This window comes from Alteromonas gracilis, assembly GCF_043642145.1.
GTDB classification, from domain to species: Bacteria; Pseudomonadota; Gammaproteobacteria; order Enterobacterales; family Alteromonadaceae; genus Alteromonas; species Alteromonas gracilis_B.
Genome location: NZ_JBHZRZ010000003.1, coordinates 502,448 through 551,924, shown reverse-complemented (window position 1 = coordinate 551,924; position 49,477 = coordinate 502,448). Strand labels below are relative to the sequence as shown.

Below are 49,477 nucleotides of genomic sequence, written 5' to 3'. Positions count from 1 at the left end.
GCAGTATCAGCCGTTCGCCAAACGACACCATCGACACCAAGTAAATTCAACCCGTTCCATGTTTCGAATTGATTCTGTTGATACCAATGTTTAGCCATCTTTTTAAAAGATTGTTCAACGGCCTCGGTTCCCAAACGCTGTCGCGCCTGAACCATAGCGCTTGGCGCTACCAGCGGTGCTTTACCGGGTAATGCAATATCCATTTTAGTGGCAATGTTCCACACTGATTCTTGCCTAAAAAGACTCATGCCCATGACACACCACATGACCGACTCAAGTGGTAAGCGACGCTTTCTAACGGTTGCCACACCTGCTTCAACAAAAGCCTCATCGATAATTGAAGGGTCTAAGAAAGTTGAGAGCTTTTCGAATGAGTGAAACTGGGTACTGGCATTGAAAGCAGTATCTAACGCTGTTTTGATATCCATAAAAAAATCCGATGGCGAGTGCTCATCGGATTTTTACATCTATAAAAGATCGGTCAACCGATCGCTAAAATATTTCTTAACTGATCGGCATTAGTCGAATGACTCCTTTTTAATAGTAATTTGAGCAGCTCTAATCTTGAGGGCTAAATTGGTTAAAAGAATAAGCTTTTGAAGGTTCTTCTGCTGCTATAACAATGCCCTCTCTCTCATTAATTGAGTTTTGATATTCAAAGGGAAATACGCCATAAGCGAGAAGACCTTTGTACTCGAAATCGTTATAACAAACTTCTGCTTTAACCGTGATATTGAAGATAGCGTCTACTCCGTTGATAGATTCGACAGCGCCTGAATATAGGCAGCCATTAGTATCTGAGCCGCTGATTATTCCATCAACGTCGATAGCGAATGAGCGAGTGTAAGCGCCATCTGCCCGAGAGGCTGAATAATTGCCCGCAATGTCGCTTAGGGAAACATCGGCTTTAGATTCCACTTTAGCGACAGAATACTCCAATGTTCTACCTGATACAGTTGCAGAACCATCAAGTGAGCTCCCTACCGCCGTTGCCTGCATCGAACCATAACGCGTCATTGCCGCTCCTGGATACAACATGGTGTCATTTGAGGAAAAAAGATTTTCATTCGCAGAGCCATGTGCAATTAGTGTGTCATGGGACGCTTCTGAAAACATGAACGCTTTTCCTTCGGGGGAAACAGCTAAAACTACGTTGTCTTGCCCGCCCTCTAATGTTGTCGCTTGCCCAAACCATACGCCGAGCACCGAATCCGGTTGTACGACATCTTCATTATCATTTGAACTGCCGCCACCGCACCCCGTTAGAAATAACGCGCAAGCTATGACACAGATTCCAGAGGTGGATTTAAGAGTTGATAGGTTTCTTGATTTTGTATTCTTGAAATAAGAAGTGAGAGATGATTTCACCTTAACTTTCCTTGTAATCTATTTTCCTTTTTCAAAAACTATCATGATTGATTATAAAATAATAGGACTTCATTGTACCTCACGAATGTTCAACAATTATGATTTGCCTCGAAAGCACTTATCAAATTAGCTATCATAGCCCGCAAATAATATAAAAAATCCACGGAGAACACATGTCTCGATTGAATACTATCGCCAGAAACTTAGCGTTTGGTGCATTAGTGAGTGCTTGCAGTTTTGGCGTTTTTGCAAACAGCTCACCCATTACTGACGAGCAAAAGAAAAATGCCGAAGCCTTAATTCAAAAAGCGCTAAAAAGTGATTTGGGTTACAACATTGTCGAGTCGCTCACTACGGAAATTGGTCCACGTTTAGGCGGGTCTGAAGCAGAGAAGCGCGCTAGAGATTGGGGCGTTGTCGTCGGAAAACGTCTCGGTTTCGACAAGGTCAGTGTAGAAGAATTCACTATGCCGTTTTGGGATAGAGGCCATCTGCACATTTCACTCACTGCGCCTTATACCCAACCGCTATACGGCACAGCCCTTGGTGGCGCAGCGCCTTCAGAAAGCGAGATCAATGCAGAAATCGTTTATTTCAGAGATATTCACGCACTAACCGCCGTTAAAGATGGTGCACTAAAAGGAAAGATTGCCTTTGTGGATGGCGACGCTATGGTTAAAAGCCAAACGGGTGCAGGCTACAGCCAAGCGAATCAACGACGACGTATTGGATGGCAACACGCCCAACGCGGGGGTGCTGAAGCATTAGTTGTTCGCTCCGTAGGCTCTGATTCTCATCGCTTCCCACACTCGGGCATGATGAGTGCAGACGGTGATAACTGGGCAGACATCCCGGTGGTGGCTATTTCAAACCCCGATGCAGACCATTTACGACGCTTACACAAATTAGGTAAGCCACTTTCACTTTCGCTCCACTCTGAATCAAAATGGAAAGGCGAAGTGAATAGCGGCAACGTTATTCTAGATTTAGTGGGCAGTGAAAAACCTGAAGAAATTGTGCTTATTGGCGGCCACCTAGACAGCTGGGATTTAGGTACCGGTGCTGTCGATGACGGCGCTGGCATTGCCATTACCACTGCAGCTGCCGCATTAATTGCTTCTTTACCAGAACGCCCTAAACGCACCATTCGCGTTGTTATGTTCGGCGCTGAAGAAGTAGGTTTGTTAGGCGCGTTTGCTTACGCTAATAAGCATGAGAAAAACCTTAGTAACCACGTTCTGGCGACAGAATCTGACTTTGGCGCACAAACTATTTGGCAGCTCGTGTCAAACGTGAACCCGGAAGCTACTGTGTTGGTTGATGAAATCGCAAAGATTTTATCACCACTAGGAATAGTACGCGGCGGTTCAGACATCGCTGGCGGCGGCCCTGACATTATTCCGCTAGCAGCGAAAGGGGTACCTACAATTAGGCTTAACCAAAACGGCAGAGATTATTTTGATCTACACCACACACCTGACGACACGCTAGATAAAATTAATCCTGACGAATTAGCGCAGAATATTGCTGCCTATGCAGCAAGCATTTATTTGCTAGCAGACTCAGATGTTGATTTGAAAGCAAAACAGTAATCACACGCCATCTTTTATAGGCATAGGTCGGTACACATCTTGTTCCGGCTTATGCTCTACTTCCAATGCCCTTTACTCATAACACGATAAATCTCTCGAGATTTATACTTTGCATTATTCATCACCTTCAAACACTAAAATTTTAAAAGCTAAGAAAGTAACGCTTTTGAATAAGCACTGATCTGATTTTTAAGACTAACCGCTTCGAAGTAATGTGCTGCTTCCAGCTATTACTGCTGGTCTTTCACTTGCTTTGATTTGCAGCGTTTGAATTACAACTCTTGAACCAGAGTTTGAGTTACTGCGCTTGAATAAGCTTAGCAACAAATAGCTTTACTTCTTGCCTCGATGACAGCTGAACATGCTGATAAGTATTCGCACGTTTAAAGGCAACAGAGGTTTTGTTGATGGAGATATTTGAAATTAACGCACTTGGAATAGCGCAGTTAAAGGTAGAGATAGAATTTTGAAATTGCATATTAAATACTTCTTGATTGATATTGTTTGTTTTGAATTCCTCGCAGGTTGGGTAAAGAAATCTAAATCAAAAATTAGGCTCTTTCTAACAACTTAACGTTTTAAAAAAGAGCCCATCTTTAAAGGGTAACTTCAGATGAATGAAGTCCCCTTAGATAAGTATACTAGTCTTATCGAACTACTACGTTAGCAGCTTGAGGACCTTTTTGGCCTTGTTCAACTTCGAAGCTAACCGCCTGGCCTTCAGCAAGCGTTTTAAAGCCGTCAGAAGCAATTGAACGGAAGTGTACGAATACGTCTTTACCGCCAGCTTCAGGAGTAATAAAACCGAAACCTTTTTCTTCGTTGAACCACTTAACTGTACCGTTTACAGAATTAGACATAATAACAACCTTTTAAAAAATTGATGTAATGGTGGAAACCACCGAATAGCCGTAGACATAACTAAGCTAGTAAAGCAGTTGTATATCTATCTAGCACTTCAATTAGAAGGTATAAAGAAAGGTACAGCGCAGTATTAGGTAAAGCATAAAACATATCTAGAGCGAGCGAGAAGGTACAGGTTATTCGCGAAGATGTCCAATATTTTTTAGATTATTTTTTAGTCATACCTTTTTTCACACATTCCTTGTGTGTTTTGAATACGTATGTTTATTCAAGGTGCTTAAAAGCTGCGCTAACCTTACTTTTTTGTTTTAGATTCAGATTATGACAGACATGTACGCATTAGCAGGTAAAACAGCCATTGTTACTGGCGGCGGTAAGGGGTTAGGTAAAACCATTACACAGTATCTACTGGAAGAAGGTATGAATGTGGCCATTTGCGGCCGTACCGAAAGCACAATTGTAGAAACCGTTAAACAGTTTGAGGCTACTTTTCCAGGCAAAATTTACGGCCAAGTTTGCAATGTTGCAAGCAGCTCGGATGTCGCTGATTTTGTTGCTAACGCAAAACGCACGTTTGGCGATCTCCACGTGCTTATCAATAACAGTGGCTTTGGGAAAGAAACGCTTATTTGGGAAACCAGCGAAGAAGACTGGGACGAGGTAATGAATACCAATGTGAAAGGTACTTACCTGATGTGTAAGCAGGTCGTGCCTCACATGATAAGCAACCAAGAGGGTTATATCATTAACATCGCTTCGCAGGCAGCGCTAAATGGTTACGCCAATGCGGGTGTATACTGCGCATCTAAATTTGCCATGGTTGGCCTAGGAAAAGCGCTACAAGAAGAAGTGCGCCCTTATGGTATCCATGTTCACTCCCTAAATCCTGCGCTTATCCAATCGCAAAAAACAGAAACAGAAGATGTAGACAATGGCCTGATCCAAAACGAAGACTTAGGACAATTGGTGATATACCTGTTGAGTCAACCTCGCAGGCTCAAAATTGATAATATCGGTCTGTGGGGCTTTTAAAACGCTCAAGTAAAATTATAAAACTGTCTTAAAGCGTTAACATTCTTCTATTAACCTAGGTGCGTGTTGTTTCTTACTTTATAACTAGTAAATAGTAGGCAAAAGCTTAAGGCCTACTCGTTAATAAGTACAACACGCGCTTACAGTGCAGTATGCCATTAGCTAATGCTGGTGGTAGGAATAGGAGTTCAATATGCGAATGCTTCACACCATGCTTCGAGTCGAAAACTTAGAGGCATCTCTTCACTTTTACACCTCACTAATGGGCATGCGCCTTCTTCGCCAGTCTGAAAACAAAGAATACGAATACACGCTAGCTTTCGTAGGATATGGCGATGAAACCGAAAGTACCGTCTTAGAACTTACTTATAACTGGGGCAATAATACCTACGACAAAGGTAACGCGTATGGTCATATCGCCATTGAAGTAGATGATATCTATCAGTTTTGTGAAAACTTGGAAGCAAACGGCGCGGATGTGTATCGTAAACCAGGGCCAGTAAAAGGCGGCTCGACAGTTATTGCTTTTGTTCGCGACCCCGACGGTTATGCTATAGAGCTCATTCAGAATAAAGCCATTTCGCTATGATCAATATTCAGAGCAAAAGCTTGAGATGCAGCCTAATTTGTCAAAGCGCTTCGAACGCTTAAATAGCTAAGCTATCACTTTAAAAAAGTGCGGCATAGATCAGAAGCCGATATAAAACACATGGAGTGACACAACATGCTACGTAACCGCTTATTCTTTTCGCAAACGTATAAGTGCGAAAACCTAGTTCGAACGGCGTGCAATCTAAAGCCGAAAGCAAAACTGAAGACTATTCTACCCGCGTTGCTCATAGCTTTTAGCGCTGCTGCCACTGCTGCGAACAAAGAAGGTACGCTAGCAAGTGTAGATTTAAAAACAAATGAAAAAGAGCACTTTACCGTTATTGCCCATCGCGGCGCATCGGGTTATTTGCCTGAACATACTCTTGAAGCTGCTACTCTCGCCTTTTCCCTGCGTCCAGATTTTATCGAGCAAGATGTAGTCATCACGAAAGACGATGTACCCGTTGTGTTGCATGACATCCATTTAGAAACCGTAACGAACGTGGAGGATGTTTTCCCTGAGCGTCACCGTGATGACGCACGTTACTACGCGCGCGATTTTACCCTTGAAGAATTAAGAACACTGCAAATTCATGAGCGCACCGGCAATGACGGTAAACAGGTATTTGAGAATAGATACCGCGGTAAACTAGCAAGTTTTAAAATCGCTACGTTGGATGAGCACCTAGAATTGATCAGTGAGCTTAATCGCCAGTTCGACGCGCAAGTAGGCGTTTACCCTGAAGTGAAATCCCCCGCTTTTCACGCCAAAGAAGGTATTGATGCTAGCAAAGTCGTAATAGATTCATTGAATTCTTATGGGTTTGGCGGTGACGATGGCAATAGCTATCTTCAATGCTTCGACTTTAAAGAAATTAAGCACATTCGTGAAAACCTTGGCTATAAAGGCAAAGTTGTCATGCTGATTGGTGAAAATGAGTGGGATGAAAGCGATACCGATTACGACTGGGTGCGAACGCAAGAGGGGATGCGCGAGGTTGCGTCTTATGCCAACGGAATAGGTCCGTGGTTGGGCCATGTATTGAATAACGAAGCAATGGCCCAAGGAATGATAGAGGCGGCAGCTTGGCTCAATTATGCCCATCAAAACAAGCTGACAATCCACCCCTACACTTATCGTCACGACGCACTGCCAACGGGTATGACTGGAGAACAAATCTTGGAAGTACTAGATAACGTAGTGCATGCTGACGGTGTTTTCACCGACCATTTAGTACCAGTGTTAACCTGGCGAGAAAAACAAAACTAAACCGCATTCGTCAGATTATTCTTTTCGCGGCTATTAAGTGGGCTTAGGTGCGTTAACTAGCACCTAAGATTTAGAGAGTCGCACCACTACCCGTCTATTTTGCGCGCGGTTTTCTCTTGTATCATTTGGCGCAATGTGACGCTTTTCGCCGTGACCTGTTAGCTGAATTCTATCTTCTGGTACGCCTAACGTAGTCAAATAACTCTTCACTTCGTTAGCACGTCGAATAGACAACTGCTCATTGTTCCAACGACCGCCATAGCTATCGGTGTAGCCATCAAGAAGCACTAGCTCAAGCTCGCTATCCTCTTTTAAATACTCACCTATCATGGTCAAACGCTTTTGCGAATATTTAGTTAGCTCTGTGCTGTTGTTTTGATACGACAAAACCGTGTAAGCGATGTCCTCAAAACTAAAAGGTAGTAAGTTCGAAACGCACTTTACAAAGTCGCGATAAATGCCGGTGAAGTTGCTAGCGTTCAGCGCCACGCTAACTTGATCGTATTTGTTATACCAGTCTTGATAATAAATAGTCGGCCAAAAACCCTTCTCAAGTTCAGACAGCATTGTCCAAGCGGCATCTTGCGGCAGGTCGCCGTTATACTGCTTTCGAATAGACATATCGGCTATAGGCTTGGGCGCTACTCCGGGCATCCATTTCGGTGGCACAGAATAAACCGCGGCCATCTCAAATTTATTGGGCAGTAAATACATATCCAGCTCAAACTCCATATTGAGCTGCTTCGACGCCATGCTGGTGAACATGGCCTCACCGTAACCGGGTAATTCGTGGCTAAGCGTACATTGAAGACGTGTGTCAGAATCGACGCGCCAGTTGGAGCTTTCTATGGTTGCAGAATATTGCCGCATGGCAGCATGAGAAGAGATTGCTACAGAAGAAAACGCCCCCATCATTCCCAATAAAGCGATATGTTTTAATTTCGACACCATTTCGACACCATAACGAAAATCAGACTAACACAGGCAAAGGTTATGCGAGTAGACTTCGCTTCACCGTTTAAACCCGTTTAATTTTGCACACGTAAAAACCTATAGGTTAAAAACTTCATATAGCGACATCTATAAGCTAATTTAAACCTTAATGCTTTATATAGCTATCGTCCAAATTGTAGAAAAGTTTAGCGTTTAATACCATTCGAGTTTAATACTTTTCCTACCATTTTGATTTCTAGTTACTAGTCTCGAAATTGAAACTGGCAACTCGCTAATATCCTTGCGATAATTCGTGCCACGCAATATGTTTCGCAGGTTGGTGTTACATTTACCTCACCAACCAATTCACGTAATCAAGCCTTACAAGAGAGTTTATGTCTGCCAACCCGCCCCTTCTTTCCCAGCGTTTTCGAGGCTACTTTCCCGTTGTTATCGATGTAGAAACCGCCGGATTTAACGCAGGAACCGACGCCTTGTTAGAGTTAGCAGCGGTGACGGTAAAAATGGATGAAAACGGTGTTCTTCATCCAGATCAAACCTTTCACTACCATATCGACCCTTTCGAGGGGGCTAATTTAGAGCCTGCAGCGCTAGAGTTTAACGGTATCGATCCAAATTGCGCACTACGTGGCGCAATTGAAGAAAGCGAAGCCATGAAGGATTTGTGTAAAGGCATCCGCAAAGCTCAGAAAAATGCAGACTGTCAGCGCTCAGTTATAGTTGCCCACAATGCAACCTTCGACCAAGGCTTCGTCAACGCTGCTATTGAGCGCTGCAATATAAAGCGCACGCCGTTCCACCCCTTTGTTTCTTTCGACACAACCAGTCTTGCGGGTTTGGCGCTGGGGCAGACCGTTTTAGTGAAAGCCTGTCGTGCGGCGGGAATTGCTTTTGATCAAAGTGAAGCTCACAGTGCACTTTATGATGCACAGAAAACTACCGAGCTATTTTGCTATATGGTTAATCGCTATAAAGCACTGGGTGGCTGGCCATTAGAGAATGAAGAATAGTCGTAGCACTAAATAAAAAGCTATAAACAAAAACAGCGCCACAAGGCGCTGTTTTTTTAAACCTGTAATAAGGTAGCTTAAAGCTTGTCTGCTTCTTCAGATAGGTACTTAGCAACACCTTCTGGAGACGCATCCATACCCGCTTTACCTTCAGTCCAACCTGCTGGGCAAACTTCGCCATGCTCTTCGTGGAATGCAAGTGCATCAACCATACGCAGCATTTCGTCTACGTTACGGCCAAGTGGAAGGTCGTTAACTACTTGGTGACGTACCATTCCTTCTTCGTCGATTAGGAATGAACCGCGGAACGCAACGCCATCTTCTGGGTGCTCAACATCGTATGCTTGGCAGATGTCGTGCTTAACGTCTGCAACAAGGGTGTACTTAACTGGACCAATACCACCTTGGTTTACTGGCGTATTTCTCCACGCATTGTGTGAGAACTGAGAATCGATTGAAACACCGATTACTTCAACACCGCGCTTCTTGAATTCGTCAAAACGCTTGTCAAAAGCAATTAGCTCAGAAGGGCATACGAAAGTGAAATCTAGCGGGTAGAAAAATACAACCGCCTTCTTGCCTTTAATTGCTTCACTTAGCGTGAAAGTATCAACAATTTCACCACTACCTAGAACAGCTGCTGCAGTAAAGTCAGGTGCTGGACGGCCAACTAATACACTCATGAGTCTCTCCATTTTTATTTGGATTGTAATAATAGAAGCGGTCACATTGCGTAACCACTTTGAAAAGAAATTTCCTGACTCAGAACATAGGTACGAATACTGAAATAACAACATTAAACGCTAAGTTTTTTTACTGCTCCTACCAATGCTAGCCCAACTACAGGCCACATTGTTCAGTCTTTCTTCAATTACCTTACATTAAATTTGTGATTATCCGCTTGCCAAAGTAAAGAATAACAATTATTATCATTTACAGATTCATTTGGAGTACGTTTAATGTTTGTTTGCATGTGCTATGGGGTAACAGATAAAAGCATTCGCGCGGCGGTTGAAGAAAACGGCGTGGGTAATATGCGTGAGTTACGCCAACATTTAGAGCTTGGTTCACAATGCGGTAAGTGCATTAACATGGCTCAGCAAATTATTGACCAAACAATTATCGACGAATCATTATTTAGAGATGTTGGTTAAAGATGTTGAGTAAAAGCGAGAACTAGCCACTCCGCGCTTTTTTCACTTTTACTCTAACTAGCCTAATTTCTAGCCACTTCTGACCAACCAGTAAATATCACATTAGTTTCTAATAATTCTTTTTCATTTTGCCCCAACCGATACTTTGGGCTCCAAATTGTTTAGTTGAAGGTATATTCAACGCCTGCATAATAAAAAGCGCCATTTATGCCACCCGGTGATGTCGGCGGATAAAGCGCGCCCACCTCGCCTTGAAAGGGGTTTTCATCGGGAAGCGTATCAAACAAATTTTGTGCGCCTATCGTTAGTTGAGTCTGTGGCATCAAGTTCCAAGTCACTTGCGCATCGAACGTTGTTAAATCACTCCCAAATATATCCATACCGGCTGACGCATCTAAATGGTCTTCATAAAACTTACCATAGTAATTAAGTCGCCACGTCAGCGCCCACTTTTCGCTTTTTTGCTCCAAAGTGATGCTGCCTCTGTGAGCAGGAAGGTTGTCTTCAAGCATACGAATTCTTGCGGGCGTAAGGTTAGGTAGAAGCTGCATTTCTCCCTCAACCAGCGCAGGATAAAGCGTAACTCGCTCTACCTGGGTGTCTGTCCAGTTATAGGCTAAAAGCAACGAGTTAACCCAATCATCATGGGAAAAGCTGTAGCTAACAACTAAATCTACACCTTGCGTTTTCGTATCAAAGTCGTTAGTAAAATATTTGGCCGCATTGTAGTTTGCCGCATCTGGCCTCCCCTTCTCTATTAGCGCGCTTATATCATCATCAGTAAGCGGAATCGCAGATGTTGTACTAATACGGTCTGATAGGCGAATATTGAAGTAGTCGAGAGTGGCAAAAAAGTTCTCGGTCGCCTGCATCACCACACCTAGGCTAAAGTTTACTGACTCTTCAGGCGTCAGCGGTGTTGCGCCAAGTTGCAGTGAAATAAGGTCTGTTGGTGGTAACGTAGCCTGGTCTTCTAGCCCATTTACTCCGTATGCCGTGGTGACATTGATAACGTTGCTTTGACCCACTGTTGGGGCTTTAAACCCTGTATTTACAGAGCCTCGCAACGCGAAAACATCACTCAACTTATATCGAGTGCTTAATTTACCGTCGAACGTTGAACCAAAGTCGCTGAAATGTTCGACCCGTGTTGCAACACCAAATTGCCACGCGTCTGTAACAAAAAACTCCATGTCGGCGTAAAGCGCCCAATTGCTGCGACTCCAATGGCCTGCCGATTGAGGTTGGTAGCCAGGGAAACCATTGGAGCCAATCGAAAAACCTTGATTTAATCCAAGTGGAGGCTCTAACGCAAATGGCCCAGCCACGTAAGATGCCTCATCTCCCGCCTTTTGAAAATAAGTCTCTTTTCGCCACTCAATGCCCACCGCAATACTTACAGGGTCTTCGAAGAAGGTTTGAATCAGTTTGTTAAAATCTAGATTCAGCGTGCGCTCTACTTGAGACACGCCACCCGGTGAAAACGTTGTAGGTGTTTGCGGCCCCAGCGAAGGATTTACGGTATCAGAAATAGTGTATTCAATGTCACTGTAGCCAACCGTCGCGCTAACATCCATTGCCCACCCTTTCGGTAGTTCCCGTCTTACCCCCATGGCAAGCGATGCGTCGGTAATTATGCCACCGAACCTAGGTGTAAAGCCCCCCGGGAACCATTCATTAAATGCAAAACAGTTCACGCCAAGCGCTGTCGTATTATCTTCAATTAGCTGAAAATTGGGGTCTTGCAGCACATTGTCGCTAGAAAGGGTTATGGAAGGACATGCGATGCCATTTCCTAACCCATCTAAGTCAGCCACAATAAGGCGACTTTGGCCCGTGACGGGGTCAGTACGGCTAAAAACGCCCTCTCGAGTTTGAGGGTTTCTAAAATAAAATCCGCCGTTTATCTCGCGTCTCGCCGCGGTCACAAAGCTATAAAACTTAGACGAAGAAGAAATGTCAGCACCCGCATTTAACGCAAGCTTTATATCTTCATTAACATCTAATGCGCCCCAAACTTGAGACGGTGATGCAATAGATGTATTTCCTTGTTCAATAAGTTCAAGGGCATCTGAACGCTGCACCGACCGTGACGTTCCGTTTTGTTGACGATACTCTGCCGTAGCATTAAGAAAGCCACTTTCCCCTATGGAAAAACCTTTATTAAGCTGAAGTTGCAGTAGTTCGCCATCACCCTCGCTGTAACCACCAACTCTTAAGGCGGCATTGCCACCTTCTCGAGCATCCTTCAAAACAAAATTAATTACGCCAGCAATAGCATCAGATCCATATTGAGCAGACGCACCGTCTCTTAATACTTCAACTTGCTTTAGCGCATAAGCGGGAATCACCGAAATGTCTGGCCCTTGCGCGCCATCTGACAGCCCTCCGCCAAGAAAAGTAATAACCGCAGAGCGGTGTCTGCGTTTTCCGTTAAGCAATAAAAGCGTGTGATCTGAAGACATCCCTCTTAAATTCGCAGGCCTTACCAAACTACTGGCATCATTAATAGGCTGGTCATTCACATTGAGCGAAGGAACCATCACACTTAGCATCGTGAGCACGTCGGTATTGCCTTGAGAGCTAAGCGCATCAGAACCGATGACATCAAGCGGTACGGAAGAATCTACAGCACTACGAGGCGAGTTTCTTGTACCAACAACAGCAATCTTTTCAAGACCATTACCCGCTTCTTCCACTTGTTCTTCGGCCTTTTCAGGCGGTTTCTCTTTTGCCAACAATGACGCGCGAGAGCGAATGCTTAGCGCTCCACTCTCATCAGTGATAACCGCTAACTCTGTTCCTTCAAGAAGCTGCGCCAGCGCTTCATTCAGCGTAAATGTGCCTTCTAACGCATTAGTCTTCACTTTCTTTGCCAAGTCAAAAGGAAACAAAAGCGTGGTATTCGCTTGTTTTGCTAGCTCGGTCAGTGCCTCGTTTGCATTTTGTGCAGGTATGGAAAAGCTGTACGCCCCAGCTGAAGCGGTACTCTCCATTTTAGTGGGTGCTTCATCAAGATTTTGAGCAGAAGCCAAATCAGGCTGAATCAAAAAGAGAAACACGCTTGAAACAATTTGTTTTGGTGAGATAGTCGCGAAGCTTGCTGAGCCTAGCGTACTTTTTTGCGATAGCCATTGCGCCGAACACGCCAAGGCATGCAGCTTTTTTATTGCTTTTTTAGTTTGCCTGCTTAACGCAAAATCGCTGTAGTGCAAGATATAAAGTCGATGTGCTTATTATTTAAATTATATTGTCACATAAAGTAAACCGATGCCATCAAGGAATGAAAGAAGGCATCGGTCTTCTAGAAAGATTTAACTTTTTGCTATTTTAAGTTCAATACTTGTTTCTGTGACTTTCTCGTAGTCGATATTGAAGCTATTTTTTAGTGCGGAAAGAAGCCCTTCTATATCACCCACTTTGAAATAGCCCGCCACTCTTCGTTTGCGTAGGCTTTCATCCGACACATTAAAACGAACGGGCGTGTAACGACCTATCTCGGCCAACACAGCTTCAAGTGGCTCGCCTTTAAAAACAATCATGCCTTGCTGCCACGCTAAGTCATCATCTATGTCGTTTTGGGTCATGCTCTCGCGAGCCTCAACTTTGCCTTGTACGGTGGCCTTCTCGCCTGCAAACATAAGCAAACCTTCTTCTGCCACCGGACGCTTTGTAAAAAGTGACTCGTTAGAAGACGCTTTAAAACGATCTTTCACTAGCACTTTGCCATCGGTAACAACCAGTTCGAACGCATTATCGTCGACATACTGCATATTAAACGCTGTACCTACGGCAGTAACCGTATTGTTGCCAGCAGTAACCGAAAACGGTCTAGATTTGTCATGGGCCACTTCAAAATGAGCCTCCCCCTTTAGCAGCACGATATTTCGCCCTGTTGATGAGAAGTCGACCGTGACTATAGAGTTCGTGTTCAAGTGAAGTTTAGACCCGTCTGCAAGCGTCACATTTTTTTGCTCGCCTACTCCGGTTTGTACTTTTTGACTAACGGCGGCTAGTTCAGGTGGAGTGTTTAACCATGTGCGCTGCACCACTACACCCACGGCGATAGCCATAACCAAGAAAGTTGCGGCAATGCCCCAAACAGCGGTTTTAGGCATACTGCCCTTTTTAGTGCGTTGGCGAGAAGTAGGTTGAGGAAACAAACCACTTAATTCATTAAGCACCGACATGTCATCCCACAAGCTGGCCGCGTCTAACAATGCTTGTCGATGCGCGTTACTTTCAGATAACCAGACATCTAGCGCTACTTTTTCGTCACTATTTAATCCGCGATCGAGACGGCTTATCCATAAGCATGCTTGCTCTTGAATATCTTCTTTACTTGAAAATTGGCGAATATTATTCATGTTAACTACGGCTTATGTCCTGAGTCGCGTTAGCAGTGGCACGGGGTGATGCACTGTCTTTTGACAGCTCGGCTAAATACCTTGAGCACATCATTAAACCTTTGGCGACATGCTTCTCAACCGTGCTTTCGCTCAGCCCCACAAGCTCTGCAATCTCTTTTTGTCGCATGCCATACACTTTTTTAAGCAAAAAAACGCGTTTTACATCGGCAGACAGGGTATCTGTCGCTCGACAAAAATGAATGAAGCGCTCTTTGCTTTCTACGTTTTTTTCCAAACTGTGCCCTACAAGTTCGTAAGGCAAAATATCCATGTCATCCAGCTGCTGTTTGTTTTTATTGTCAGCTTTGGCAACATGATTCAGCGCTAAGTTGCGCGCTGTTTTGAGCATATAAGTACGCTCGTATTGTATTTCTTGTTTTAACTCTGCTTCGTAACTTTTGATAAAAGCTTCTTGCACAATATCTTCAATGTCGTCGGCGCCAACAATAGAACCTACCGCACGCATAAGCTTTGAGCGGTATTTTAAAAAGGTTTCGGCTACTGTCGACTTTCTTGTCATAATAATAAAAGTTGTTTGTTTCGATTCGCTTACAATGGCATCAATAATGCCTGTTTCTTCGTAACTTTTCACGTAAATGATGCTTCTATAGAGAAATAAAAGGGGAGCTAATGCTCCCCTCCACTTCGAAACATTTGTGAAAGTAGTTTTCGCTAGTGTTAGCGATTAAAAAGTGTAAACACCTCTTAAATAGTAGAAACCACCATTGATACCAATTGGTGAGGTTGTTGGATACAACGAACCTGCAATACCGGCATATTGTATGTTTTCATCAGGGTATTCATCAAACGCGTTTCGCGCACCCACTGTGAATGTAAATTCTTCTGTGAAGTTATAGGCAACTTCAAAGTCGAAGGTAATTTCAGAACCAACATTATCAATAGGCAGCGCAGAGTCTAAGTGGTCTTCAAAAATGCTACCAAAGTAGTTCATGCGCGCTAGGAAACGCCAGTCGCCATTTGTGTGATTTGCTGTAGCACTGTAACGAACCGCAGGTAGGTTATCTTCTAGCATGCGAATACGTTCTGCTGAAATGTTATCAGACGCGCGATCTACCTCTGTTGAGGTCCAGTTGTAAGCGAGTGAGAATTTAGTATCACCGCCCATCATCTCCATAGAGTAGTTAGCGACAACGTCAAGGCCTTCGGTTGTTGTGTCGAAGTCATTGGTGAAGAAGCTAATTTCTTGGAAACTAGACGCATCGTTAATACCTTGCGCAAGCAGTGCAGCGATATCATCTTCAGTTAACTCGATACCCGATGCCGTACTTATACGGTCAGTCAACTCAATGTTGTAATAGTCAGCGGTAATAAATAAACCGTTATCAAAATCTGCCACTACACCAAACGTGATACTCTCTGATTCTTCAGGTGTAAGCTGTTCGCCACCTTTAAGTTGAGACACAGGATCTGTTGGCGGAAGCGTTGCACGGTCAATTAGCTGACCACCCGTACCGAACGCTGTAGTTACGTTACGCACGTTACTTTGACCAAGCGTTGGCGCTTTGAAGCCTGTTGAGAAAGCACCACGGAAAGCGATGTTTTCAAAAGCTTGCCAACGGAAGGCGACTTTGCCTTTGGTTGTATCACCAAAATCAGAGAAGTCTTCATAGCGAAGCGCACCGGCAAGCATAAAGCTTTCCGTAATGTATGCTTCAGCGTCAACATATAACGCGATGTTGTTGCGCGACACACGACCCTGGCTATTGGCCGCCAAGCCAGGGAAACCATTTGAGCCAATGCCAAAGCCTTGTGTCGCCAACGGACCTATTTCATAAGAAGCAGTGTCACCTGCAAAGCTCTCATAACTTTCATTGCGATATTGGAAACCTGTTGCCACAAATAGTGGTTCATACAAGCCAACATCGAAGGGTTTTGTAAAATCAATATCTAGGGTTTGCTCAGACTGTGTATAACGACCTGGGCTAAAATCAAACGGTGTATCTGGACCTAGAGAAGGGTTGATGGTGTTACTGATAGCAAAATCAACTTCGTTTTGACCAAGGTTTAAACTTACGTCATAAGTGATATCGTTATCTAACTCGCCTCTTGTACCAAAGACAAGTGACATATCAGTTACCGTACCGCCGAAACGTGGCGTGAAACCACCCGGTAGAATTTCATTAAATGCAAAACAGTCTGGATTGTTCTGTACTTGGTTGATGTAGGTTGGGTTTTCAAGAACGTTATCACCAACACGAATATTGGTTGGACAGTTACCTGACATATCACCGGTCAAATCACCGACAAGTAGTAGCTGATACCCTTCACCTTCTTCAATAACGCCGTCGCCGTTGCGATCTGCAATCTCTAAGCCTCCGTCATTCACACCACCACGATTGTGTGGGTTACGGAAGTAGAAACCACCTTCCACTTCACGTTCAGCAAAGTTACCAAACATGTATGCTTCTGATGTATTGGAAAGCTCAATGCCAGCATTGGCAAATAATTTGATGTCGTGTTTAATTTCAGGTGAACCCCAAATTTGCGCAGGGTCTGCAACGAAAGTGTTACCTGCCGCCACCAATGCCGCGGCATCGTCACGTTGAATACTGCGCGACGTATCATCTGCTGTTCGGTATTCTGCTGATAAGTTAATGAAGCCTTTTTCTGATAGTGGAAGACCCACATTACCAGACAGCTGAATCATATCGCCATCGCCTTCATAGAACGAGCCATAGCGCGCTTCAAACAAACCGCCCTCTGATGAATCATTTAGCACGAAGTTAATTACACCTGCAATCGCATCCGAGCCATACTGAGCTGCAGCACCATCACGAAGTACTTCTACCTGCTTAAGTGCAGAAGCCGGAATAACAGAAATATCTGGGCCTTGCGCACCGTCTGAAAGGCCGCCACCTAAGAATGTGATTACCGCAGAACGATGGCGTCGTTTACCATTAACAAGCACAAGCGTGTGATCTGACGCCATACCACGAAGGTTAGCTGGACGTACAAGCGTTGATGCATCGTTAATTGGCTGGTCGTTTACGTTAAAAGACGGAACAACAGTTTGCATCATAGATACCATATCGGTGGCACCCTGCTGCTTAAACTCTTCGTCAGAGATGATGTCGATTGGCACTGCTGAGTCAGCAACTGAACGAGGTGCTGCACGTGAGCCAACTACCGCAATTTGTTCATAATCTTCGGCTTTTGCACTTTCTTCTGCTTCTTGAGCGTAAACAGGTGCAGCCGTCATTACCGAAAACGCAGCAGAGGCAGCTAGCACGCCCCGCACGTTTTTAGTCAATAAAGACAAGGTTGTATTCATGGTGGATTCCCGGATTTTCACATACACACTTTTAGCGCTATTTACACATTAAAAAAGTGCGCAGAGTTGTTGTTATTTTTTACCTTCAACACTGACTTTTTTGTGGCCAGATGGTATTTCTTATAAAACGCAAGACATTAAAAAACAAACCTTTTTCGACAAAATAAAAATATTTTTTCACACCATAGAGGATTTGTATTTCTGACCTGTCTATATAGTTTTTACGGGAATGAAAGTGGGGCTTTTTCGGCGGTTTTTAATAAAAAAAGCCGGCTATAAGCCGGCTTTCCAATCGATTTTTGCAAACAAATATATTTGCGTATGAAAACGGGTTTACTCTGCTTCTTTGTACTTAGCAGCCGTCTCTTTGATAAGTGGTTGTAGTTCGTTTTGCTGGAACATTTCAATAATAATATCGCAACCACCAACAAGCTCACCCTCAACCCAAAGTTGTGGGAATGTTGGCCAGTTTGCGTATTTTGGCAGTTCTGCACGAATATCTGGGTTTTGTAAGATATCAACGTAAGCAAATGGTTCGCCACATGACATCAACGCTTGCGATGCTTGTGAAGAGAAGCCACAGCTAGGTAGCTTAGGAGAGCCCTTCATATACAACAAAATTGGGTTTTCTTCGATTTGCTGCTTGATTCTATCTAGCGTTGATTGGTTTTCAGTATTATCCATTTGATTCCTCTGAGCTCAAAAGTGTCTTCCCATTAAAGTGGGAATGCATAAATGATTTATCAAGGCAAAGAGTATCATAAATTTATCTTTATTTACTGTCGACCGATTGATCTTTTCTACCCACCAACCGTTATGTACCCATACACAGAACAACTATTTACTGTCACAAAATAACTTTTGAAAAAAATTCACATTTTTGTCATTGAGTTATAGGACTTTATCCCCACAATTAGGATAAGCTTTAGCGTCTAAAGCGGTAAATTAAGTACAGAAGTATATACACTTATTGAACAGGCGAAGATAAGTGTGCTTTAGACTACAATACTAAACCAACATGGAGACCGTCATGGCTTTTGAATTACCAGCATTACCATACGAACAAAATGCACTAGAACCACATATTTCTGCTGAAACGCTTGAGTACCACTATGGCAAGCACCACGCTACTTATGTAACTAAGCTTAACGGCCTAGTTGAAGGTACTGACATGGAAAACAAAAGCCTAGAAGAAATCATCAAATCTTCTGAAGGCGGTGTTTTCAACAACGCGGCGCAAGTATGGAACCACACGTTTTACTGGCACTGCCTTAGCCCAAATGGTGGCGGTGAGCCAACAGGCGCGCTAGCCGAAGCTATCAACGCAAAGTGGGGCTCATTTGCAGACTTCCAAGCTGCATTCAACGACAAAGCGGTTAACAACTTCGGTTCAAGCTGGACATGGCTAGTTAAAACTGCAGACGGCAGCCTAGACATTGTAAACACAAGCAACGCGCAAACGCCTATCTCTGGCGACGACCTTACGCCAGTACTTACTGTTGACCTTTGGGAACACGCTTATTACATCGACTACCGTAATGCGCGTCCTAAGTACCTAGAAAACTTCTGGGCATTGGTTAACTGGGAATTCGCAAGCAGCAACTTTGCTTAAGCTAGTTGCGTGTACTTAACCTCAACGAGGTTAAACAAAGCGTTAAGCAATTTTCATAAAAAGCCCCGGCATTGACCGGGGCTTTTTTTGTTCTGATATTTCTATTAACAGACACTAAATTCTTATTAAAGTTGCATTTTTTATTAGACCAAAAGATTAAGAACTATACACAATAATTACTATCGTTTTCCCAAATACCGACTAAGCTGAAAATACGGGGTTCCGTATTTAAGGGGTATTCATGGGTATTTTTGAACACTATCAAAGTCGCTACGAAGAGCGAAAACAGGAAGAGTTCACCATTGGGGAGTTCCTTGAAATTTGTAAAGAGGATCAAACCGCTTACGCAAACGCAGCAGAGCGATTGCTACAAGCCATTGGTGAACCTGAATTAATTGACACTGCCAACGACCCGGCGCTAAGTCGGATCTTCTCGAATCGCGTTATTTCTCGCTATCCAGCTTTTTCAGAATTCTATGGCATGGAAGAAGCCATAGAACAAATTGTTTCTTATTTAAAACATGCCGCGCAAGGACTTGAAGAGAAGAAACAAATTCTTTATTTGCTTGGACCTGTAGGCGGGGGTAAGTCTTCTCTTGCGGAACGCTTAAAAGAGCTAATGCAGCATGTTCCCATTTACATGCTTAAAGACTCACCAGTGAACGATCATCCATTCTGTTTATTTGATGTTAAAGAAGATGGCGACATACTTGAAAAAGAGTACGGCATTCCTAAGCGCTATTTGAAAACTATTATGTCGCCGTGGGCGCGAAAACGCCTGCACGAATACAACGGTGATATCACAAAATTCAAAGTGGTTCGCGTTTATCCTTCCGTACTTGACCAAGTGGGTATCGCAAAAACTGAGCCAGGCGATGAAAACAATCAAGATATTTCTTCGCTTGTGGGTAAAGTGGATATTCGCAGATTAGAGCAATATGCGCAAAACGACCCTGACGCTTACAGCTACTCGGGCTCACTGTGTAAAGCGAATCAGGGGTTAATGGAATTCGTTGAAATGTTTAAAGCGCCTATTAAGGTGCTTCATCCTTTATTGACCGCTACGCAGGAAGGCAACTACAACCCCACAGAAGGTTTCTCTGCACTTCCCTTTGACGGGCTAATACTCGCACATTCTAATGAATCTGAATGGCAAACATTTAGAAACAATAAGAATAATGAAGCGTTTCTTGACCGCGTTTATATAGTAAAAGTGCCATACTGCTTACGGGTTCGTGAAGAAATTAAAATCTATAAAAAGCTACTTGATAGCAGTGAGCTTAAAGGGGCACCGTGCGCACCAGACACGTTAGAGTGTTTGGCACAATTTACCGTTTTATCTCGTTTAAAAGAGCCTGAAAACTCCAGTTTGTTTTCAAAAATGCGGGTATACGATGGCGAAAGCCTAAAAGATACCGATCCGAAAGCTAAGTCTTATCAAGAATATCGCGACTATGCGGGTGTGGACGAAGGCATGGAGGGGTTATCTACTCGCTTTGCCTTCAAGATTTTGTCGCGTGTATTTAACTTCGATCACCAAGAAGTGGCTGCCAACCCCGTGCATCTGTTTTACGTGCTTGAACGTCAAATTGAACGAGAGCAGTTCCCTCAAGAAACCGCTGATAAGTACTTGGAATTCTTAAAAGGTTACTTAACACCGCGCTATGTAGAGTTTATAGGTAAAGAAATTCAAACCGCTTACTTGGAGTCGTATTCCGAGTATGGCCAAAACTTGTTCGACCGCTATGTGACTTATGCTGATTTCTGGATTCAAGATCAGGAATATCGCGACCCAGAAACTGGTCAGCTGTTCGACAGAGCGTCATTAAATGCAGAGCTAGAAAAAACGGAGAAGCCTGCGGGTATCAGTAACCCAAAAGACTTCCGTAACGAAATCGTTAACTTTGTATTAAGGGCGCGCGCGAACAACGGTGGTAAGAACCCTGCATGGACAAGTTATGAAAAGCTACGCACCGTGATTGAGAAGAAAATGTTCTCTAACACGGAAGACTTACTGCCGGTTATTTCTTTTAACACCAAAGGTTCTGCGGAAGAGCAGAAAAAGCATGACGACTTCGTAAATCGTATGACCGAGAAAGGTTACACGCAAAAACAAGTGCGGTTGCTATGTGAATGGTACCTACGCGTTCGTAAAGCGTCTTAACGCGAAGCGCTCGCCATGCTTAAGAGCGCAGAGTGCTCTTAAGCACAGGTTTTTGTAGTTCACAACAAGATAAGCAGGTGTGTATGGCGCATTTTATTGACCGAAGGTTAAACAGTAAGGGCAAGAGTACAGTAAACCGCCAACGCTTTATCAAGCGCTACAAGCAACAGATAAAGCGCGCAGTTTCTGATGCCGTGGGCAAACGCTCTGTGACCGACCTCGATTCTGGCGAACAAATTAGTATTCCAGCCAGAGATATTTCTGAACCTATTTTTCACACTGGCCGTGGTGGCAGCAGAGATATTGTGCACCCTGGAAACGACCAATTTACCGCTGGAGATAGAATTGACAGACCACCTGGTGGCGGCGGTCAAGGGGCTGGCGAAGGCGATGCCAGCAATGAAGGCGAAGGCCAAGATGAGTTTGTATTTTCAATTTCTAAAGACGAGTATTTAGATTTACTGTTTGAAGACTTAGCCCTTCCAAATTTAAAGAAAAACCAATTTGATAAAGTCACCCAATTTGAAACCTATCGAGCAGGTTATCAAACCGATGGTGTTCCAAGTAATTTAGACATTGTGCGCTCGCTTAAAGGCTCGGTAGCTAGACGTATCGCACTTAGCGGCGGCGACAAAAGAAAGCTGCGAGAACTTGAAGAGAAGCTTGCGCTACTAGTAAATGACAAGCACGACAACACATTGGCAATAAAAGCGCTAGAAGAGGAAATTGAAGCGCTAAAAGCTAAAATTGCGCGCGTGCCATTTATCGACACATTTGATTTGCGCTTCAAAAACTATGACAAACGCCCTCTTCCATCTAGCAAAGCCGTAATGTTTTGTTTAATGGATGTGTCTGGCTCTATGGACCAAGCCACCAAAGACATGGCAAAACGGTTTTATATCTTGCTTTATCTATTCTTAACTCGTACCTATGAAAATGTAGACGTTGTTTACATTCGCCACCACACACAAGCTAAAGAAGTAGACGAACACGAATTCTTTTACTCTCAGGAAACCGGCGGGACTATTGTTTCAAGTGCATTAAAGCTAATGGATGAAGTGGTGCGAGAACGTTATAGCGATGGAAATTGGAATATCTACGCTGCGCAGGCCTCAGATGGCGATAACTGGGCAGACGATTCTCCACAATGCCGAGACTTGCTTACTGCCAAGCTACTACCTGTGACACGTTATTACGCTTATATAGAAATTACAGAGAGACAACACCAAAGCCTGTGGCGCGAGTACGAAAAAGTCTCTGCCACACGCGACAACTTTGTGTGTAAGCACATACAAACTCAGGCCGACATCTACCCCGTGTTTAGGGAGTTATTCAAACGCTCTGAACAAGATGCGCAGCAAGGAGCCTAAAATGACCACTGATACCATAACAAAAGAAACGCGCGAATCTACGCCGTTTCAGCGTCATTTGTTAAGTGATGGTCCTGACTGGACTTTCCCACTTATAGAAGAGTACGAACAGCACATTGATCGCATCGCGAAAAAATTTAAATTAGACACTTACCCAAATCAAATCGAAGTTATAACGGCCGAACAAATGATGGATGCCTACGCCAGTATAGGCATGCCGCTTAACTATACGCATTGGAGTTTTGGCAAAAAATTTATTCAAACTGAGCAACAATATCGTCGCGGGCAAATGGGACTCGCTTACGAAATAGTCATTAACTCTGATCCCTGCATTGCGTATTTAATGGAAGAAAATACCATTACAATGCAAGCCCTCGTCATGGCCCATGCTTGCTACGGACACAATTCATTTTTTAAAGGCAACTACTTATTTAAAACCTGGACCGATGCTAGCTCTATCATCGACTATCTAGTTTTTGCTAAAAATTACATCGCCAAGTGTGAACAAAAGTACGGCTTTGAGGAAGTCGAGAATATGCTCGACTCGTGTCATGCTCTAATGAATTACGGCGTTGATAGATATAAACGCCCGCAAAAAATCTCGTTGCAAGAAGAGAAAAACCGGCAAGAAGAACGCGAAGCTTACCTGCAATCTCAGGTAAATGAACTATGGCGCACTTTACCAAACAGCCCACACAGTAAACATAAAGAGAAGATTCGCTTTCCTCGAGAGCCTCAAGAGAACTTGCTTTATTTTATTGAGAAAAACGCGCCTTTGCTCGAGCCATGGCAGCGTGAAATAGTGCGAATTGTGAGAAAGGTCTCTCAATACTTTTATCCTCAAAAGCAAACTCAAGTGATGAATGAAGGTTGGGCGTGTTTTTGGCACTATCATATATTAAATGAGATGTATGATGAGGGCTTGGTAAGCGATCGCTTTATGATTGAGTTTTTGCACAGCCACTCAAGCGTAGTTATGCAGCCCGAATACAACAGCCCGTATTACTCTGGTATAAATCCTTACGCACTTGGTTTTTCCATGTTTATGGATATTAAACGCGTCTGTCAGTCACCGACTGAAGAAGATTATCAATATTTACCTAATATAGCGGGTAAAGACTGGCTGGAGACCGTACATTTCGCTATGGCAAACTTTAAAGACGAGAGCTTTATCAGTCAGTTTTTATCGCCTAAAGTTATCCGCGATTTTAAATTGTTTGCTCTTGAGGATGACACCGCTAAACCTTTTATTGCTGTTAGTGCCATTCACGATGAAATGGGTTATCAAATTATTAAGGAGAAGCTGTCTGCTCAATACAACTTGAGTAATTTAGAGCCCAATATTCAGGTGCACAATGTGGATGTTAGAGGCGACCGCTCGCTCACCCTTCGCTATATTCCACAGCGCGGCATTCCTCTCTCTGACTCTAAAGATGAAGTAATGCGTCACCTTCACAGGCTTTGGAAGTTTGATGTCCGCCTAGAGCAAGACAGTGGTGAAGAGGGAATAGAGATAATTTCAGAATGCAAACGCTCGCCGCAGGTTTAAACCTGCGGCCTCTATTTATCAATAACAGCGTTAGGCTGTTTCAGCGTTTCCCATCTCTTTTCTTGAGCACAACAATAACGACATTGCCCCTATTCCAGCAAAGATAGCAGCGGTGACGAACGTCTCATAGGCGTTAGCACCTTGTTGCCATTGCTGCCCAGCCATGTAATTGCCAAATGCCCCGCCCAGCCCGAACGCTACACTTATATAAACGGCTTGCCCTCTGCTGTGGTACGCCTTAGGCAAAAACTGGTGAATAAAGTGCACCGAAACCGCATGAGTTAACCCAAAACTTAAGGCATGAATAAGCTGGCTTAAAACAATCACCATAAAAGAATCGGCGAACGCCGCCATGACATACCAGCGAAACCCCGTGAGTGCTATGCTTATAAACAATAAGTTCCATACGCCAAAGTTGCTAATAAGCCTGCGGGCAATAAGAAATATTCCTACCTCTGCAAGTACGCCTAGTGCGATGAAAATTCCGGTTTGCTGGCCGCTATAATCAAGGTCGCGCATGTATAGCGCAAAGAAACCGTAATACGCGCCAAAGCTAATTTGTAAGCACGCAGAAGCAAAAATAAAGATAGCGAAAGGTTTTTGTTTGACGTATTTCCAAATACTGCCCGCCGTAGACGATTCAGGCGCAGCTTCTTTGGGCGCTCGTATAAACAAGGTGCTTATAAATAGTAGTGCTAGCACACCAATACTTGCATGAACAGGCGTATCGGTCGAAAAGACATCAAGAGCTTTTCCCACGCCTACCGTCAAACAAATAAAACCCACGCTTCCCCACAGTCTTATTTGCCCGTACGTAGCGTTGGTTTTCGACACCGTATTCATGGTAATAACTTCAAGCTGTGGCAGCACCGCTGTCCAGAACATCATCATTAACCCGAAGGCCAGCGTAAGTCCCCAGAAACTGGTGAAGTAAAAAACAGAACTAAAGGTAAGCACAGTCAGCAAACAGCCTAAACGCATAACGCCTATCGCGTTACCTGTTTTATCGGCAACGCCTGCCCACAGCCCAGGACCCAATATACGAGCTAGGGTAATAACGGCAAAGAGTTCGCCTATCTCCGCCGAGGAAAATCCTCTCCCATCAAGAAAGATTCCCAAGTAAGGTACTAGTACGCCAAGCTGACCGAAATACAGCCAGTAGGTGATGGCGAGAATAAAAAGCGCTGTCTTGCTGTTAGCTGCGCTTCCATTATTGGGTGGGCTTTTCAGTGACAATTCACATCTCCATATGCAAAAACGCCACTAGCAAAGAATTGGCAGTGGCGAATATTGGCAATCTTAAGCGCAGCAAAAGCTTCATACTACGCGTTGGTAATTAAATTTATAAACTAAGCCTGACCCGCAATTGGTTTCGTGGTCGATTGCACACCGGCATTTTGCGCGCGGTGACGCAGTAAATGATCCATCAATACCAGCGCCAGCATAGCTTCAGCGATGGGCACAGCACGTATACCAACACAAGGGTCGTGGCGACCTTTGGTGACAATATCAATTTCTTCATTGTCTTTATTGATAGTTTTGCCCGGTACCGAAATGCTCGAGGTCGGCTTAAGTGCCATGTGTACTTCTATATCTTGGCCGGTAGAAATGCCGCCTAATACGCCACCTGAGTGGTTAGACACAAAGCCTTCAGGAGTAAGCGTATCGCGGTGTTCACTACCTTTTTGATTGATTACATCAAAACCATCGCCAATTTCCACGCCTTTCACCGCGTTAATACCCATCATGGCGTGAGCAATTTCAGCGTCTAGCCTGTCGAAAACAGGCTCGCCAAGACCAACAGGAACGTTTTTCGCTACAACTGACACCTTCGCGCCAATGCTATCGCCCGATTTTTTAAGGTCTCGCATGTACTCGTCCAGCGCATCTAGTTTAGAGTCGTCTGGGCAAAAAAACGGGTTGGTGTTAGTTACACTGTGATCGACCTTATCTACCGTAACCGGTCCAAGCTGAGACAAATACCCCAACACCTCAATGCCGTGTATTTCTTTTAAGTATTTTTTTGCGATGCCACCTGCCGCTACACGAATAGCTGTTTCACGTGCAGACGAACGCCCGCCACCGCGGTAGTCGCGGCTACCGTATTTCTGATCGTAGGTATAGTCGGCGTGGCCTGGGCGAAAACGGTCTTTGATATTGCCGTAATCTTGGCTTCGCTGATCTTTATTTTTAATCAATAAACCAATGCTTGTGCCTGTGGTTATACCCTCAAATACGCCAGATAAAATTTGTACTTCGTCGTCTTCTCTTCGCGCGGTGGTATAGCGAGAAGTGCCAGGCTTGCGTCTGTCTAAATCAACCTGAAGGTCCTCTTCAGTGATCTCAAGTCCTGGGGGGCAACCGTCTACCACACCGCCAATGGCAATGCCGTGGCTCTCACCAAACGTGGTTACAGTGAAAAGTTTTCCGAAGCTGTTACCTGACATAATTAACTGTTAATCCTTACTTCTAAAATACTGTACTAATGTGTCTTTGCGTACGGCGAAAATACCTGAACCGCCATTTTCGAACTCAAGCCAAATCACTTCTAAACCAGGAAATCTCTCGTTCATATGCACTTCGCTATTCCCGACTTCGACAAAAAGCCAACCGCCGTCATTAAGGTAAGTGGGCGCTTCTTTAAGCATAATATCAACGAGTTCTAGGCCGTCTTCACCTGCGGCAAGGGCAAGCTCAGGCTCGTGATGATACTCTTCTGGCAGGTCTGCCATGTCCTCTGCGTCAACATAAGGTGGGTTAGACACGATAAGGTCGTACTTCTGCCCTTCTAAACTTGAAAACAGATCTGACTGAATTGGATAAACACGGTGACTTAAGCCGTGCTCCTGAATATTGATATCGGCCACTTCCAGAGCATCTGTGCTGATATCAACAGCATCCACCTGCGCTTCTGGATACGCATGAGCAAGCGCAATTGCGATACACGCACCGCCTGTACACATGTCTAGAATAGTGTTTGGCGTCGATTCTACAAATGGCGCAAACTCTTTTTGAATAAGTTCAGCAAATGGTGAACGAGGAATAAGCACACGTTCATCTACGTAGAATGGCATACCGCAGAACCAGGCTTCGTTCGTGATGTAGGGCAATGGCATGCGCGTTTGCACACGCTTTAATACAAGCTCGGCAATTTTCTCTCGCTCACTTTTTGTTAAGCGAGATGACATTACACTGTCGCCAACTTGCTCTAATATAGGATGAGGCAAATGTAAGGCTTGCATAACTAAGCTAGTTGCTTCATCCCATGCATTGTCAGTACCATGACCAAAGTACAAGGCCGCATCGTTAAAACGGCTGGTTGCCCATCGTGTCATATCTAACAGGGTATGCAGATCTTCAATGGCTTCTTCAAGGTAAAACTTATCGGTCATGGCGTTTGGGTACATCAAAAATTTCAAAGCTGGTATCATACCCAAACTTCATAACGATTCACATAATTAACTACGTACCGAATCTTTCTATTCGTTATAATTTAAGCGTTTTGAATCGTTAATCTCGAGTGAATTTACCTAAGTTATCGTCAATGAAAACCTTTAAAAAAGAACTCAAAGCATTAAAGAAGCAGCTTTCTGAACCCAAACGCCTAACAATTAAGGCGAGTAAGGGAAGCGCGAGCAATGGAAACACGCCTACACATGCTGAGGAAGAGGCTTTTTCATTTGCCGATGCGATGCAGGGCGTTACGCCTTTATCTCAGGATAAGGTGGAGCCTGATAAACAAGTCGAGTTATTCAAAAAGTCTCAGCAGGTAAAGGGTAAACATTTAAAACACAGCAAGCAATTAGCGGCTAGTTTCGACTTTTCTGATATGTATCAAGCAGCGCTGCCCGAAGAAGGCCCTATGCGATTCTGCCAAAAGGGTGAGTCTACACATGTCTTGAAACAGTTGCGTCGCGGCGATTATTCTCCAGAAATGACATTAGATCTTCACGGACTAACACGTGAAATGGCGAAAGCAGAACTTGCAGCACTTATTCACACGGCAAGAAAAGAACTGGTTGACTGTGTATGCGTTATGCACGGCTTTGGTCAGGGCGTGTTAAAAGCCGCCCTGCCCCATTACCTTGTGCAACACCCACACGTGCGTGCCTTTCATCAAGCCCCACTCGAGTATGGCGGGCAAGCGGCACTATTGGTGCTTATCGACATACCGCTTCAAAATACCAAGCGTTAAAGCGCGTAAACCAAACTATAAAGTGCGAGTTATTTGTCTTCATCTGCACTGTTGTGCATAAACAAATAGGTGTAATACATCATCATCGCAACAATAATGCCTATACCTAACAGCGAGCCCCATACTACTGGGTCTTTCATCATAGTCCACAACATAATTAATCTCCTCTTCAACTGACTTAATAGTAAAAGAGACACGCTGTGAAGGTGATGATCTAGATCAAGGCCGTTTTGTGGGAGTCAAAAAGGGTTTTGAATGTTTGATCTAAGTCAAAAACAGGGGGCAATAACCCCACTGCCCCTCGTGATTGCATGAAAAAGTGTTTCCCAATACTAACTGTACCGATTAAATATGTTGAGATTACCTTCTCTTCCCAACATTGACTCTGCACTTCTACATAACTCTTCCATTGATTCACTAATTTTGATGTCAAAGTTAGACGAGGTTGATTTTAAACTGTGGTGGAAAATTTTGGCGTTGGTATGTGTGGCTAAAAGTAAGAAACCTAAACAGCCGTAAGATTTCAAAAACGGCATGCGTGAACAAAGCTGGGACGCTGCGGTATGGGTAATCGTGAGACTTTTGTCAGGAATAGAAAAAATGACCCATTCGTCAAGTTTCCTTCCCTCTCGGACAATGTTTTCGAACCATCCTTCGACCGTTCTGTCGTCATAAACATTGCTGGGAATATCAAAGAGTACGTTATTTACATTAAAAAAACGATAATGATGCTGACTGCCTACCATGGCTACCTCCTGTTATGCTCATGTAATATAGGTAGGTAAATATATCCAGCAAAGATCATTTCATAAAAACTTAAGCCTAATTAAGTAGTTATTGAATCGCATTTATTTGTGAACGTTTGTGTACGGATTCAGTTTGTGAGCCTGCATACATGCCAGAATTTTATTGGTTAGCCATTCTATTGCTTCTTGACTATTATCGAAGTACTCAAAAGGTAACGTTGAAGACGCGTAAACTCTAGACCAAAACTTTTTTTGCATTGTAATGCCTTCAGGCTCTTGCAGAACAATCGCAGTTGCCGCCAAACCTTTAGTCACCGCCTTGCTGACAATTGCTTGGCCAGATTGTGTCGCTTCCATTGGTGCAAGTGCAAGGCCGTGAACGTTCACTAAACTCCCCCAGCAGGGAGCTGCTATTTTCGCTCTCTCGGCACCAACTTCTGTTTCATACTTTTGCATAAACTCTAAGTTAAACGGCCCGACAAGGTCGATAAACAAAATATTTTTTTCTGATTTAAAATGCGCGTGAACTTCTCCGTGCGCGCCAAACTCAATTCTACTCATATCTCCCCCCTTTCAAAGAGTATAAAACAAGAAATGGTGTTTCGCTGCCAACGCAAAAGAGTAAACACTGGATGTACAGAAAAGAAATTAATTCAAAAAAGATATTGAAAATAATTCTCATTTGCAATATCTTGTAAATGCCTGTTCGACGTTGGGTAAAAAACGGTCTTGGCTTAGCGTCGCTGAGGGGTAGACGCCCGTCTATCCCTCTATTTTTTCTTCAACAAGGTCCGCTTACTTCTTAACGTGTTCGAAAACATTTCTAGGCGCATAAAAAATGCGACTATGATGCCGCGTTTTCAAACTAAATACGTTGAATCTGTCAGGTAAAAAGCTTCATAAACCAGCCTTTCTGCAGGTCTTCTTCACATTTTTTAAGCTGAGTTGCGTAACGAAGTGAACGTGCTTTTACCTTAGATGCCACCTTTTTAAGCCAGGGTTTTCTATCATAGCTTCGGCGCTTGTAACCGCCCCAACCTTCGTGATAATTCAAATACTGCGCGTAGGCATCCCACTTTGAAATACCGTTTACCCTCTGGGACTTGTAGATAAACCAGCCCATAAAATCGATGGCGTCTTCAAAGTCATCTCTATCTGCGCCGCTGTTGTCAGTTTCTCTCATGTAATCCGACCACGTTGGCGTTTTCGCCTGTGAGTAACCGTAAGCTGAACTTACACGCCCCCAAGGAATGAGCCCGAAAAAGACATAATCGCGCGGTGGGAGTGCATCATGGCGAAACGAACTTTCTTGGTACATCATGGCCATTGGTACATGAATGGGTACTCCCCATTTATCACGTGCATCAGCAGCGGCATCATACCAATCGTCTTTTTCGTAGAATATTTCGCACAAATTACTGATGTCTTTAGGAGGCGTAGTTGCACACCCAGCGATAAACAGTGGAAAAAGAACGATGAGTGTTGATAAAAAAAACACCAATTTTTTGAACTTTTGGTTCATAGCTTGTCTTAACTAATGTTCTAGTAAAATGTGTGTTTCCCTGGAACCCTTCGATGCCTGACTCCCGTCAGGCATTTTTTTTAGCCGGGGCTTCAGCGAAATACTCACGGATAAATGTATCAAAGTCGTTAGAATCAGCGGCTTCAATTTCTTTTTGAGCAGCAAACGATACGTCAGCCTGTGCATCAAATCCTGCGGCATCGGTATCTGAGTATTCAAACGACTTCATTTCAGCTTGGTAAGCCTGCGCCAATTCCAAACCTAACACACCATTATCTTTGTCATTTTCTAATAGCGTAGCAAGTAATTTTCCTGACGGAGTTAGCTGCGGCTTTTTCACTTTTTCAAATTCTTCGTCAACGGCTTGAGAATAGCGCGTTGACTCATTAGCTAAATCCAGTAGTTCAGCAGCTTGTTTAAACGACGAGAATAGCGAAGTACACCAGTCTGGAAGTGAAATAGCTTCGCCGTGTCTTTGAAGCAGTAATTCTGGGTTTCGCCCTTCCAGCACCACTTTATTCATGTTCTCTTTTGCTTCTTTAAGCTGCGCTTCATCAAGTTCTGCGCTTGGCATCAGTAAACAGGCCACTAAGAACACGTCTAAGAAATCAAACTGGGTTTTAGATATACCTATTGCTGAAAATGGGTTTACATCTAAGGCTCGCACCTCAATGTAGTTTATACCTCGTCTAACCAACGCATCTGTGGGCTTCTCCATAGACTGAGTTGGTTGTTTGGGACGGATAGGCGAGTACAGCTCGTTTTCAATCTGGATGATATTACGGCTAAGCTGTTGGTAATTACCCTCTTCTCCAGCGGCAAATTGGCTAAAGCGAGAAGATGGTGTGTTCATAGCATCACGTAGTAGTCTTACGTAATTATCTAATTCGTTGTAACAAATTTTAAGCGACGACTGCTCTGCACTGGTATAGCCTAAATCACTCATGCGAAGTGACGTCGCATACGGCATATAAACGGTGCCTTTACCTACTTTTTTGAAAGGTAGTGCATGCTGCTTGCCTTTCAAAAACGAACCACACAGTGCGGGGGATGCACCGTATAGATAGGGAATAAGCCAACACAGTCTGCGATAGTTACGGATTAAACCAAAATAGTCGGCCGACGTCTGGTCTTGAGAATGTTCTTTCCCATTTAATTCGGCCCATAACTTCCAAAATGAATCGGGCAACGAGAAATTGAAATGTACACCAGCAATGGCCTGCATCATGCTACCGTAGCGGTTTTTAAGGCCAATACGATAAACGCGCTTCATTTTGCCCACATTCGACTCACCAAAATAAGCAATAGGAATATGCGCTTCATCGTCAATAAAGCATGGCATGCTTAGCGGCCAAATTTGTTCTTCACCAATATTGTCTATAACAAACTTATGAATATCTTTTAACTGCGAAATGGTCTTAGCAGCGCTATTTTCAGGCGGCGTAATAAACTCAAGTAAAGATTCAGAGAAATCTGTAGTAATCGAATCATGGGTTAGCGCAGAACCCAGCGGTTTAGGATGAGGTGTTTGTGCCAACGTACCGTTTGGGTTTATACGAAGGGCTTCGCGCTCAACGCCTCGCTTTATATCTTTTAGCGCAGCTAGAAACTCGGGTGACTTAAGCGCTGCAATGCGCGCTTCAAAACGGGATGAGTCTACAGTCAAAATGGTGGTCCGTTATGTCAATATTGCCCCCTGTTATGGGGGGCAATAGTGTAAATTCAACAAAAATCAATTTATCAGTTTAACGTTTCTCGGGTGTTACTCTCTACTGATAACTCGATAATTGGCATCGACAGCGCGTTCAACTGAGGCAAAACTTTAGCTTTGTCGCCTACTACAATAATTTGCATCTTGTCGAGATTCAAATATTGCTTTGCTAGTGCGTCTATTGTTTTCTTGTCGATGTTATTAATTATATTTAGTTGCTCTTCACGATAGCCTTTGTCTAGTCCATAGCTTAATAGCTGTCTTAAAAAGCGTGCTTTGCTGGTCGGGGTTTCAAATTCAAGCGCATCACTTAAGGTAAAGGCATTGCGCATGAACGCAATTTCGTCTTCATAAACCCCTTGTGTACGATAACGCTCTATTTCATTTAAAATTTCTTGAATACCTTCGCCGGTATTGGCAGCTGTAAGGTCGGTACTTGATTCAAACCACCCCAAGGTTTTACCGCCTACAAAACCACTGTTTGCACCATAGGTAAATCCTTTATCTTCTCGTAGGTTCAAATTAATACGGCTATTAAATGCACCGCCTAATGGGAAATTCATAAGACGAGATTTGAAGTGATCGCCTGTCGCATCGAAAGGCAAGCTTCTATCAACGATGTACACTACAGACTGAACTGCTTCAGGGCTATCAACCAAGAAAATTTGGTTCTCATTGTACTGAGGGAACTCGCTGTAATCGGCAAAATCGTAGCTTTCTCCTTTCCACTGGCCAACAAAATCCAATGTTTTCACCATGGCTTTTTTCGGTAAGTTGCCCACTACAACAATGCTAGCTTTATCAGGTGAATAGTAGTTAGCGTAAAACGCTTTAACATCTTCTAAAGTAATATTTTGTACCGTTTCAAGTGTCCCTTCATCCGGCAGGCTCACACGGTTTTCCTCACCAAACAAAACCAAATCTCTTGCGCGGCGAGCAATGCTAGACGGCGTTTTAGCCTGTTGCTGTAGGCCCTGCAAAACACGCTCTTTCATGCGGTCAAAGTCTTCTTGAGTAAACGCTGGATTAAACAGTTTTTCTTTCAACAGCGCGAGAGTTTCATTTAAATGCTTAGTTAAGGTAGACACATAAACTTGTGAGTATCTGCCTGCGGTACTAAATCGAATGGCACTTCCAAGCTTTGCTAGTTCGCTGGCCAACTCTTCATTGCTGTAGTTCTCTGTGGTTTCATTCATTAGCAACGCCGTTAAGTAAGCAGTGCCTGCTTTGCCTTTAGGGTCTAGCAGCATGCCGCCATCCATGCCTAGTGTTAGCGTTACGGTTGGTGTTTCTGTGCTGGTTACACCAAGAACCTCAATGCCGTTGGCAAGCTCTGCTTCCCAGTAATCAGGCACTTCTACCACAGGTGCCTCACCAGCTTTTGGCATCACGCTTCTATCGAAGCTTGATGGCGCACTAGTGAACGCTTCTTCATCGGCAACTTCGAGGGTGTCAACGTCAATGTTTCTTACTGGACGTTCAAAGGTTTGCTCAGCCGCAGCAAGCTGTACCTGCCCTTTTGGCACTACGCTTAACACTACGCTATTTGCGTCTTTAATATATTTGTTGTAAACCCGCATCACGTCTTCTGCTGTCACTGCGTTATAGCGCGCTATATCGTCGGCAATCAAATCTGGGGTTTGATAAAAGGTTTCATTAGCGGCAAGCGCAGATACTTTTCCAGCAACGCTTTGCAAGCCAAACACCGTACGCGCTTCAATTTGGCCTTTTGTACGCGCTAAATCATCGGCCGTTACGCCACGTGTTTCAAACTCTTTAAGTGTTTCGTTTAACACATTTTGTAAGGTTGCAAGCGACGTGATTTTGGCTGGGTTAGCCAAGGCAACCAATTGGAATTCACAGGCAAGTTCGCGGCACGGGTGAGATACTACAGCCTGCACTGCCAGCCCTTCTTTAACTAGATTTTTATAAAACAGCGAGGTTTTTCCACCGCCTAAGATATCGGCCAACACATCTAGTGGTGCTTCATCTTCATGACGGCCATATACCGTGGGATAGGTTATTTGTAAAAGCGGAAGGTGAACGTTATCTTCCAGCGTCATATAACGCGTTTCGTTTAACGTAACGGGCTGAGGCTTTGGCTCTTCAACTTTAGGGCCTGTTGGAATTTCACCGAAATACTTTTCTACCCACGCTTTGGTTTTCGCCACATCGATATCGCCACCAATAGTCAGTACGGCGTTGTTAGGACCGTACCAACGCTTAAAAAACGCTTTTAAGTCGTTTACGTTAACGCGATCTAAGTCTTCAACATAACCTATGGTCATCCACGAGTACGGGTGCCCTTCGGGATACAGTGCTTCCCCATTTAGCTCAAAACGCAATCCGTAGGGCTGGTTGTCTACTCGTTGGGCACGTTCGTTTTTAACCGTTTCTCTTTGGTTTTCAAACTTAGTTTGGTCTACGGCTTCTAACAGGTAGCCCATTCTGTCAGATTCTAGCCAAAGGACTTTTTCTAATTGGTTGGCAGGCACTGTTTCGAAATAGTTGGTGCGGTCGGTATTGGTTGTACCGTTTAAATTACCACCCGACTCTGTAATAACTTTAAAGTGCTGCTCGTCAGCAACATGTTTTGAACCTTGAAACATCATATGTTCAAAGAAATGCGCAAACCCTGACTTACCCAAGTCTTCTCTAGCCGAGCCAACGTGGTAGGTTACATCAACGTGAACAAGTGGGTCTGAATGGTCTTCGTGAAGAATAACAGTCAGTCCATTATCTAGTGTATATTTCTCGTAGGGAATAGAAACTGAGTTCAACGTACCTTTTTCAAAAACTGTTTCAAAATCGGTTTGAACATTCGCTTGATTTGCATTTTGCTCTTTTGGTGCGTGTTGGCACGCAGTTACAGCAATAACACCCAAGGTGATACACAGAGTACGTAAGGTCAGCTTTCCTGACATGTTGATTCCTTTTAAATAACCATGCATTTTCCGGCTAGCATTAAATGCTGAAATGCACCTTCATTAAATATTCAAGCGCTAGCGAGTTTTCGAAGACTACCAGACTTTTTAACGCTTTACCTGCCTCGACTTTGCTATGATTGTATTAATTTGTGTATTTCTGAAATACACTTACACTCCACAGTCTTTTGTAAAATAGGTTGTAGCCAGATTTATTCGACAAGTGGTACGAATGATCTGACGAATGGTTCCGTTTGGGAATAGAAAATAGCGCGTTAAAGGATAGTTGCATGGATCAGTCAACAACAGTACTCGATATTGATTTTGGGATGTCTCAGCTAAGCGGCAACAAAAAACTTTTGTTCACCCTGCTTGGTAAGTTTACAGACGAATACCGTTCTCTTGATGCTGACTTACAAGCACATATTGCAAAAGGTGATTTTAATGAAGCCTACTCTCTTGTTCACACCTTGAAAGGAGTGACAGGTAACCTAGGTTTATTTGCTTTGCACAATGCGAGCAAACCAGTAGAAAGCGGTTTTAGAAACGATAAGCGCGTTGCCGATGAATACCCAGCTTTCAAAGCAGTGCTAGATGAAACGATTGCAGCTGTAGATACACTAATAAAAGAACCTGAATCGAACGCTTCTGCCCCCGCCCCGGCAAATGGTGCAGCTGCGGAGCAAGCTCGCAAACAATTAATGGCTGCCTTAAAAGCCAGCGAGTTTATAGCGCAAGAAAAGCTAGACGAATGGCTTGATGCCCTAGCCCTGCCTCAAGAAAAACGCGCCGCCATTGTCGATGCAGTTGATGAACTTGATTACGAAGAAGCCATTTCAGAGTTAGAAAATAGCTAGTGCAGCCGATCCCCGTTCTTTTCGAAAACGCAGATATTCTTGTTGTTAACAAACCCGTTGGCGTCGCTATGCACGACGCCGTTGAAGCAGCTGATGTAGATACTATCGAAAGTGAAAACCCAGCGTTAGCGGTTGAGGCAACTGTCAATACCCACCAAAACGCCAGAACAGCGGGCATCGTCACCCTTCTTAAAAAACAGTTAGCCGTTAAAGAGCTACACCTTTGTCATCGATTAGATACCGGCACCTCGGGCTGTTTGTGCCTTGCCAAGAATGCCGCTACGGCCGCTCAAATTGGTGAGCTATTTTCATCGCGGCGTGTTAGCAAGTTTTATTTAGCGCTAAGTCATCAAAAGCCTAAAAAGAAACAAGGCACGATAGTAGGCGATATGAAAAATCGCCGCGGCGGGCAGCGCATCTTACTTAAGACCCAAGAAAACCCAGCCATCACCCAGTTTTTTAGTCAGGCGGCAAAACCGGGTACGCGAGGCTTCATAGTAAAACCACATTCTGGTAAAACCCACCAAATTCGTGTAGCTCTTAAAAGCGTGGGCGCGCCTATTTTAGGCGATAGCTTGTATGGCGGTGCGCCTGCTGACAGACTTTATCTTCACGCATGGCATCTGCGACTCCCCCTCTCTACTGGAGAAATAACGGTAACCGCACCATTTAATTCTGGCAACGTTGTTTGTGAAGAGGAAGTACAGGCCTGGTACAGTGCTCTTGATGCACCACAAGACTATCCTTGGCCTGCACTGCCAACGCGTTTTGTTTCTACCTAAACCCAATGCGTGTGAAAAGCGACTTAGGGTATTAAGAAAATAATGAGTAAGCTAAATAACCTTGGAAACTCAGGAAAGCTACATATTGTTGGCGGCGGCGCCATAGGCTGCCTGCTAGCCGCGAGCGCACAACTAAATAGCGTTCCCTATAACTGCTACCCTCGCAGCATCGAAACCATGCCAACTAAGGCCCTGTGGCTAGACGGGCAACAGATTGCTCTTAAGCCGCCCGAAACCTGTCCTATTTATTTAGATAAAGCGGACGTACTGGTGTTTCCTTTAAAGGTCTATCAGCTAAAAGACGCTATTTTACGATGGCGTCCATATCTTACTCAAAAAAAGCCAACTATCGTACTGCTGCACAATGGCATGGGCGGACTTGAAGTTGCCCATGAATTACTGGGTCATGACTATCCGCTGCTTGTTGCAACAACGAGTCATGGCGCCTTAAAAGTGGCATCGCCCAATGGCAATATTCAAGTGAAATATACAGGGCTTGGCGCTACTCAAATTGGCGTGCCAGAACCAGCAGAACCGCGACCTCAAACATTGCCTGCCCTGCTGAAAACAACGCCTTTACTAGCCAATGCAGTCGCCTTGCTAGATAGGGCATTACCACCTGTGCAATATCACCCTGCAATTGATGAGGCGCTGTGGACTAAGTTATCAATCAATGCCGTAATTAATCCGTTAACGGCTATTCATAACATTCAAAACAAACACATTGCTGATGCTGAATTTGAGCAAACTCGTAGCGCGATATGCCATGAGTTCACGCTAGTGGCTAACGCATATGGGTTTAACTTTGTTGAAGATGAGGTACATGCAGACGTGCTTTGTGTTGCCACAGCCACAGGTGAGAACTACTCGAGTATGCATCAGGACGTTTCGCACGGCAGACAAACGGAGATTGATGCGATTAATGGTTACCTTGTAGATAAGGCAAAGAAAAAGGGTATTCACGTTCCCGTGAATACCCTTTTAGTAGAGCGTGTACAGGCGCTGAAGCTTTAACAGCGCCGAGCACTTAAACTACCTTATTTAATGCTAACGACTATTCTTGCTCACCCGCTTCTTGCGCGTCTTTAGGCGCTTGAGGCTTCATATGTGGGAACAAGATAACATCTTTAATAGTTGAGCTGTCTGTGAAAAGCATAGCAAGACGGTCGATACCAATACCTTCACCCGCTGTTGGCGGTAGGCCATATTCAAGCGCGCGGATATAGTCATCGTCAAAGTGCATAGCTTCATCATCGCCCGCATCTTTTTCTTCAACCTGCTTAGCAAAACGTTCTGCTTGATCTTCTGGGTCGTTAAGCTCACTAAAGCCGTTTGCTAATTCACGTCCACCTACGAAGAACTCAAAACGGTCGGTAATGAAAGGGTTGTTGTCATTGCGACGCGCAAGCGGCGATACTTCCCACGGATATTCCGTAATAAAAGTAGGCTGCACAAGCTTTTCTTCAGCGGTTGCTTCAAAAATTTCGCAAAGGTACTTACCCGCACCCCAAATGCCGTCAACTTCAGGCTCTTTAATATGAAGCTGCTTTGCCATAGCTTTAAGTGCGTCAAGGTTCGCTTCTGGGTCGCGAATCGCTGCCTCGTTTGCCTCTGGCCAGTATTTAAGAATGGCTTCGCCCATGCTTAAACGGTCGAACGGCTTACCAAAGTCGTACTCCACTTCGCTAGTTACGTTGCCTTCCGCGTCTTTAGTGGTGTTCTTGATTGTAGTCGTACCAAGAATATCTTCTGCCAACGTGCGCAGCATATCTTCGGTAAGGTTCATCAGGTCATTGTAGTCTGCATACGCTTGGTAGAACTCAAGCATAGTAAACTCTGGGTTGTGACGAGTTGATAAACCTTCGTTACGGAAGTTGCGGTTAATTTCGAACACACGCTCGAACCCACCTACCACTAAACGCTTAAGATAAAGTTCAGGTGCAATACGCAGGTACATGTCAATATCTAGCGCATTGTGATGCGTTACGAATGGCTTAGCCGTCGCGCCACCTGGAATTACCTGTAGCATTGGCGTTTCTACCTCTAAGTAATCACGCTCGGTAAGATACTTACGAATACCGTTTACGATCTTGCTTCGGATCATGAACGTTTTGCGCGTTTGTTCGCTTGTGATCAAATCCACATAACGCTGGCGATATTTCGTTTCTTGGTCGCTCAAACCGTGGAATTTTTCTGGCAATGGACGAAGTGCTTTTGTTAGCAACTCGTATTGCTCCATGTTCACGTAAAGGTCGCCTTTACCTGACTTATGTAGGTCGCCCGCCACACCAATAATGTCGCCAATATCTAGCGCACCGTACTTGGCTTTAAGATCTTTTTGCGTATCTTTGTCAGCGTATGCCTGAATGCGGCCTGTCATATCTTGTAGCAATAAGAAAGGACCACGCTTTGCCATAATACGGCCAGCAATGCTTACCTTGTTACCCTGTTCTTGCAAGGTTTCTTTGTCGAATTCACCGAACTTAGCTTGAAGTTCATCAGCATAGTTTTCGCGACGGAAGCTGTTTGGGAAACCGTTTGCACGGCACTGCTCGCGAATAGCGCTTAGCTTAGCACGGCGCTCTGCAATCAATTTGTTATCGTCTGTTTGTTGGTCAGTCATAACCTTTCACTTCGTTGTTCGGTTTACAGCCCAGATTTCAGGCTGGCTTCAATAAATTTGTCCAAGTCGCCATCTAGCACGGCTTGAGTGTTGCGTGTTTCTACGCCAGTGCGCAAATCTTTAATGCGAGAGTCGTCCAAAACGTAAGAGCGTATTTGGCTTCCCCAGCCGATATCAGATTTGCTGTCTTCCATCGCTTGTTTTTCAGCGTTTTGTTTTTGCAGTTCAAACTCATAAAGTTTGGCTTTTAACTGCTTCATCGCCTGATCTTTGTTTTTGTGCTGCGAGCGATCGTTTTGACACTGCACCACAATGCCCGTAGGCTCGTGGGTAATACGTACCGCAGAGTCGGTTCTGTTTACGTGCTGACCACCCGCGCCCGATGCGCGATAGGTGTCGATACGTAAATCAGACGGGTTAATCTCAATATCGATATCGTCGTCAATTTCAGGGTAAACAAACGCTGAAGAGAACGACGTGTGACGTCGATTACCCGAATCAAACGGCGACTTGCGAACTAAACGGTGCACGCCCGTTTCTGTACGCAGCCAACCAAAAGCATACTCGCCCTGCACGCGTAACGTTGCACTTTTAATACCTGCAACTTCGCCTTCCGACACTTCAATAAGTTCGGTTTTAAAGCCGTGGGCTTCTCCCCAACGCAAATACATGCGAAGTAGCATATTGGCCCAGTCTTGTGCTTCTGTTCCACCTGAGCCCGACTGAATATCAATATAGCAGTCGTTTTCGTCGTTTGGACCAGAGAACATGCGGCGAAATTCAAGCACTTCTAATTGCTCAATTAAGCCTTCAAGCTCGGTTTGTGCTTCGTTGAAGGTGTCTTCATCTTCGGCCTCAACTGCCAGTTCTACAAGACCTTCTACGTCCTCAGTACCCTGATCGAGCTTGTGAATTGTTTCTACAATTTGCTCAAGGGCAACTTTTTCTTTGCCAAGTGCCTGTGCTCTGTCTGGCTCGTTCCAAACGTCAGGACTTTCTAATTCTCGGCTAACTTCTTCTAAACGCTCTGACTTTGCATCAAAGTCAAAGATACCCCCTAAGCGCTTGTGTGCGCTCGCGGATATCTTTTATCGCATTCGTAACGGGGTTTATTTCAAACATAGTCCGCTTAGTTCATTAAAAATTTAAGACCGCGGATAGTACCGAATTTGAAGGAATTTTGATAGGGGTTGGCGCAAATATTGCGACTGCTGCACAACGTATATTTCCGTATGAATACTAAACATTTCGTTGAAATGGGTGTTTTTGCCGTTTAATAGCTGTCACTTACCATTGGATAAGCGGTCAAAGACTATAAGAATACATACATTAGTTGTTCCATGTTAATAAAATACGTGTTTGGATGCACCAGTTTGGAGCAAAGCCCAATAAATAATGCCACTAAGCGCACGCGTTATTTGAATTTTGATCTTAGGAAAAGTATGTCGTTCAACAATCTGTCTTATGCTGTAATTGGGGTATTGCTTGGGCTTTTAGTCTTGGCGGTAGGTCAACTGCTTGACTGCCAAGATTTAGCGGGCGCTACCCTTGCATTGCGGTGCCCAGATGGCGAGCCTATTTCAAGATCATGGGTCGTAGCTTCTTCTATCATCACTTGTAGCGGAATTTTTGCTTGGTTGTATCGAAACCGAGGGATGTAGACAACACTAATCGATACTGCGATTTCACCACGCTTCCCCCCTTCAAATAATACGATTTCTGCGCGCTCTTTTGCTGTACCGATCTTCATAGATCAAAATTTTGTCAAACACTTCGCCATTATCTACGTGAACGAAATTGAAATCTGCGATACATCAGAAGCCATAGTAGCGGCAACATTCTTTTTAAAAATCAAAAAAGTACGCTGCCTGCTCAACAATAATAAAAACACCTACCCTAACAATTCACTTGACGAAGAAAAACTTAAGCGTACACTTGTGCGCTCAGTGAGCGTACACGTGTACGCTTAAGTTTTTTAATTATCTTCATTATCAATGAAAGACTAAACAAACAAATGTAAAGGTGTGACTTGTTCCTTGAAAGGCTTACTTGATAATTTTATTCATCGCTTTTTTCATCACGCTTCCTGGCGAGGCTACTGGGAAGTGCTAATACAGCGGTACAAACCGGCATGGCGTGAGGGTTATTTCAGAGCTCAGCTAATATCAATTAAAAACCTGAACCACGATATGCTTGAAGTGGTTCTTAAGCCTGAAAAAGCGTGGCCTCATCACAGAGCAGGTCAACATATCGCATTAACAATTGAAGTGAATGGAAAGCTTACTACACGTATATTTACCCTTGCATGCGGCACCAGTACTCATAAAACGTCTCAGTGTGTTCGGCTTATCACTAAAGTGAAAAAACAAGGGGCGCTAACCCCTTATCTTAATTCATGCTCAGCAAATGAGTGGGTGAATATTTCTGAACCCAAAGGGAGTTTCATATTGCCCGCCACCGACAAACCTTTGCTTATGGTTGCTGGCGGCTCTGGAATTACCCCTTTTATTGCCATGCTTGAAGATGCATTTGAAAACGGTTCAATTAACGAACCCCCTATCCATCTTCTTTACTTCGCCAAGCCCAACGAACACGTGCTTTGTGAGGAGTTAACTGCTTTTAAAATGCGCAGTAAAGACTTTTCTTTTCAACTCTTAAACAGGCAAAGAGACGGTGAGGTAGATGCACACCTTTCACATCATGCTAATGCGCATTGGTTAGTGTGTGGCCCTCATAATTTATATGCTCAGGTAGAAAACGTAGCAAATGTCGTGAATGTTTCGTTAGAGAGCGAGCACTTCAGTGCTTTACCTGTCGTTAATAAAAAAGACCTAGACGAAGAGAAAAATTTTTCCTTGCTTCATAACGGCCAAACGTTAAGCGTAAATAATCAGCAAACATTACTTACTCAACTTCTACAGGCGAAACACCCCGTTACTTACGGTTGCGGCATGGGCATTTGCCATCAGTGTCAATGCATTAAAAAGCGCGGCGTGATAAGGGACACTCGCACAGGCGATCTTTCAGATGGCGCAGAACAGCTCATTCAACTGTGTGTTTCGCAGGCTGTTACCGATTTGGAGATTCAACTATGAACACCAGCGTTTTGAAAGACTCTGTACGACAAGAAGACGTGTCTAATGAACAATTAGCGCAAGTGCAACTAGCTCAAGCTAGTGAAGCTTCAAGCGTCAAAGAAAAGCCAAATTATGATGAACTCGCCCTGCAGCTAGACACCATAAAAGCGGAAGTAAAACAGAAAATTGGCGCTGAAGACGCCCGTTATATTAGAGGTATCATTCGTATTCAGCGATTGTGTGAGTGGTGCGGGCGAATATTGCTAATGCTTGGTTTCTTACAGCCTTTGCTTTGGGTTGCGGGAGTTTTGAGTTTAGCCGCTGCAAAAATTCTCGATAATATGGAAATTGGGCACAATGTAATGCACGGCCAGTACGACTGGATGAATGACAAGCATATCAACTCGATAAGCTACGAATGGGATATTGCGTGTGATGGCGCGAGTTGGAACCGTGTTCACAATTACGAGCATCACACGTACACCAATATTATTGGGAAAGACCGTGATTTTGGTTATGGGCTGCTTCGCTTATCAAATGACTTTCGTTGGCGAGTCAAAAACCTCTGGCAATTCATTACTTACGTGCTGTTAAGCGTTATGTTCCAATGGGGAGTGTCGTATCATGAAATGGCGGCCGAGCGCGTTTTCTTTGGTAAGAAAAAAAACAACCGTAAAAATCACGTTACCCACAGCGAGCTAAAAAAGCGCTTTTTTAGCAAAGGGACACGCCAGTTGGTAAAAGACTATGTACTGTTCCCTTTGCTTGCTGGGCCGTTATTTCTTTGGGTATTGTCGGGCAACCTTATTGCGAATTTACTGCGAAATTTATGGACTTCGACAATCATTTTTTGCGGTCACTTTACAGGTGACGTGGAAACCTTCAACGAAGAAGACTGTAAAAACGAATCACGCGGCCAATGGTACTATCGACAAGCACTTGGCTCTTCAAACATTCAAGGTGGCAATGTATTCCATGTGCTTACAGGGCATCTAAGCTTTCAAATTGAGCATCATCTATTTCCTGATATTCCAGCAAAACGGTATCGAGAAATAGCGCCAAAAGTACAAGCTGTGTTTAAGGCGCATGGGATGCACTACAATACAGGAAGTTTCTTAAAGCAATATTCTAGCGTGTTGAAACGCATCATCCGCTATTCTTTTCCTTAAACGCCTGAAATCCTAACCAGCCAGCCATCGCGCTTGCGCTGGTTAGGCAGGTGCCCCACACCCAATCTATTGCCATAATGAACAAGGTGAAGCCTTCAATTATGCTGTAAGCCGTTAGATTGTAGGCACCATAGCTAGCCAAACCCAGAAATGCGCCGTCTATGCCAGCATAAAGAAGCGACTTATCTCGGTTTGCCACTACAGCCAGCACAAACACCACAAAGCCGTACATCAAATAAAAAACTAACCATGGCCAGGTTATAAACTGACTTCGAAGCAAAGGCGCCATTTCACTTTGATACCAACCATCAGCAATTATGCCCAGCCACAGAAAATCTAGTAAGCCAAAACACACAAAAATCGCTACAAGCGACACTACAATATTTTTTGCGAAACGGATGATATTGGAAAGCATGAAACATATCCCTGTTGAAATAAATAATGTTTTAGTTTGTCACAAATACTAATCGACACAAAGTGTCTGCTCGACTACGCCATTTGATACATACGATCTGCAGCCTAATAAGTCAGTATTGTTCAAGCATACGCCCTGTACTTCTTCACCCGCTTTTATGTCGTTATCATCAACAATGCATGCTACTTCACATTCCCTACTGTCATTACACACATTACCAGCGTCAGCGGTGGGCAAAACGCATCCAAAAGATTGCTGTCTACCAATTTTCTTCCAACTTCCGCCCTGGCGTTCGCATACCTCTTGAGTTTCAATTGAATACGCTTGCTGCACTAGTGGCAATGAGGTATCAACCACCTGCTCCAATTTTGCAACTTCTTCTAAACTGGGTACCTTCTCTTGAGGCTGAGCACCACATCCAATAAGAAAAAGTACCGCAATCAAATTAACTGCTCGCATTGTTTATTCTCAATTATTCGTGACTTTTATTTATGACCATGTGGAACAGATAAGTTCTTAAAAACTATTCATTTATTTTAATAACCGTATTCTACAGCTAAGGTTAACGTTGCAAACGCGTACCTTAGCCCTTTCTAAACGCCTTATCTTGTACACTTGTAATCTTGTAATCTTGTAATCTTGTAATCTTGTACACTTATAGTTACATAAAGTCGCTTTGCAAAAACGAGTAAATTCGAAAACCTTTGAAATTTTATTCATGCTTTATCAGGTCTTTGATACTAATTCGCAAAACCAGCAGTATTTACGGACTTTTCATGACTCTTAAAAATACCGAAAACGTTGTAACAACGTTACTCACATTTAGCATCGCGTTACTGGGTTTAACATTTTTGCTTGGCGCAAACCCCAATGCACTTTTGTCAACATTCAACTTTTATTCCTTAGGCTCAGTAATAAGCCCAAATGCATTAGGCGTCGCAACTGGAATTGCTTTATTGCTGCTTGCACTCATGACCTTTGCTGCACGATTTCAATTAGTTTCAGCGAAAGTAGTTACGCTTTATGCAGCGTTCATAACAGCCGTGCCTTTACTTACATTGTTGTCGTCCACGCGTTGGATGGTTGATTTAGGGGGCTTCCCTATTATTGGCAGCGGCCAAGGTATTATTAAGTATTTTGCGGTGTTGCCTTTATTTTCGTTTTTGTTCTACCGTCATAAATTTTCACAGCTGCAACTTATCTATTTTAACTACACTCCCGTAGCTATGGTGCTGCTTTGGATTGGCGGCATGAAATTCTTTGAATTTGAAGCAAATGCTATTGTGGGCTTAGTTGAAACTTCACCGTTTATGTCGTGGTTGTATGATGTGTTTAGCGTTCAGGGAGCGTCTAATGTAATTGGTGGTTTTGATGTAGTGTTTGCATTGCTTCTAGGAATCGGCATATTTACTAAAAACAAACCCATTATTATCGCTAGCGGATTGGCCTGCTTGTCGGTCTTTCTAATGACACAAACCTTTTTGTTCACAGTGCCTAATACGTTTAACAGCACAACTATCGTTAACGGCCTAGGTCAATTTGTAATTAAAGATCTTTGGTTTATTGCAAACCTTGCAGTTATTGCTTATTTCACCGTGTTTCAAAGTGCTAAGAGTAATTTCCCGAAAGTTCAGGATAGTGAGCATAATTAAGCTTCGTAGCGTAACGCTTAACAATTAACAATTAACAATTAACAATTAACAAATACGCTTGTAAGTAAAAGTCGCGCGGGCAAGCTTGAGAAATGTGTTCTTAGCTTGCCCGCGTTTGTCGTTGTTCTTCACTTTATTGGTTAAAGGTTCTGATTTATCGCGCTTCATTTAATGACAAACTTACCCACACCAGTCTGTGATCTGAGCTAGCTTCCCGGCTTTTCACTAAACGATAAAGACGGCTTGTTTTCGCAGGCCAGAACACCCCCGCACTTTTTACATCAAAGCCATATTGGGAAGGTAAAACGTAGTCTGCTCTTGCTCCCCAATATGCTGTAAAACGATTGCTGTATTTGGCGCTAGAAGATCCTGCGCCGCCAGCGCTTGTTGGAATTACGGTATTGTTCACCAGCTCATGCTCAGTTAACTGCTCAATGACCCCTTCGCGATACTTATCACCAATATCTGCGGCATTAAAATCACCTACCAGCACGAATCGAGTGTCATTGGTTAAACTTGCCTTTTCGCCCCTATCATCATAAATGTAGCCCCCTTTTTCAGGAGATAGATAGTCAGCCATTAGCCTAATTTCATCAAAATTGCGTTTGCCGTTTCTGTCTTCTTCGCCATCGAAATTGGGTGGCGTTGGGTGCATCGCAAGAATGTGTACGGTCTTTTCACCTACTTTTACTGGTACGTCCCAGTGAGATTTTGAACTTAGTCGAAGCGCAGCCCACTCATCAACGCTATACCATGGCGTGCCTTGCTCAGTGCTTCCTGAATTGTTTGGAATAATTGGGATTTGAGGATGCGGCATGTGATGCCACTTAAATTGCTGAAACGTTCGAATATTCTCTACATCAATGGGAAATTTAGACAGTAAAGCCATGCCATACTGGCCTGGATAAAGACCATACCCGTAAGCATCGCCACCTACTCCTTCTGCTTTACCGTTGTTATCTAAGTCAAACTCAGTAGGCTCACCTGTATTAACTGGTGCCACAAATGAATAAGGGTAGTCTACTGGTGTTAATCCCTGCTGTGATACGTTCAGGTAGTTTTTTACGAACGCGTCTATTCCTTTGCTTTTATCTGCAACATAGTCAAACTCGTTAAGCAATAAGACATCTGGATTTACCCGCTGAATGATTTCGGCAATGTTCTTTACCTGCTGATGATTTCCGTCTGCAAGTACATGCTGTAACACATCTTCACTAGGCTTAAACCCCAACGCTTTGTAATTAGTCGCTTCCATACTCACGTTGAACGTTGCTACTTTAATCACATGATTTTCATTTGCACTTACATGTAAACTGAGAAGTACAGGCAGCAACCTTGCTGCCAAAAGAAAGGCGCGAACTTTCATATTAATACCCGATGATAAAAACGATAAATAAAGATACCAAGGTTATACCAATCCGCATAGATAATTGCCCATTCAGAAGTCGCTATTCTAAATGTCTTTATCCCCACTTGGGGTGTCGTCTTTTTGCTTACTGTCCTTTTGTTTTTGTCCCAACGCTTCTTTTTTACTTTCAACCACTATTTCAATTGTTTGCTCTACTTTTGGGTCAGGTAACACCATTTGAACAAGCATTCCAAATACTATCGCCACTCCTTTTTGTTTCTTTGCCCATCTAATCATAGAACCTGAAAAGACAACGAAAAGAGCGACGCCCGCACAGACTGAAAGGCTAAGCACGATGTCATACATATATTTTCCTTTTTTACCGAGTCCTTAACGATAATGCTTTCAAAACATCAAAGAACAAAAATCAATCACTTAAAGCAATAGGCCCTTTCTTGTCGTTTTCAATTGCTTCTTGCATAAGAAGTGTTCGAATCAACAGTATTTAGTGTTCAGATATTTATTTACAAAGACGTGCTTACCTACTCAACAATTATGATGTTTTTGCTCTATGAGTATTGATAAGCTAGTGACAAATTAAAGAGAGGCGATTATGAAAAGCTGGGTAACCAAAGCCATTAATACCATTAACGCAGATTATCAGCGTTCTGCGGATACACACCTTATAAAGCTAGCGCAAATTGCATTTCCAAACATTGATATTTACCTAAAGGACGAGAGCACCCACCCAACGGGCAGTTTAAAACACCGCTTAGCACGTTCGCTGTTTCTTTATGCTTTGTGCAACGGGAAAATTGTTGAAGGAACTACGGTAGTCGAAGCGTCATCCGGAAGTACAGCTGTGTCAGAGGCGTATTTTGCAAAAATGATAGGTGTGCCGTTTGTCGCTGTGATGCCCAGATCTACAGCGCAAAGCAAAATAGCCCTTATCGAACGGTATGATGGAAAATGTCATTTTGTCGACTGCCCTACGCAAATGCATAGCGAAGCAACAAAAGTAGCAAACGACTTAAACGGTTACTTTATGGACCAGTTTCTTTATGCAGAACGAGCCACCGACTGGCGTGGTAATAACAATATTGCCGAGAGTATTTTCGACCAGATGAAAGCAGAGCCACATCCGGTACCACACACCGTGGTTATGAGTGCAGGCACCGGCGGAACGTCAGCCACAATTGGTCGCTACATTCGTTATAAAGGTCTTGCTTCAAAGCTTGTTGTAGTCGACCCCGAATACAGCGTATTTTTTGATAGTTTTAAAAACCGAGATTACACACTAACGGCATCGAGAGGGAGCAGAATTGAAGGCATCGGACGCCCAAAAGTAGAAGCATCATTCCAACACGATGTGATTGACGAGATGATTGCCGTTCCTGACGCAGCCAGTATTGCGACTATGCGCTGGTTAAACAACACCATGGGAATTAAGGCGGGGCCGTCCACCGGCACAAACTTGTGGGGTGCACTCAACGTTGCTCAACAAATGATTAAAAGCGGTGAGTCAGGCTCAATAGTGACGTTGATGTGTGACAGTGGTGAACGTTATGCTAATACCTATTACGACACGCAATGGGTAGAGCAAATGGTTGGAAGCACTCAAACTTATGAGGATAAGTTGAGTAAAATTGAACTAGCGTACTAAAGAACCCACTGCCCCCATAGACAGAGTTAAAAGCTATGCGTTTCGGTGCGCTCCTTATGGGTAGCCACCGACTGGAAATCTTTGCATATTGCTTAAAATCAAATTGCGTATTTAATAGCATTTGGTGACGTTTCAACATGCTGCAACAATTGGTGCAGCATGTTAATCTGGCGTGAACTGCTTTTCAGCCAAAAAGCTTTAGCGCACTGCCCTTAAAGCGTTATCTACATAAGCCAATTTTCATTTAATTTGTTAGACAGCTTGTAGAGAATGGCTAACAGAAGTATGTTTTGAAACTCTGATTGTTCGAGAATTGACGCGCCGTTTCTTGTGACGACATCTAGGAATAGAGAGATAAAGTTAATTCCCACTAAAAACCAGAAGGTTGCTTTGTTAAGCTTTTTCTTGTCCATAAGTACTGCCTAAATTTTTTAGTTAATACAAAAGTAAATAAACAGGCATACGCCTGTTTATTTGAAATTAAAGACTTTCATGCTGGTGTATACCATCATAAAGACCGTCACCAAAGCCAGAGCCAAAATCGTAGGCTAGGTCGATTATC

Annotated in this window: 47 protein-coding genes (1 of these 47 only partly in view); 18 read left to right on the top strand and 29 right to left on the bottom strand. The window is 43.7% G+C overall.

From position 1 onward, the window contains the following. Nucleotides 1–428: transposase domain-containing protein (locus ACHUFN_RS09390; RefSeq protein ID WP_394222090.1), on the bottom strand; the 428-nt coding region annotated here is incomplete at its 3' end. Between the two features lie 130 nt (nt 429–558). Then, entirely contained in the window at nt 559–1,368 is an 810-nt protein-coding gene (locus tag ACHUFN_RS09385; protein ID WP_394222089.1) for a hypothetical protein, read from the bottom strand. Nucleotides 1,369–1,541: 173 nt separating this feature from the next. Between ACHUFN_RS09385 and ACHUFN_RS09380 the strand changes: the two genes are divergently transcribed. Continuing rightward, nucleotides 1,542–2,960: a M20/M25/M40 family metallo-hydrolase gene (locus ACHUFN_RS09380; RefSeq protein WP_394222088.1), complete on the top strand. Its 1,419-nt coding sequence runs from the start codon at nt 1,542–1,544 to the stop codon at nt 2,958–2,960. 298 nt (nt 2,961–3,258) lie between these two features. Here ACHUFN_RS09380 and ACHUFN_RS09375 read toward each other — a convergent pair whose 3' ends face one another. Together ACHUFN_RS09375 and cspE are read right to left on the bottom strand one after the other, a co-directional pair. After that, nucleotides 3,259–3,438: a hypothetical protein gene (locus ACHUFN_RS09375; RefSeq protein WP_394222087.1), complete on the bottom strand. Its 180-nt coding sequence runs from the start codon at nt 3,436–3,438 to the stop codon at nt 3,259–3,261. 169 nt (nt 3,439–3,607) lie between these two features. Continuing rightward, nucleotides 3,608–3,820 (bottom strand): transcription antiterminator/RNA stability regulator CspE, encoded by a 213-nt coding sequence (gene cspE / locus ACHUFN_RS09370; protein WP_394222086.1) that lies wholly within the window; start codon nt 3,818–3,820, stop codon nt 3,608–3,610. A 325-nt stretch (nt 3,821–4,145) separates the two neighbouring features. Here cspE and ACHUFN_RS09365 point away from each other — a divergent pair, with 325 nt between their 5' ends. The 3 genes from ACHUFN_RS09365 (at nt 4,146) to glpQ (ending at nt 6,717) form a co-directional block, all read left to right on the top strand. Then, nucleotides 4,146–4,856, top strand: a complete 711-nt coding sequence (locus ACHUFN_RS09365) for an SDR family oxidoreductase (protein WP_394222085.1) — start codon at nt 4,146–4,148, stop codon at nt 4,854–4,856. 193 nt (nt 4,857–5,049) lie between these two features. Further along, the gene (gene gloA / locus ACHUFN_RS09360) at nt 5,050–5,445 is read left to right on the top strand and encodes a lactoylglutathione lyase (protein ID WP_394222084.1); all 396 of its coding nucleotides are present in this window, start codon (nt 5,050–5,052) and stop codon (nt 5,443–5,445) included. 135 nt (nt 5,446–5,580) lie between these two features. Next, complete coding sequence (gene glpQ, locus ACHUFN_RS09355; protein ID WP_394222083.1) at nt 5,581–6,717, top strand: glycerophosphodiester phosphodiesterase; 1,137 nt, start codon at nt 5,581–5,583, stop codon at nt 6,715–6,717. A gap of 63 nt (nt 6,718–6,780) precedes the next feature. Here glpQ and ACHUFN_RS09350 read toward each other — a convergent pair whose 3' ends face one another. After that, a complete protein-coding gene (locus ACHUFN_RS09350) occupies nt 6,781–7,668 on the bottom strand; it encodes a flagellar protein MotY (protein WP_394222082.1) in 888 nt (295 codons plus the stop codon). A gap of 377 nt (nt 7,669–8,045) precedes the next feature. Between ACHUFN_RS09350 and rnt the strand changes: the two genes are divergently transcribed. Beyond that, nucleotides 8,046–8,681, top strand: a complete 636-nt coding sequence (gene rnt / locus ACHUFN_RS09345; RefSeq protein ID WP_394222081.1) for a ribonuclease T — start codon at nt 8,046–8,048, stop codon at nt 8,679–8,681. A 77-nt stretch (nt 8,682–8,758) separates the two neighbouring features. Here rnt and ACHUFN_RS09340 read toward each other — a convergent pair whose 3' ends face one another. After that, entirely contained in the window at nt 8,759–9,364 is a 606-nt protein-coding gene (locus ACHUFN_RS09340; RefSeq protein WP_394222080.1) for a peroxiredoxin, read from the bottom strand. 276 nt (nt 9,365–9,640) lie between these two features. On the opposite strand from ACHUFN_RS09340, the gene ACHUFN_RS09335 reads away from it, so the two are divergent. Then, nucleotides 9,641–9,835 (top strand): bacterioferritin-associated ferredoxin, encoded by a 195-nt coding sequence (locus ACHUFN_RS09335; protein WP_394222079.1) that lies wholly within the window; start codon nt 9,641–9,643, stop codon nt 9,833–9,835. Nucleotides 9,836–9,996: 161 nt separating this feature from the next. Here the strand turns inward: ACHUFN_RS09335 and ACHUFN_RS09330 are convergent, their stop codons facing one another. From ACHUFN_RS09330 to ACHUFN_RS09310, 5 genes are all read right to left on the bottom strand, one after another. Beyond that, complete coding sequence (locus ACHUFN_RS09330; RefSeq protein ID WP_394222106.1) at nt 9,997–12,831, bottom strand: TonB-dependent receptor domain-containing protein; 2,835 nt, start codon at nt 12,829–12,831, stop codon at nt 9,997–9,999. 318 nt (nt 12,832–13,149) lie between these two features. Next, the gene (locus ACHUFN_RS09325) at nt 13,150–14,202 is read right to left on the bottom strand and encodes a FecR family protein (protein ID WP_394222078.1); all 1,053 of its coding nucleotides are present in this window, start codon (nt 14,200–14,202) and stop codon (nt 13,150–13,152) included. A 1-nt stretch (nt 14,203) separates the two neighbouring features. Then, entirely contained in the window at nt 14,204–14,764 is a 561-nt protein-coding gene (locus ACHUFN_RS09320) for an RNA polymerase sigma factor (protein ID WP_394222105.1), read from the bottom strand. A 165-nt stretch (nt 14,765–14,929) separates the two neighbouring features. Beyond that, nucleotides 14,930–17,536 (bottom strand): TonB-dependent receptor plug domain-containing protein, encoded by a 2,607-nt coding sequence (locus ACHUFN_RS09315; protein ID WP_394222077.1) that lies wholly within the window; start codon nt 17,534–17,536, stop codon nt 14,930–14,932. A gap of 333 nt (nt 17,537–17,869) precedes the next feature. After that, nucleotides 17,870–18,220: a Grx4 family monothiol glutaredoxin gene (locus ACHUFN_RS09310; RefSeq protein ID WP_014948765.1), complete on the bottom strand. Its 351-nt coding sequence runs from the start codon at nt 18,218–18,220 to the stop codon at nt 17,870–17,872. A gap of 346 nt (nt 18,221–18,566) precedes the next feature. Here ACHUFN_RS09310 and sodB point away from each other — a divergent pair, with 346 nt between their 5' ends. The 4 genes from sodB to ACHUFN_RS09290 all read left to right on the top strand — a co-directional run bounded on the left by sodB (nt 18,567) and on the right by ACHUFN_RS09290 (nt 24,231). Next, nucleotides 18,567–19,148, top strand: coding sequence for a superoxide dismutase [Fe] (gene sodB, locus ACHUFN_RS09305; protein WP_394222076.1), 582 nt, complete (start codon nt 18,567–18,569; stop codon nt 19,146–19,148). 241 nt (nt 19,149–19,389) lie between these two features. Beyond that, nucleotides 19,390–21,312: a PrkA family serine protein kinase gene (locus ACHUFN_RS09300; protein ID WP_394222075.1), complete on the top strand. Its 1,923-nt coding sequence runs from the start codon at nt 19,390–19,392 to the stop codon at nt 21,310–21,312. Between the two features lie 83 nt (nt 21,313–21,395). Continuing rightward, nucleotides 21,396–22,682: a YeaH/YhbH family protein gene (locus tag ACHUFN_RS09295; RefSeq protein ID WP_394222074.1), complete on the top strand. Its 1,287-nt coding sequence runs from the start codon at nt 21,396–21,398 to the stop codon at nt 22,680–22,682. 1 nt (nt 22,683) lies between these two features. Continuing rightward, complete coding sequence (locus tag ACHUFN_RS09290; protein ID WP_394222073.1) at nt 22,684–24,231, top strand: SpoVR family protein; 1,548 nt, start codon at nt 22,684–22,686, stop codon at nt 24,229–24,231. Nucleotides 24,232–24,261: 30 nt separating this feature from the next. On the opposite strand, the gene ACHUFN_RS09285 is transcribed toward ACHUFN_RS09290, so the two are convergent. From ACHUFN_RS09285 to prmB, 3 genes are all read right to left on the bottom strand, one after another. Then, nucleotides 24,262–25,467, bottom strand: coding sequence for an MFS transporter (locus tag ACHUFN_RS09285; RefSeq protein WP_394222072.1), 1,206 nt, complete (start codon nt 25,465–25,467; stop codon nt 24,262–24,264). Nucleotides 25,468–25,580: 113 nt separating this feature from the next. Next, nucleotides 25,581–26,678, bottom strand: a complete 1,098-nt coding sequence (gene aroC / locus ACHUFN_RS09280) for a chorismate synthase (RefSeq protein WP_394222071.1) — start codon at nt 26,676–26,678, stop codon at nt 25,581–25,583. A 9-nt stretch (nt 26,679–26,687) separates the two neighbouring features. Then, nucleotides 26,688–27,623: a 50S ribosomal protein L3 N(5)-glutamine methyltransferase gene (gene prmB, locus ACHUFN_RS09275; RefSeq protein WP_394222104.1), complete on the bottom strand. Its 936-nt coding sequence runs from the start codon at nt 27,621–27,623 to the stop codon at nt 26,688–26,690. Nucleotides 27,624–27,775: 152 nt separating this feature from the next. Between prmB and smrB the strand changes: the two genes are divergently transcribed. Then, nucleotides 27,776–28,426, top strand: a complete 651-nt coding sequence (gene smrB / locus ACHUFN_RS09270; RefSeq protein ID WP_394222070.1) for an endonuclease SmrB — start codon at nt 27,776–27,778, stop codon at nt 28,424–28,426. Between the two features lie 29 nt (nt 28,427–28,455). On the opposite strand, the gene ACHUFN_RS09265 is transcribed toward smrB, so the two are convergent. The 6 genes from ACHUFN_RS09265 to ACHUFN_RS09240 form a co-directional block, all read right to left on the bottom strand. Then, the gene (locus ACHUFN_RS09265; protein ID WP_012517787.1) at nt 28,456–28,581 is read right to left on the bottom strand and encodes a hypothetical protein; all 126 of its coding nucleotides are present in this window, start codon (nt 28,579–28,581) and stop codon (nt 28,456–28,458) included. 177 nt (nt 28,582–28,758) lie between these two features. Beyond that, a complete protein-coding gene (locus ACHUFN_RS09260) occupies nt 28,759–29,172 on the bottom strand; it encodes a hypothetical protein (protein WP_394222069.1) in 414 nt (137 codons plus the stop codon). 102 nt (nt 29,173–29,274) lie between these two features. After that, complete coding sequence (locus tag ACHUFN_RS09255; protein ID WP_394222068.1) at nt 29,275–29,733, bottom strand: hypothetical protein; 459 nt, start codon at nt 29,731–29,733, stop codon at nt 29,275–29,277. 322 nt (nt 29,734–30,055) lie between these two features. Then, complete coding sequence (locus tag ACHUFN_RS09250; protein WP_394222066.1) at nt 30,056–30,694, bottom strand: transglycosylase SLT domain-containing protein; 639 nt, start codon at nt 30,692–30,694, stop codon at nt 30,056–30,058. A gap of 67 nt (nt 30,695–30,761) precedes the next feature. Further along, the gene (gene gshA / locus ACHUFN_RS09245; RefSeq protein WP_394222065.1) at nt 30,762–32,360 is read right to left on the bottom strand and encodes a glutamate--cysteine ligase; all 1,599 of its coding nucleotides are present in this window, start codon (nt 32,358–32,360) and stop codon (nt 30,762–30,764) included. Between the two features lie 74 nt (nt 32,361–32,434). After that, on the bottom strand, nt 32,435–35,329 hold the full coding sequence (locus ACHUFN_RS09240; RefSeq protein WP_394222064.1) for a M16 family metallopeptidase: 2,895 nt from the start codon (nt 35,327–35,329) through the stop codon (nt 32,435–32,437). 290 nt (nt 35,330–35,619) lie between these two features. Here ACHUFN_RS09240 and ACHUFN_RS09235 point away from each other — a divergent pair, with 290 nt between their 5' ends. The 3 genes from ACHUFN_RS09235 to ACHUFN_RS09225 are packed head-to-tail and all read left to right on the top strand — an operon-like array spanning nt 35,620 to nt 37,982. Then, complete coding sequence (locus ACHUFN_RS09235) at nt 35,620–36,186, top strand: Hpt domain-containing protein (protein WP_394222062.1); 567 nt, start codon at nt 35,620–35,622, stop codon at nt 36,184–36,186. Next, nucleotides 36,186–36,968, top strand: a complete 783-nt coding sequence (locus tag ACHUFN_RS09230) for a pseudouridine synthase (RefSeq protein ID WP_394222061.1) — start codon at nt 36,186–36,188, stop codon at nt 36,966–36,968. Before ACHUFN_RS09235 ends, ACHUFN_RS09230 begins: the two co-directional genes overlap by 1 nt. Nucleotides 36,969–37,010: 42 nt before the next feature. Then, the gene (locus ACHUFN_RS09225; RefSeq protein WP_394222060.1) at nt 37,011–37,982 is read left to right on the top strand and encodes a ketopantoate reductase family protein; all 972 of its coding nucleotides are present in this window, start codon (nt 37,011–37,013) and stop codon (nt 37,980–37,982) included. A 40-nt stretch (nt 37,983–38,022) separates the two neighbouring features. Here ACHUFN_RS09225 and lysS read toward each other — a convergent pair whose 3' ends face one another. The 3 genes from lysS to ACHUFN_RS09210 form a co-directional block, all read right to left on the bottom strand. Beyond that, nucleotides 38,023–39,591 (bottom strand): lysine--tRNA ligase, encoded by a 1,569-nt coding sequence (gene lysS / locus ACHUFN_RS09220; protein ID WP_394222059.1) that lies wholly within the window; start codon nt 39,589–39,591, stop codon nt 38,023–38,025. A 23-nt stretch (nt 39,592–39,614) separates the two neighbouring features. Beyond that, nucleotides 39,615–40,713 (bottom strand): peptide chain release factor 2 gene (gene prfB / locus ACHUFN_RS09215; RefSeq protein WP_394222058.1). Its coding sequence is split into 2 segments (ribosomal slippage): nt 39,615–40,637 and nt 40,639–40,713, totalling 1,098 coding nucleotides; the frame shifts between segments, so codons are not numbered across the junction. A gap of 388 nt (nt 40,714–41,101) precedes the next feature. Continuing rightward, nucleotides 41,102–41,341: a hypothetical protein gene (locus ACHUFN_RS09210; RefSeq protein ID WP_394222057.1), complete on the bottom strand. Its 240-nt coding sequence runs from the start codon at nt 41,339–41,341 to the stop codon at nt 41,102–41,104. A gap of 286 nt (nt 41,342–41,627) precedes the next feature. Between ACHUFN_RS09210 and ACHUFN_RS09205 the strand changes: the two genes are divergently transcribed. After that, on the top strand, nt 41,628–42,686 hold the full coding sequence (locus tag ACHUFN_RS09205; protein WP_394222055.1) for a flavin reductase family protein: 1,059 nt from the start codon (nt 41,628–41,630) through the stop codon (nt 42,684–42,686). Further along, a complete protein-coding gene (locus ACHUFN_RS09200; RefSeq protein ID WP_394222054.1) occupies nt 42,683–43,837 on the top strand; it encodes a fatty acid desaturase family protein in 1,155 nt (384 codons plus the stop codon). The genes ACHUFN_RS09205 and ACHUFN_RS09200 overlap by 4 nt, the downstream gene beginning before the upstream one ends. Here ACHUFN_RS09200 and ACHUFN_RS09195 read toward each other — a convergent pair. Next, a complete protein-coding gene (locus ACHUFN_RS09195) occupies nt 43,815–44,252 on the bottom strand; it encodes a DUF2177 family protein (protein ID WP_394222053.1) in 438 nt (145 codons plus the stop codon). The two genes, ACHUFN_RS09200 and ACHUFN_RS09195, sit on opposite strands and share 23 nt — an antisense overlap. Before the next feature lie 48 nt (nt 44,253–44,300). After that, nucleotides 44,301–44,711, bottom strand: a complete 411-nt coding sequence (locus ACHUFN_RS09190; protein ID WP_394222052.1) for a hypothetical protein — start codon at nt 44,709–44,711, stop codon at nt 44,301–44,303. Between the two features lie 317 nt (nt 44,712–45,028). Here ACHUFN_RS09190 and ACHUFN_RS09185 point away from each other — a divergent pair, with 317 nt between their 5' ends. After that, the gene (locus ACHUFN_RS09185; protein WP_394222051.1) at nt 45,029–45,904 is read left to right on the top strand and encodes a DUF417 family protein; all 876 of its coding nucleotides are present in this window, start codon (nt 45,029–45,031) and stop codon (nt 45,902–45,904) included. Between the two features lie 154 nt (nt 45,905–46,058). Here ACHUFN_RS09185 and ACHUFN_RS09180 read toward each other — a convergent pair whose 3' ends face one another. Together ACHUFN_RS09180 and ACHUFN_RS09175 are read right to left on the bottom strand one after the other, a co-directional pair. Further along, on the bottom strand, nt 46,059–47,270 hold the full coding sequence (locus tag ACHUFN_RS09180; protein ID WP_394222050.1) for an endonuclease/exonuclease/phosphatase family protein: 1,212 nt from the start codon (nt 47,268–47,270) through the stop codon (nt 46,059–46,061). Nucleotides 47,271–47,357: 87 nt separating this feature from the next. Continuing rightward, entirely contained in the window at nt 47,358–47,618 is a 261-nt protein-coding gene (locus tag ACHUFN_RS09175; RefSeq protein WP_394222049.1) for a hypothetical protein, read from the bottom strand. 247 nt (nt 47,619–47,865) lie between these two features. Between ACHUFN_RS09175 and ACHUFN_RS09170 the strand changes: the two genes are divergently transcribed. Beyond that, a complete protein-coding gene (locus ACHUFN_RS09170; protein WP_394222048.1) occupies nt 47,866–48,915 on the top strand; it encodes a PLP-dependent cysteine synthase family protein in 1,050 nt (349 codons plus the stop codon). Between the two features lie 224 nt (nt 48,916–49,139). On the opposite strand, the gene ACHUFN_RS09165 is transcribed toward ACHUFN_RS09170, so the two are convergent. Together ACHUFN_RS09165 and ACHUFN_RS09160 are read right to left on the bottom strand one after the other, a co-directional pair. Beyond that, complete coding sequence (locus ACHUFN_RS09165) at nt 49,140–49,328, bottom strand: hypothetical protein (protein ID WP_394222047.1); 189 nt, start codon at nt 49,326–49,328, stop codon at nt 49,140–49,142. A 67-nt stretch (nt 49,329–49,395) separates the two neighbouring features. Next, a protein-coding gene (locus ACHUFN_RS09160) for a hypothetical protein (RefSeq protein ID WP_394222046.1) crosses the window boundary here: on the bottom strand, nt 49,396–49,477 show its 3' portion. The gene runs 74 nt beyond the window's last position; 82 of the gene's 156 nt are visible here — the last part of the coding sequence; its start codon lies off the right edge, out of view; the stop codon is at nt 49,396–49,398.

Excerpts from the sequence above, each read along its gene's own strand:
- ACHUFN_RS09365 (WP_394222085.1), top strand. The coding sequence starts at position 4,146 with ATGACAGACATGTACGCATTAGCAGGTAAAACAGCCATTGTTACTGGC.
- ACHUFN_RS09255 (WP_394222068.1), bottom strand. The coding sequence starts at position 29,733 with ATGAGTAGAATTGAGTTTGGCGCGCACGGAGAAGTTCACGCGCATTTT.
- aroC (WP_394222071.1), bottom strand. The coding sequence starts at position 26,678 with ATGTCAGGTAACAGCTTCGGAAAACTTTTCACTGTAACCACGTTTGGT.
- ACHUFN_RS09250 (WP_394222066.1), bottom strand. The coding sequence starts at position 30,694 with ATGAACCAAAAGTTCAAAAAATTGGTGTTTTTTTTATCAACACTCATC.
- ACHUFN_RS09350 (WP_394222082.1), bottom strand. The coding sequence starts at position 7,668 with ATGGTGTCGAAATTAAAACATATCGCTTTATTGGGAATGATGGGGGCG.
- ACHUFN_RS09375 (WP_394222087.1), bottom strand. The coding sequence starts at position 3,438 with ATGCAATTTCAAAATTCTATCTCTACCTTTAACTGCGCTATTCCAAGT.
- ACHUFN_RS09225 (WP_394222060.1), top strand. The coding sequence starts at position 37,011 with ATGAGTAAGCTAAATAACCTTGGAAACTCAGGAAAGCTACATATTGTT.
- lysS (WP_394222059.1), bottom strand. The coding sequence starts at position 39,591 with ATGACTGACCAACAAACAGACGATAACAAATTGATTGCAGAGCGCCGT.
- prmB (WP_394222104.1), bottom strand. The coding sequence starts at position 27,623 with ATGACCGATAAGTTTTACCTTGAAGAAGCCATTGAAGATCTGCATACC.
- glpQ (WP_394222083.1), top strand. The coding sequence starts at position 5,581 with ATGCTACGTAACCGCTTATTCTTTTCGCAAACGTATAAGTGCGAAAAC.
- ACHUFN_RS09310 (WP_014948765.1), bottom strand. The coding sequence starts at position 18,220 with ATGGATAATACTGAAAACCAATCAACGCTAGATAGAATCAAGCAGCAA.
- cspE (WP_394222086.1), bottom strand. The coding sequence starts at position 3,820 with ATGTCTAATTCTGTAAACGGTACAGTTAAGTGGTTCAACGAAGAAAAA.
- ACHUFN_RS09180 (WP_394222050.1), bottom strand. The coding sequence starts at position 47,270 with ATGAAAGTTCGCGCCTTTCTTTTGGCAGCAAGGTTGCTGCCTGTACTT.
- ACHUFN_RS09315 (WP_394222077.1), bottom strand. The coding sequence starts at position 17,536 with ATGAATACAACCTTGTCTTTATTGACTAAAAACGTGCGGGGCGTGCTA.
- ACHUFN_RS09165 (WP_394222047.1), bottom strand. The coding sequence starts at position 49,328 with ATGGACAAGAAAAAGCTTAACAAAGCAACCTTCTGGTTTTTAGTGGGA.
- ACHUFN_RS09190 (WP_394222052.1), bottom strand. The coding sequence starts at position 44,711 with ATGCGAGCAGTTAATTTGATTGCGGTACTTTTTCTTATTGGATGTGGT.
- ACHUFN_RS09335 (WP_394222079.1), top strand. The coding sequence starts at position 9,641 with ATGTTTGTTTGCATGTGCTATGGGGTAACAGATAAAAGCATTCGCGCG.
- ACHUFN_RS09185 (WP_394222051.1), top strand. The coding sequence starts at position 45,029 with ATGACTCTTAAAAATACCGAAAACGTTGTAACAACGTTACTCACATTT.
- ACHUFN_RS09340 (WP_394222080.1), bottom strand. The coding sequence starts at position 9,364 with ATGAGTGTATTAGTTGGCCGTCCAGCACCTGACTTTACTGCAGCAGCT.
- ACHUFN_RS09260 (WP_394222069.1), bottom strand. The coding sequence starts at position 29,172 with ATGGTAGGCAGTCAGCATCATTATCGTTTTTTTAATGTAAATAACGTA.
- sodB (WP_394222076.1), top strand. The coding sequence starts at position 18,567 with ATGGCTTTTGAATTACCAGCATTACCATACGAACAAAATGCACTAGAA.
- smrB (WP_394222070.1), top strand. The coding sequence starts at position 27,776 with ATGAAAACCTTTAAAAAAGAACTCAAAGCATTAAAGAAGCAGCTTTCT.
- ACHUFN_RS09195 (WP_394222053.1), bottom strand. The coding sequence starts at position 44,252 with ATGCTTTCCAATATCATCCGTTTCGCAAAAAATATTGTAGTGTCGCTT.
- ACHUFN_RS09295 (WP_394222074.1), top strand. The coding sequence starts at position 21,396 with ATGGCGCATTTTATTGACCGAAGGTTAAACAGTAAGGGCAAGAGTACA.
- ACHUFN_RS09380 (WP_394222088.1), top strand. The coding sequence starts at position 1,542 with ATGTCTCGATTGAATACTATCGCCAGAAACTTAGCGTTTGGTGCATTA.
- ACHUFN_RS09290 (WP_394222073.1), top strand. The coding sequence starts at position 22,684 with ATGACCACTGATACCATAACAAAAGAAACGCGCGAATCTACGCCGTTT.
- gloA (WP_394222084.1), top strand. The coding sequence starts at position 5,050 with ATGCGAATGCTTCACACCATGCTTCGAGTCGAAAACTTAGAGGCATCT.
- ACHUFN_RS09235 (WP_394222062.1), top strand. The coding sequence starts at position 35,620 with ATGGATCAGTCAACAACAGTACTCGATATTGATTTTGGGATGTCTCAG.
- ACHUFN_RS09330 (WP_394222106.1), bottom strand. The coding sequence starts at position 12,831 with ATGGAGAGTACCGCTTCAGCTGGGGCGTACAGCTTTTCCATACCTGCA.
- ACHUFN_RS09170 (WP_394222048.1), top strand. The coding sequence starts at position 47,866 with ATGAAAAGCTGGGTAACCAAAGCCATTAATACCATTAACGCAGATTAT.
- ACHUFN_RS09210 (WP_394222057.1), bottom strand. The coding sequence starts at position 41,341 with ATGAAGATCGGTACAGCAAAAGAGCGCGCAGAAATCGTATTATTTGAA.
- ACHUFN_RS09325 (WP_394222078.1), bottom strand. The coding sequence starts at position 14,202 with ATGAATAATATTCGCCAATTTTCAAGTAAAGAAGATATTCAAGAGCAA.
- ACHUFN_RS09300 (WP_394222075.1), top strand. The coding sequence starts at position 19,390 with ATGGGTATTTTTGAACACTATCAAAGTCGCTACGAAGAGCGAAAACAG.
- ACHUFN_RS09320 (WP_394222105.1), bottom strand. The coding sequence starts at position 14,764 with ATGACAAGAAAGTCGACAGTAGCCGAAACCTTTTTAAAATACCGCTCA.
- ACHUFN_RS09200 (WP_394222054.1), top strand. The coding sequence starts at position 42,683 with ATGAACACCAGCGTTTTGAAAGACTCTGTACGACAAGAAGACGTGTCT.
- ACHUFN_RS09175 (WP_394222049.1), bottom strand. The coding sequence starts at position 47,618 with ATGTATGACATCGTGCTTAGCCTTTCAGTCTGTGCGGGCGTCGCTCTT.
- rnt (WP_394222081.1), top strand. The coding sequence starts at position 8,046 with ATGTCTGCCAACCCGCCCCTTCTTTCCCAGCGTTTTCGAGGCTACTTT.
- ACHUFN_RS09240 (WP_394222064.1), bottom strand. The coding sequence starts at position 35,329 with ATGTCAGGAAAGCTGACCTTACGTACTCTGTGTATCACCTTGGGTGTT.
- ACHUFN_RS09265 (WP_012517787.1), bottom strand. The coding sequence starts at position 28,581 with ATGTTGTGGACTATGATGAAAGACCCAGTAGTATGGGGCTCGCTGTTA.